Annotated in this window: 53 protein-coding genes (2 of these 53 running past the window's edge); 30 read left to right on the top strand and 23 right to left on the bottom strand. The window is 60.8% G+C overall.

The genetic code is table 11. The annotated features are described in order from the left end of the window. Window positions 1-729, bottom strand: the 5' portion of a protein-coding gene (locus HU725_RS16805; protein ID WP_186478902.1) for an AAA family ATPase. 117 nt of this gene lie to the left of the window's left edge; 729 of the gene's 846 nt are visible here — the first part of the coding sequence; its start codon is at window positions 727-729; its stop codon lies beyond the left edge, outside the window. A 128-nt stretch (window positions 730-857) separates the two neighbouring features. Next, complete coding sequence (locus tag HU725_RS16800; RefSeq protein WP_186478903.1) at window positions 858-1,931, bottom strand: DUF748 domain-containing protein; 1,074 nt, start codon at window positions 1,929-1,931, stop codon at window positions 858-860. Between the two features lie 133 nt (window positions 1,932-2,064). Here HU725_RS16800 and cysK point away from each other — a divergent pair, with 133 nt between their 5' ends. Both cysK and HU725_RS16790 read left to right on the top strand, forming a co-directional pair. Next, a complete protein-coding gene (gene cysK, locus HU725_RS16795; protein ID WP_060479866.1) occupies window positions 2,065-3,039 on the top strand; it encodes a cysteine synthase A in 975 nt (324 codons plus the stop codon). Between the two features lie 170 nt (window positions 3,040-3,209). Continuing rightward, a complete protein-coding gene (locus HU725_RS16790; RefSeq protein WP_060479843.1) occupies window positions 3,210-4,145 on the top strand; it encodes an aspartyl/asparaginyl beta-hydroxylase domain-containing protein in 936 nt (311 codons plus the stop codon). Window positions 4,146-4,393: 248 nt separating this feature from the next. Here the strand turns inward: HU725_RS16790 and HU725_RS16785 are convergent, their stop codons facing one another. Both HU725_RS16785 and HU725_RS16780 read right to left on the bottom strand, forming a co-directional pair. Further along, a complete protein-coding gene (locus HU725_RS16785) occupies window positions 4,394-4,852 on the bottom strand; it encodes a DUF4265 domain-containing protein (protein ID WP_186478904.1) in 459 nt (152 codons plus the stop codon). A gap of 13 nt (window positions 4,853-4,865) precedes the next feature. Continuing rightward, window positions 4,866-5,741 carry a DMT family transporter gene (locus HU725_RS16780; RefSeq protein WP_186478905.1) on the bottom strand — a complete coding sequence of 292 codons (876 nt, stop codon included), beginning with the start codon at window positions 5,739-5,741 and terminating at the stop codon, window positions 4,866-4,868. Between the two features lie 213 nt (window positions 5,742-5,954). Here HU725_RS16780 and aceK point away from each other — a divergent pair, with 213 nt between their 5' ends. After that, window positions 5,955-7,670: a bifunctional isocitrate dehydrogenase kinase/phosphatase gene (gene aceK / locus HU725_RS16775; RefSeq protein WP_186478906.1), complete on the top strand. Its 1,716-nt coding sequence runs from the start codon at window positions 5,955-5,957 to the stop codon at window positions 7,668-7,670. A 40-nt stretch (window positions 7,671-7,710) separates the two neighbouring features. On the opposite strand, the gene HU725_RS16770 is transcribed toward aceK, so the two are convergent. Further along, window positions 7,711-8,571: a DUF6279 family lipoprotein gene (locus tag HU725_RS16770; protein ID WP_186478907.1), complete on the bottom strand. Its 861-nt coding sequence runs from the start codon at window positions 8,569-8,571 to the stop codon at window positions 7,711-7,713. Between the two features lie 131 nt (window positions 8,572-8,702). On the opposite strand from HU725_RS16770, the gene HU725_RS16765 reads away from it, so the two are divergent. Continuing rightward, the gene (locus HU725_RS16765) at window positions 8,703-9,539 is read left to right on the top strand and encodes a CvfB family protein (protein WP_186478908.1); all 837 of its coding nucleotides are present in this window, start codon (window positions 8,703-8,705) and stop codon (window positions 9,537-9,539) included. Here HU725_RS16765 and HU725_RS16760 read toward each other — a convergent pair whose 3' ends face one another. After that, window positions 9,540-9,920: a hypothetical protein gene (locus tag HU725_RS16760; protein WP_186478909.1), complete on the bottom strand. Its 381-nt coding sequence runs from the start codon at window positions 9,918-9,920 to the stop codon at window positions 9,540-9,542. Window positions 9,921-10,064: 144 nt separating this feature from the next. Further along, on the bottom strand, window positions 10,065-11,534 hold the full coding sequence (locus tag HU725_RS16755) for a NosD domain-containing protein (RefSeq protein WP_186478910.1): 1,470 nt from the start codon (window positions 11,532-11,534) through the stop codon (window positions 10,065-10,067). A gap of 244 nt (window positions 11,535-11,778) precedes the next feature. On the opposite strand from HU725_RS16755, the gene HU725_RS16750 reads away from it, so the two are divergent. From HU725_RS16750 to def, 3 genes are all read left to right on the top strand, one after another. Beyond that, window positions 11,779-11,958 (top strand): CsbD family protein, encoded by a 180-nt coding sequence (locus HU725_RS16750; protein WP_060479851.1) that lies wholly within the window; start codon window positions 11,779-11,781, stop codon window positions 11,956-11,958. 144 nt (window positions 11,959-12,102) lie between these two features. After that, window positions 12,103-13,056: a YihY/virulence factor BrkB family protein gene (locus HU725_RS16745; protein ID WP_060479852.1), complete on the top strand. Its 954-nt coding sequence runs from the start codon at window positions 12,103-12,105 to the stop codon at window positions 13,054-13,056. Next, window positions 13,053-13,589, top strand: a complete 537-nt coding sequence (gene def / locus HU725_RS16740; RefSeq protein WP_186478911.1) for a peptide deformylase — start codon at window positions 13,053-13,055, stop codon at window positions 13,587-13,589. Before HU725_RS16745 ends, def begins: the two co-directional genes overlap by 4 nt. Here the strand turns inward: def and HU725_RS16735 are convergent. Beyond that, the gene (locus HU725_RS16735; protein ID WP_225915495.1) at window positions 13,544-13,993 is read right to left on the bottom strand and encodes a GNAT family N-acetyltransferase; all 450 of its coding nucleotides are present in this window, start codon (window positions 13,991-13,993) and stop codon (window positions 13,544-13,546) included. The genes def and HU725_RS16735 overlap by 46 nt on opposite strands. 273 nt (window positions 13,994-14,266) lie before the next feature. Here HU725_RS16735 and HU725_RS16730 point away from each other — a divergent pair, with 273 nt between their 5' ends. From HU725_RS16730 to HU725_RS16705, 6 genes are all read left to right on the top strand, one after another. After that, window positions 14,267-14,524 (top strand): DUF2790 domain-containing protein, encoded by a 258-nt coding sequence (locus HU725_RS16730; RefSeq protein WP_060479854.1) that lies wholly within the window; start codon window positions 14,267-14,269, stop codon window positions 14,522-14,524. A 356-nt stretch (window positions 14,525-14,880) separates the two neighbouring features. Beyond that, the gene (locus HU725_RS16725) at window positions 14,881-15,519 is read left to right on the top strand and encodes a LysE family translocator (protein ID WP_186478912.1); all 639 of its coding nucleotides are present in this window, start codon (window positions 14,881-14,883) and stop codon (window positions 15,517-15,519) included. Between the two features lie 125 nt (window positions 15,520-15,644). Continuing rightward, window positions 15,645-16,070 (top strand): YybH family protein, encoded by a 426-nt coding sequence (locus HU725_RS16720; RefSeq protein ID WP_186478913.1) that lies wholly within the window; start codon window positions 15,645-15,647, stop codon window positions 16,068-16,070. 43 nt (window positions 16,071-16,113) lie between these two features. Further along, complete coding sequence (locus tag HU725_RS16715; protein ID WP_060479857.1) at window positions 16,114-16,458, top strand: YciI family protein; 345 nt, start codon at window positions 16,114-16,116, stop codon at window positions 16,456-16,458. 18 nt (window positions 16,459-16,476) lie between these two features. After that, window positions 16,477-16,962: an SRPBCC family protein gene (locus tag HU725_RS16710; RefSeq protein WP_060479858.1), complete on the top strand. Its 486-nt coding sequence runs from the start codon at window positions 16,477-16,479 to the stop codon at window positions 16,960-16,962. Window positions 16,963-16,967: 5 nt separating this feature from the next. Then, window positions 16,968-18,206 carry an RNA polymerase sigma factor gene (locus HU725_RS16705; RefSeq protein ID WP_186478922.1) on the top strand — a complete coding sequence of 413 codons (1,239 nt, stop codon included), beginning with the start codon at window positions 16,968-16,970 and terminating at the stop codon, window positions 18,204-18,206. Between the two features lie 119 nt (window positions 18,207-18,325). Here HU725_RS16705 and HU725_RS16700 read toward each other — a convergent pair whose 3' ends face one another. Then, a complete protein-coding gene (locus tag HU725_RS16700) occupies window positions 18,326-18,796 on the bottom strand; it encodes a MaoC family dehydratase (protein ID WP_186478914.1) in 471 nt (156 codons plus the stop codon). A 33-nt stretch (window positions 18,797-18,829) separates the two neighbouring features. After that, complete coding sequence (locus tag HU725_RS16695; protein ID WP_186478915.1) at window positions 18,830-19,774, bottom strand: alpha/beta hydrolase; 945 nt, start codon at window positions 19,772-19,774, stop codon at window positions 18,830-18,832. A gap of 207 nt (window positions 19,775-19,981) precedes the next feature. Between HU725_RS16695 and fadD2 the strand changes: the two genes are divergently transcribed. Both fadD2 and fadD1 read left to right on the top strand, forming a co-directional pair. After that, a complete protein-coding gene (gene fadD2 / locus HU725_RS16690; protein ID WP_186478916.1) occupies window positions 19,982-21,670 on the top strand; it encodes a long-chain-fatty-acid--CoA ligase FadD2 in 1,689 nt (562 codons plus the stop codon). A 267-nt stretch (window positions 21,671-21,937) separates the two neighbouring features. Continuing rightward, window positions 21,938-23,635, top strand: coding sequence for a long-chain-fatty-acid--CoA ligase FadD1 (gene fadD1, locus HU725_RS16685; RefSeq protein ID WP_186478917.1), 1,698 nt, complete (start codon window positions 21,938-21,940; stop codon window positions 23,633-23,635). 65 nt (window positions 23,636-23,700) lie between these two features. Here fadD1 and HU725_RS16680 read toward each other — a convergent pair whose 3' ends face one another. Both HU725_RS16680 and HU725_RS16675 read right to left on the bottom strand, forming a co-directional pair. Then, window positions 23,701-25,008: an NAD(P)/FAD-dependent oxidoreductase gene (locus HU725_RS16680; protein ID WP_186478918.1), complete on the bottom strand. Its 1,308-nt coding sequence runs from the start codon at window positions 25,006-25,008 to the stop codon at window positions 23,701-23,703. 29 nt (window positions 25,009-25,037) lie between these two features. Further along, window positions 25,038-26,402: a glutamine synthetase family protein gene (locus tag HU725_RS16675; protein ID WP_186478919.1), complete on the bottom strand. Its 1,365-nt coding sequence runs from the start codon at window positions 26,400-26,402 to the stop codon at window positions 25,038-25,040. Window positions 26,403-27,239: 837 nt separating this feature from the next. On the opposite strand from HU725_RS16675, the gene hrpA reads away from it, so the two are divergent. Together hrpA and HU725_RS16665 are read left to right on the top strand one after the other, a co-directional pair. Then, on the top strand, window positions 27,240-31,145 hold the full coding sequence (gene hrpA / locus HU725_RS16670) for an ATP-dependent RNA helicase HrpA (RefSeq protein WP_186478944.1): 3,906 nt from the start codon (window positions 27,240-27,242) through the stop codon (window positions 31,143-31,145). 218 nt (window positions 31,146-31,363) lie between these two features. After that, a complete protein-coding gene (locus tag HU725_RS16665) occupies window positions 31,364-32,485 on the top strand; it encodes a beta-ketoacyl-ACP synthase III (protein WP_186478945.1) in 1,122 nt (373 codons plus the stop codon). A 113-nt stretch (window positions 32,486-32,598) separates the two neighbouring features. Here the strand turns inward: HU725_RS16665 and HU725_RS16660 are convergent, their stop codons facing one another. Next, window positions 32,599-33,843, bottom strand: a complete 1,245-nt coding sequence (locus HU725_RS16660; protein WP_060479808.1) for a putative porin — start codon at window positions 33,841-33,843, stop codon at window positions 32,599-32,601. Between the two features lie 260 nt (window positions 33,844-34,103). Between HU725_RS16660 and HU725_RS16655 the strand changes: the two genes are divergently transcribed. Next, window positions 34,104-35,231, top strand: a complete 1,128-nt coding sequence (locus HU725_RS16655) for a GNAT family N-acetyltransferase (protein ID WP_186478946.1) — start codon at window positions 34,104-34,106, stop codon at window positions 35,229-35,231. A gap of 99 nt (window positions 35,232-35,330) precedes the next feature. Here the strand turns inward: HU725_RS16655 and HU725_RS16650 are convergent, their stop codons facing one another. The 4 genes from HU725_RS16650 to HU725_RS16635 form a co-directional block, all read right to left on the bottom strand. Beyond that, on the bottom strand, window positions 35,331-37,163 hold the full coding sequence (locus HU725_RS16650) for an ABC transporter ATP-binding protein (protein ID WP_186478947.1): 1,833 nt from the start codon (window positions 37,161-37,163) through the stop codon (window positions 35,331-35,333). A 61-nt stretch (window positions 37,164-37,224) separates the two neighbouring features. Then, window positions 37,225-37,782, bottom strand: a complete 558-nt coding sequence (locus HU725_RS16645; protein WP_186478948.1) for a peptidylprolyl isomerase — start codon at window positions 37,780-37,782, stop codon at window positions 37,225-37,227. Continuing rightward, entirely contained in the window at window positions 37,776-38,588 is an 813-nt protein-coding gene (locus HU725_RS16640; protein ID WP_186478949.1) for an alpha/beta fold hydrolase, read from the bottom strand. Before HU725_RS16640 ends, HU725_RS16645 begins: the two co-directional genes overlap by 7 nt. A gap of 13 nt (window positions 38,589-38,601) precedes the next feature. Further along, window positions 38,602-39,525 carry a LysR family transcriptional regulator gene (locus HU725_RS16635; RefSeq protein WP_060479813.1) on the bottom strand — a complete coding sequence of 308 codons (924 nt, stop codon included), beginning with the start codon at window positions 39,523-39,525 and terminating at the stop codon, window positions 38,602-38,604. A 47-nt stretch (window positions 39,526-39,572) separates the two neighbouring features. On the opposite strand from HU725_RS16635, the gene HU725_RS16630 reads away from it, so the two are divergent. The 4 genes from HU725_RS16630 (at window position 39,573) to HU725_RS16615 (ending at window position 42,615) form a co-directional block, all read left to right on the top strand. Beyond that, window positions 39,573-39,887 (top strand): hypothetical protein, encoded by a 315-nt coding sequence (locus HU725_RS16630; protein ID WP_060479814.1) that lies wholly within the window; start codon window positions 39,573-39,575, stop codon window positions 39,885-39,887. Between the two features lie 111 nt (window positions 39,888-39,998). Further along, complete coding sequence (locus HU725_RS16625) at window positions 39,999-40,598, top strand: FMN-dependent NADH-azoreductase (protein WP_060479815.1); 600 nt, start codon at window positions 39,999-40,001, stop codon at window positions 40,596-40,598. Between the two features lie 204 nt (window positions 40,599-40,802). Then, window positions 40,803-41,678, top strand: coding sequence for a carboxylate/amino acid/amine transporter (locus HU725_RS16620; RefSeq protein ID WP_186478950.1), 876 nt, complete (start codon window positions 40,803-40,805; stop codon window positions 41,676-41,678). Window position 41,679: 1 nt separating this feature from the next. Beyond that, window positions 41,680-42,615, top strand: coding sequence for an AEC family transporter (locus HU725_RS16615; RefSeq protein WP_186478951.1), 936 nt, complete (start codon window positions 41,680-41,682; stop codon window positions 42,613-42,615). 90 nt (window positions 42,616-42,705) lie between these two features. On the opposite strand, the gene HU725_RS16610 is transcribed toward HU725_RS16615, so the two are convergent. Beyond that, window positions 42,706-44,007 carry a mechanosensitive ion channel family protein gene (locus tag HU725_RS16610; RefSeq protein WP_186478952.1) on the bottom strand — a complete coding sequence of 434 codons (1,302 nt, stop codon included), beginning with the start codon at window positions 44,005-44,007 and terminating at the stop codon, window positions 42,706-42,708. Between the two features lie 106 nt (window positions 44,008-44,113). On the opposite strand from HU725_RS16610, the gene HU725_RS16605 reads away from it, so the two are divergent. Then, window positions 44,114-45,475, top strand: a complete 1,362-nt coding sequence (locus HU725_RS16605) for a DEAD/DEAH box helicase (RefSeq protein WP_186478953.1) — start codon at window positions 44,114-44,116, stop codon at window positions 45,473-45,475. 60 nt (window positions 45,476-45,535) lie between these two features. Here HU725_RS16605 and HU725_RS16600 read toward each other — a convergent pair whose 3' ends face one another. Continuing rightward, entirely contained in the window at window positions 45,536-45,805 is a 270-nt protein-coding gene (locus HU725_RS16600) for a hypothetical protein (RefSeq protein WP_060479822.1), read from the bottom strand. 260 nt (window positions 45,806-46,065) lie between these two features. Here HU725_RS16600 and HU725_RS16595 point away from each other — a divergent pair, with 260 nt between their 5' ends. Both HU725_RS16595 and HU725_RS16590 read left to right on the top strand, forming a co-directional pair. Next, window positions 46,066-46,473: a hypothetical protein gene (locus tag HU725_RS16595; protein WP_060479823.1), complete on the top strand. Its 408-nt coding sequence runs from the start codon at window positions 46,066-46,068 to the stop codon at window positions 46,471-46,473. 97 nt (window positions 46,474-46,570) lie between these two features. Then, the gene (locus HU725_RS16590) at window positions 46,571-47,497 is read left to right on the top strand and encodes a DMT family transporter (protein ID WP_186478954.1); all 927 of its coding nucleotides are present in this window, start codon (window positions 46,571-46,573) and stop codon (window positions 47,495-47,497) included. Between the two features lie 172 nt (window positions 47,498-47,669). On the opposite strand, the gene HU725_RS16585 is transcribed toward HU725_RS16590, so the two are convergent. Then, complete coding sequence (locus HU725_RS16585) at window positions 47,670-48,836, bottom strand: MFS transporter (protein WP_186478955.1); 1,167 nt, start codon at window positions 48,834-48,836, stop codon at window positions 47,670-47,672. A gap of 107 nt (window positions 48,837-48,943) precedes the next feature. Between HU725_RS16585 and ptrR the strand changes: the two genes are divergently transcribed. Both ptrR and HU725_RS23020 read left to right on the top strand, forming a co-directional pair. After that, window positions 48,944-49,837: a putrescine utilization regulator PtrR gene (ptrR, locus tag HU725_RS16580; RefSeq protein ID WP_186478956.1), complete on the top strand. Its 894-nt coding sequence runs from the start codon at window positions 48,944-48,946 to the stop codon at window positions 49,835-49,837. 124 nt (window positions 49,838-49,961) lie between these two features. Further along, window positions 49,962-50,090, top strand: a complete 129-nt coding sequence (locus HU725_RS23020; protein WP_288442230.1) for a PA1414 family protein — start codon at window positions 49,962-49,964, stop codon at window positions 50,088-50,090. Between the two features lie 181 nt (window positions 50,091-50,271). Here HU725_RS23020 and HU725_RS16575 read toward each other — a convergent pair whose 3' ends face one another. Beyond that, on the bottom strand, window positions 50,272-51,651 hold the full coding sequence (locus HU725_RS16575) for a sodium:solute symporter family protein (protein ID WP_186478957.1): 1,380 nt from the start codon (window positions 51,649-51,651) through the stop codon (window positions 50,272-50,274). Between the two features lie 131 nt (window positions 51,652-51,782). Beyond that, complete coding sequence (gene speB / locus HU725_RS16570) at window positions 51,783-52,733, bottom strand: agmatinase (protein WP_060479828.1); 951 nt, start codon at window positions 52,731-52,733, stop codon at window positions 51,783-51,785. A gap of 224 nt (window positions 52,734-52,957) precedes the next feature. Between speB and HU725_RS16565 the strand changes: the two genes are divergently transcribed. The 3 genes from HU725_RS16565 (at window position 52,958) to HU725_RS16555 (ending at window position 56,214) form a co-directional block, all read left to right on the top strand. Next, window positions 52,958-53,851 (top strand): LysR family transcriptional regulator, encoded by an 894-nt coding sequence (locus HU725_RS16565; protein ID WP_060479829.1) that lies wholly within the window; start codon window positions 52,958-52,960, stop codon window positions 53,849-53,851. Window positions 53,852-53,982: 131 nt separating this feature from the next. After that, window positions 53,983-55,548, top strand: coding sequence for a methyl-accepting chemotaxis protein (locus HU725_RS16560; RefSeq protein WP_186478958.1), 1,566 nt, complete (start codon window positions 53,983-53,985; stop codon window positions 55,546-55,548). A 69-nt stretch (window positions 55,549-55,617) separates the two neighbouring features. Then, window positions 55,618-56,214, top strand: coding sequence for a tRNA-uridine aminocarboxypropyltransferase (locus HU725_RS16555; RefSeq protein WP_186478959.1), 597 nt, complete (start codon window positions 55,618-55,620; stop codon window positions 56,212-56,214). Between the two features lie 95 nt (window positions 56,215-56,309). Here HU725_RS16555 and HU725_RS16550 read toward each other — a convergent pair whose 3' ends face one another. Further along, window positions 56,310-56,822: the final stretch of an HlyD family type I secretion periplasmic adaptor subunit gene (locus HU725_RS16550; protein ID WP_186478960.1), read on the bottom strand. The gene runs 840 nt beyond the window's last position; only the last 513 of its 1,353 coding nucleotides appear in the window; its start codon lies beyond the right edge, outside the window — the gene reads right to left on this strand; the stop codon is at window positions 56,310-56,312.

Below are 56,822 nucleotides of genomic sequence, written 5' to 3'. Positions count from 1 at the left end.
CAGCACGGCCTCACCGATGTTGTCGGCCATCAGCAGCTTGAGCCAGTCGACCAATTCGGAGGTGGACGGTTTTTTCTTCAGGCCCGGGACCTTGCGCACATCGAAGAATACGTCCAGCGCCTCGCTGACCAGCGATTGGCTGATGTTGGGGTAGTGCACATCGACGATCTGCTGCAGGGTGCAACGGTCGGGGAAGGCAATGTAGTGGAAGAAGCAGCGGCGCAGGAATGCGTCGGGCAACTCCTTTTCGTTATTGGAGGTGATGATGATGATTGGGCGTTGCTTGGCCTTGATGGTCTCGTCGATCTCGTAGACGTAGAACTCCATCTTGTCGAGTTCTTGCAGCAGGTCGTTGGGGAACTCGATGTCGGCCTTGTCGATTTCATCGATCAGCAGAATCACCCGCTCATCGGCCTCGAAGGCCTCCCAGAGCTTGCCCTTTTTCAAGTAGTTGCGCACATCGTGGACCTTGTCCACGCCCAGCTGCGAGTCGCGCAGGCGGCTCACCGCGTCATACTCGTACAGACCCTGGTGAGCCTTGGTCGTCGATTTGATGTGCCAGGTGATCAGGCGTGCGCCGAACGAGGCGGCCAGTTGCTCGGCGAGCATCGTCTTACCAGTGCCCGGTTCGCCTTTGACCAGCAGCGGGCGTTCGAGGGTGATAGCCGCGTTGACCGCCAGTTTCAGGTCGTCTGTGGCGACGTAGTCGCGGGTGCCTTCGAACTTCATCAATCTGTCCTCTGCAGGGTGCCTTACGAACAACACAGGTTAACAATGGGTGAATGACTATAACGCGGGCCTTGGCAGGTGCAAATGCAGACCGGGTATTCAGTCTCTGAATGCCCCGTCACACGGCCTCAGTCAGCCTGGGGAGGCGGGCGCTCGTAGCGGGCATTGAAGGCCTGAATGAAGCCGTTGCGTAGGATCTGCAGAAACGCTTCGAAACCGCTGATGTTCTGTTGGTGCACGCTGCCGCTGAGTTCGACGCGGGTGGCGAATTGGTTCTTCGGCTGGTTCTTCAGCACGGTTTCGCTGGCGCCGACCACCGCCTCCCAGATCGAGCGAAAGATGTTCTTGTTCTTGTTTTCCACATCCTGCTGCCAATCGAACACGTCGACGTCCCGCAGCAAGGGCTTGATATAGCCGTGCAGCCTGCCGTTCTCGGCCTGGGCTTCGATGACCAGGTCACCGTGCCCTGCATTGAAATCGAATTTGCCATAGGCGCTGGAGAAATCGTTGAGCCGCCGCAACTCGATACCAGTGGCACGCAGGCGGAATTCGAAATCGTCGAAATCACTGAACGGGTCGAAGGTGGCCCGGCTCTGCACTTTGGCATCGCCAAGCAGCAGGGCGGTGGCCTGGAAACTGGCATCGCGCCGGCCTTTTTGATCGCGCACGTTGGTCAGGTTGCGGATAGTGGCAGCCAACTGCGTGGCTTTGAGCTGCACGGGGGGCTTGGAGTTGAAGTTGCGAAAGGTCAGTGTACCGTCGTCGATCTGCACGTCGTTGAGGGTGATTGGCAACAGTTTTTCCAGTTGCTGACGCCAGTTGGTGCCCTGACCGGTCTGAGATGCCTGCTTGTTGCCACCGTCGACGAAGTTCAGCTCAGGCCGGGTGAAGATCACCTGTGCCACAACTGCCCGGTCGTGAATGAGCGCGTGCCAGCTCACCGAGAGGTCGATCAACGGCGCATCCAGCAAGGGCACGGGCACTTTGCCAGTGGTCTTGACGATTTTCAGGCCGCGGATCTGATAAGCGCCTCGCCACCAGGCGAGGTCCACGTCGGTCACCTGCCCGCGATAATCGCCCATATCGGCGAGCTTATCGTTCAGGTAATCGCGCACCAGGTAAGGTAGGGCCAGCTGCAAGGCCACCAGCAGCACGATCAGGCTGGCCAGGCCAAGCAGCGGCCAGCGATAGCGAGCTTTCATCGCAAGGCTCTCCGAGGCTGGGTGTTTGGTTGACCTCAGGCACTGCAAGGGAGTTCGAACAGGCTTTACGGGCCACCAGGGCAAGCTTACCCTTGAGGTCTTCCTGTTGTTTCTCATGTTCAAGGACCCTGCCATGAGCCGTATCTTCGCAGACAACGCCCATTCCATCGGCAACACGCCGCTGGTACAGATCAACCGCATCGCACCCCGTGGGGTGACGATCCTGGCCAAGATCGAAGGGCGCAACCCAGGCTACTCGGTCAAGTGCCGGATCGGCGCGAACATGGTCTGGGACGCCGAGAGCAACGACAAACTCAAGCCGGGCATGACCATCGTAGAGCCCACCTCGGGTAATACCGGCATTGGCCTGGCATTCGTCGCCGCTGCTCGTGGTTACAAGTTGGTGCTGACCATGCCGGCCTCCATGAGCCTGGAACGGCGCAAGGTGCTCAAGGCACTGGGGGCAGACCTGGTGCTCACCGAGCCTGCGCTTGGCATGAAGGGCGCCATCGAAAAGGCCAACGAAATCGTGGCCAGTGACCCGGCCCAATACTTCATGCCTGCGCAGTTCGAGAACCCGGCCAACCCAGCGATCCACGAAAAGACCACTGGGCCTGAGATCTGGAACGATACCGACGGCGCGGTCGATGTACTGGTTGCCGGCGTCGGCACCGGCGGCACGATAACTGGGGTTTCGCGCTACATCAAACACACCCAGGGCAAGTCGATCCTGTCGGTGGCGGTGGAGCCGGTGGCCTCGCCACTGATCAGCCAGACCCTGGCCGGCGAGCCGTTACAACCCAGCCCACACAAGATCCAAGGCATTGGCGCAGGCTTCGTACCGAAAAACCTCGACCTGTCGATCGTCGATCAGGTCGAGACGGTCACTGACGATGAGGCCAAGGCCATGGCCATCCGCCTGATGCAAGAAGAAGGCATTCTGTGCGGCATTTCCTGCGGTGCCGCCATGGCGGCTGCAGTGCGCCTGGCGGAAAAGCCGGAGATGCAGGGCAAGACCATCGTCGTGATCCTGCCGGACTCGGGCGAACGCTACCTGTCGAGCATGCTGTTCAGTGATCTGTTCAGCGAGCAGGAAAACCAGCAGTAATCAGCGCTGAGGCTGATTCGGCGCAATTATTGGCGGCTGGGTTCATTGCACAATCTTCATGAGTGAGATCCTGCCTTGGTGGTTTTTACCAGGGCGGGATGGGTTTATGATGGCCGGATGATTTTCAGGGGCAGGCAGCGCTGGCCTGCGTCCCGTCCAAGGAGTGTTGCATGACCTTTTCCTTCCTCGCCAAGGCGGGTGTTCTGCTGGTGTTCGTCGGCAGTGTGCTGTATGTGCACCTGCGCGGTAAGGCGCGCCTGCCGGTGTTGCGCCAGTTCGTCAACCATTCGGCGTTGTTCGCACCTTACAACAGCCTGATGTATCTGTTCTCCGGTGTGCCGTCCAAGCCCTATCTGGACCGCCAACGTTTCCCTGAGCTGGATGTGCTCAAAGATAACTGGCAGGTGATCCGTGAAGAGGCCATGCGTTTGTTCGACGAAGGCTATATCCGCGCAGCGGAGAAGGACAATGACGCAGGCTTTGGCTCGTTCTTTAAAAAGGGCTGGAAGCGCTTTTACCTGAAGTGGTACGACAAACCGCTGCCGTCGGCTGAAGCCTTGTGCCCGAAAACCGTAGAACTGGTCAGCAGCATTCCCAATGTGAAAGGGGCGATGTTCGCCCTGCTGCCCGGTGGCAGCCACTTGAACCCGCACCGCGACCCGTTTGCTGGCTCGTTGCGTTACCACCTGGGGCTTTCGACACCTAACTCCGATGCCTGCCGCATCTACGTCGATGGCCAGGAATACGCCTGGCGTGACGGTGAAGACGTGATGTTCGACGAAACCTACGTGCACTGGGTCAAGAACGAAACCGACGTAACCCGGGTGATTCTGTTCTGCGACATCGAGCGCCCGCTGAGCAGCCCATTGATGACCCGCATCAACCGCAAGGTCAGCGCTTTCCTCGGCCGTGCTACCGCGCCGCAGAACACCGATGACGAGCGAGTTGGCGGAATCAACCAGGCCTATGCCTGGAGCAAGCGCTTCAGCAACAAGATCAGCACCCGCATGAAGCAGTTCAAGCGCGCCAACCCCAAGGCCTATCGCATTCTGCGCCCGGTGCTGGCGGTGGTGGTGGCTTACTTGCTGTACCGCTGGTTGTTCTGATTGCAGGGCCGACCTGTTCTTGGGTAGACCCGCTCTCACCGCGCCTGGGCAAGCTTCGAGAAAGCTTTAACCTGTGGGAGGTGCTTCAGGCGTGAAGGGAGCTGCACAGGTCAACAAGACAGTGTAAGCACAGGGTTGGACTGGCTTTAGCCTTAAAGAGCCAGTGCCGGCCTCTCGAACCATCACCCCATCGCAAAACTCACTCATCACTGAAGACCCGACCGTTACAGCTTGGACAAGCGTAATGGCTAGCGCAGGTCTTCGGGGATGGCGTGGCGCAATACGCCTTCTTCGAAGTCCAGTACCCCGGCCTCGCGCTGGGTCAGCAGGTAGTAAAGCAGGGTGTCGGCCGAATGGCTTGCTGGCAGCTCCACCGCCAGCATTCTGACCGCCTTCTCCATCTCGCAGTTGCAGCCGAACTCGCGCATGGCCGCAACCACCTGTTCCAGCGGTTCTGGTGGCTTGACCACCACACGAAATACCGACGCCCCGGCACTGTGTTGCAAGGCGTCGAACCAGGCCTGTTCGTCCTCCGAGCGGATGCGAATGATGTCGCCGGGTGCGATGCCGTAGACATGAAAGGGGATGCTGTCGACCCGGTAGCCGTCAGGGGTCGCCTGCGTCCACAAGCCCTCCACCGAAGCGGGTGGGTAGCCATTGGCGTCCTGCTCCAGGCGGAACAGCACCTTCCTGTAAATATCGCTCATGCTCTGCATCGTCTCAGGACCGCGCTGGGCGCAGCACCAGCCACAGCGCCAAGGCGATCAGCACGCCGCCATAAGCATGCGCCATCGAGACGGGCTCATCCAGCAGCCATGCCCCCCACACCACGCCGAACACCGGGATCAAAAAGGTCACGGTGCTGGCCTTGACCGGGCCGATTTCAGCCAGCAGGCGGAAGTACAGGATGTAGGCGAAGGCGGTACATACCAGGCCCAAGCCCAGCAGGGAAAGCCATACCTGCCAGCCGCCCCAGCTGGCAGGTGGTTGGGTTAGGGCACTCCACGCGAACAGCGGGCTCATCAGCAAGGTGGCCCCTAGCATGCTGCCCAAGGCTGACAGACGGCTGTCCAGGCCGCTGATCCAGCGCCGTGCAAGAAAGCCGGCAAAGCCGTAGCAGGTAGTGGCCGCCAGGCACGCCAATGCACCTTGCAAGAGCGCCATGTCCAGTGCCACCGGGCCGGCACCGCTGAGGATGCCGACACCGAACAGGCCGAGGAAAATGCCTGCCAGCTTGGGCAAAGTCATGGCCTCGTGGAAGAACAGCGCGCCTATCAGTACCCCCATCAGCGGGGTGGTGGCATTGAAAATCGCCGAATAACCGGCCGGTAGCACCTGCGCGGCCACTGAATAGAAGGTGGCCGGGATGCCCGAGTTGATCATGCCCAGCACCAGGCAAGCGCCAAGTTTACCGTTGAAATGCCAGGGTATGCGGCCCACGCTGAGAATACCGATCAGACCTAGGCAGGCGATGGAAACCCGAAAGAATGCGGTAGGGATGGTGCCCAACTCCGGGGCGATGATACGCATGAACAGAAAGCTCGCCCCCCATACAGCGGCAAGGGTCAATAGGCGGGCTAGGGCGATGGGGCTCACAACGGTCTCCGGGGACAGGGCAGGGCGCGAGTGTACGCCAGGCGTCGCATGTGATCTTGTGCTTTCTTGCGTTATGAATCTCTGGTGCAGGTTCGCGGGCCAGCTCGCTCCCACGACGAGCTTTTTGCGGTGGGCATCGTGCACGCAGGCTGGCCCGCCAGGCGGCCAGTTCAGGCTAAGCTCTTTATCTCATCAAGCCCCGAGGTTGATTCCATGACCCAGCATTGGCCGGCCGGCGAGATCGCGCGGATGATCCTTGACGGTTTTGACGACTATCGCGAGCATTTTCGCCGTATCACCCTGGGTGCTCGGGAGCGCTTCGAGCAGGCACGCTGGCAGGACATTCAGCGTGCAGCGGCGCTGCGCATCAACCTTTATGAACAAAAAGTCGGCGAGGTCAACGCCTGGCTGCGTGACGGCTTCGACGAACAGGCGCTGTTGGATGTAGAGCAGTGGCCACTGGTCAAAAGCGCCTATATCCGCCTGATCGACCCGCGTCTGGACGATGAGCTGGCGGAAACCTGGTACAACTCGCTGTTCTGCAGCCTGTTCAGCCATGACCAGATCAGTGACGGCTGCATGTTCATCCACACCACTCGGCCATCGCTACGCGCTCACCAGCGGGCTGCCCAGACCCGTACCTACACGCTCGGGGCGGGCCTCAAAAACCTGCTGCGCCGGATTTTCGCCGACTATCCGTTCGACACGCCCTACGGCGACTTGGAAAGCGACATCGCGCGTCTGGAAGGGCAATTGCGCGAAACCCTTCCGGACTGGGTGTGCAAGGACCCAACGCTGAGCCTTGAGCTTTTCGTGCCGGTGCTTTACCGCAACAAGGGTGCCTACCTGGTCGGGCGCCTGTACAACGCTGACGAGCAATGGCCGCTGGTCATCGCGCTGCTACACCGAGAGGGCCATGGTATAGAGGCCGATAGCTTGATTACCGACGAGGCGCAGGTGTCGATCATCTTTTCGTTCACCCGTTCATATTTCATGGCCGACGTGCCGGTGCCAGCGGAGTTCGTCAACTTTCTCAAGCGCATTCTGCCGGGTAAGCATATTGCCGAGCTTTACACCTCAATTGGTTTTTACAAGCAGGGCAAGTCAGAGTTCTACCGGGCCTTGATCAACCACCTGGCAAGCAGTGACGACCGTTTCACCATGGCACCGGGCGTACGCGGTATGGTCATGAGCGTGTTCACCCTCCCGGGCTTCAATACGGTGTTCAAGATCATCAAAGACCGCTTTTCGCCCTCCAAGACCGTCGACCGCGCCACGGTCATCGACAAATACCGCCTGGTCAAACAAGTGGACCGGGTGGGGCGTATGGCCGATACCCAGGAGTTTGCCGATTTCCGATTCCCCCGCAGCAAGTTTGAACCCGAGTGCCTGGCCGAGCTGTTGGAAGTGGCGCCATCGACCGTAGCCATCGAGGGCGATACGGTACTGGTCCGCCATTGTTGGACCGAGCGGCGGATGACCCCGCTCAACCTGTATCTGGAACAGGCCAGCGAAGCCCAGGTGCTCGAGGCTTTGGAGGACTATGGGCTGGCTATCAAGCAACTGGCGGCGGCGAATATATTCCCTGGGGACATGTTGCTGAAGAACTTCGGCGTGACCCGCCACGGGCGGGTCGTGTTCTACGACTATGACGAGATCAGTTTTCTAACCGAGGTGAACTTCAGGCATATTCCGCCGCCGCGCTACCCCGAAGATGAGATGTCGGGCGAGCCGTGGTATTCGATTGGACCCCACGATGTATTCCCCGAGGAATTTCCGCCGTTCCTGTTTGCCGATATGGGCCAGCGCCGACTGTTCAGCCGCCTGCATGGGGAATTGTATGACGCCGATTACTGGAAGAGCCTGCAGGCGGCGATTCGTGAAGGCAAGGTGATCGACGTGTTCCCGTATCGGCGCAAGGGGCGCTGACAACCCGCCAGGGGCCAGGGGCCAGGGCTTGTTGATGGGTTCAGCCTTTGAGGCACTTCAGTTCGCTGAAGTTGGTGCGTACTTTGGCCAGCCGCTCTTGCAGGTACTGGCGCTGTGTTGGCGTGCTCAGTTGCAGCAAGTCGACTAGCAGGCTGCGGGCCTGATGCTCGGTATTGTGGAAGGCCGCGCGGTACTCTGGCGTCCACAGGCTCTCTTTGTGTTGTAGCAATGTGGCAAGACGGGGCTCGAAGCTTTCGTCATTGCGCTGATTCATCGCCAGCAACAGTTGCTGCTGCCAGTGCTGGCGGTTGGCGATCCACTGGCGGTTCTGGTCACCCAACGCTTGTGACCATGCATACACCCGCTGGCGCTGGGCATCGTTGAGTTTGCCGAACCAGCCGCTCAGGCGTTTTTCCATGCGCTCGCTGCGGCTGGCGATCTGCTCGGTCAAGGGCGTGTCTACATATTCTTTTTGCCGCTCGCGGATGTCATCGGCAAAGGCGCTACGCATCTCGGCCACTTGCGCATTGGTCATTCCACGTAGCAGTTCGGTGGCCGATGGCGTGATCTCTTCTGCGACCCGGCCAATGGCCTGGCGCGCTTCAGCGGTGCGTTGCTGCAAGGCCAGGTCTGTCACCTGGTTTTTAGCGACCATGTCGCGCACCCGATCAAGCCAGTCGAGGTAGCCAGGCAACTGGGTCTGGCAGTGCCAGGCCAGGTGCGTTTGTAACCGTTCGTCGAGCAGCGTCTTCTGCTCGCGGTTCATGTCCAGGTAGTCGTTGAGTGACCAAGGTACCAGACGATCAAGGTTGCGGTAGGCGAGGTCCATGCGGCTGCAGGCGGCCAGGGCCAATGCACAGGCCGCGGCGACGAGCAGGGCTATGGGTAGGCGTACAGGCATGTGCAGGTCCTTGCAGTGGCTGAGCTATGGGTAGACGCAGGGTGCCAGCGTGCGGTTCCGCTCAATCAGTGGTCGGGCAGTGCGCTGGCTTGCGGTGTAGAATAGCCGCCTAGTCTTGAGGAACATCGGAAATGGCTCTGCTTGGGCGTTACAACAGTTTGCAAATCGTGAAGCACGTGGAATTCGGCCTGTACCTGGACGGCGGCGCCGATGGCGAGATCCTTCTGCCTGGGCGGTACATCCCGAAGGACGCCGAAACCGAGGTCGATGACTGGTTGAACGTGTTCATCTACCTGGACAGCGAAGACCAGCTGATCGCCACCACCGAAAAGCCCAAGGTGCAGGTGGGGGAGTTCGCCAGCCTCAAGGTCAAGGACATCAATGGGGCCGGTATCTTCCTCGATTGGGGCCTGTCCAAGGACCTACTGATGCCGTATTCGGAAGAATCCCGTCAGTTGAAGATCGGCGACTACTGCGTGGTGCATGCCTACCTCGACAAACGGACCCGGCGCATCACCGCCACCTCGCGGCTCGATCGCTACCTGGACCTTAGCCCCGCTGATTACCAGGTCGGCCAGCCCGTGCAGTTGCTGGTAGCTGGCGAGACGCCGATGGGCTTCAAGGCCATCATCAACAACCGTCATTGGGGCCTGATTCACAAGAACGAGGTCTTCAAGTTCTTGCGCTCAGGCATGCACGTGGACGGTTACATCAAAGAAGTGCGCCACGACGGCAAGATTGCACTGAGCCTGCAGCCGGTCGGCAAGGCGCTGGCTGACGACCTGCAGGAACGCATCATGGCGCAAGTCGAGGCACAGGGCGGTGTGCTGGCAGTGAGCGACAAAAGCGCCCCTGAGGTGATCAGTCAGATGTTCAACGTCAGCAAAGGCAACTTCAAGAAGGCCATTGGTGGCTTGTTCAAGCAAGGCCGTATCGTCATCCATGACGATCGCATCGAAAAGGCCTGATCAGCCCTGCACGAAGGTACGGAAGTCCAGCTGCTCACCACCGGGGCGGGTGTCGCGCAGCAGCGAGTCGCGGTCGGCGCTCAAGGCCAGGCTAATGGTCGAACGGCGCTTGCCGGGGTTGCGCACCTCCATTTGCTCTTGGTGAGCACGCAGGAAGTTGGTCGGCACCTTGAGGTGTTGCAGCTCGTCGCTTTCCGGGGTGTGCAGCAACAGGTTCACCCAGTCGGGTTGGCCTTTGCGCAGTAGGGCCACCGGCACTTCGAACCACCACAGGTTGCGCTTGCGGTCGAGTATGGCGAACAGGGTGTTGGCGCTGGTCAGCACCGGGTTGGCCAAAGCCTGATTGCGGCGGGCGATGGCGGCGGGTTTGTCGAGTTTCATGCAGGTTCCTGCGGTGTGACGCTTGATTAGGGCTGCATTGTGAGGGGTGGCACCGGGCGCGGCAAGGTTTGACACCTCAAAGCCGCTGCCACAGTCATCACCCCAGGGTCACGAGCCAAGTCGGCCGGGCAGCGGCCGCCAAGGTCATCGACTGATAGGCCTGCTCAACTCGGAAGTGGCGCCCTCGGCCGTCGTCACGGTCGCGGTGAAACTCTTCAAACCGGCGGCATTCTCCAGCACCTGGGTGAATTGCGCCTGGCCGTTGGCATCGCTATTGACCAGCACCTCGCCCAGGTACTGCTCTGCTTCCGTCGCAGCCGCATCAGCGTTGCCGAACAGCTCGATGCGCAGCAGGCTCGATGCGGGCCCTTGCACCTCACCCTGCAGCGCGTTGCCGTTGAGCGCGAGCAACCGAGGCGCCTGCTGATTGTGGTTGGGCAACGGTTGGCAAGGCTCAGGCGCGCCCTTGGCGTCGCAGATGACCGCCTGTTCCTGCTTGGGCAGGTCGGCACCCACCCCGCGTGAACCCACATACAGCGCATGGGCCTGGGCCGGTACACCGAAGACGATGGCGCCGGTTCGTTGGTTCGGCACGCAGGAGCCTCCGGCCTCGCAGCGGCGAATGTCCTGGCTGTTGCCCCAGATACGGTTGCCGGTAAGGCGGTTGGCAGTGGTTTGCGGCTCCGGGCGCAGCGCCACACCTATGCGGTTGCCGTAAATCAGGTTGCCGTCGAGGATGTTGCCCTGGCCGGTTACGCTGACGCCGATCGAGTTGCCGCTGAAGGTGTTGGCGCCCAGGTAGTTGCGATTGCCCCAGTTGATCTGCAAACCGTCTGAGTAGTTCTCGAAGCGGTTACGCACCACACTGTTGTCGTTGCCCAACAGGATTTCGATGCCTTGGGAAGGTTCGGGGTTGGCCGGTGTAGAGCGGAACAGGTTATCGGCCACCAGGTTGAACGCCGCGCCGCGGGTCAGCTCCAGGCCATCGCCATTGTCTATCAACTGGTTGCGTAGCACTTTGTTGTTGACTGTGGTGGTGGCGGTCGGGTTACCGGCGCCATCGTCGCCGGTCAGCATGATGCCGGCGCCACCTTTGTTGGCGACGATGCGGTTGTCTTCGATGACATTGCCGCTGGCGCGATTGACCAGAATGCCAATACAGAAATTGCGCACCTCCAGCCCACTGATATGCACCCCCTGCGTATCGCGCAGCACCAGGCCAGGGTTGGTAGTGGTGCGCACGTTCGTGCCGAATTGGCCGGGCAGGGCGCCGGGGCAGCTACGCACGCCCTGGTCCTTGATGTAACCCGAACCGTCGATAGCGATGAACTGGCCGTTTCGGGCCCAAGGCAACCCGGTGATCTGCACCGGACCTTTGATGTCCGGCAAGGCTCGGCTGGGACGTATCACATACGGCGGCTTGCCCACGGCGGCAATGGCGATACGGTACTGGCCGGGGCTCTGGTTGCTGGTTTCGATGGCCCAGCGCAGAGTGCCGGGTTGACCATCGTCGGCATAGCGGGTGACTTCGAGGGTTTCGCGGGCCGGTGCGTCGGCCAAGGCAGGTATGGGTAGCAACGGCAACATGGCCGCGAACAGGGGTAGCAAACGCATAGGGCGAGGGTCCGAAAACTGTTGTTCTTGTGCGCAGGCAGCCGGCGTGGGTTGCCCTGACCTGTGATTCTAGGGCACTGCCCAGCTCTAGCGCAGTGCGCAGAGGCTGATTCGGTGCGGTATTCGCCCGCACTGTTTACCGTTTGGCTCGTTCGGGGAAAATTCTTTGAAACTCCTGACAACCCCGCCAGGTCCATCAAATGTCGACACGGTTTTTCGTGTCTCCATCTGCAGGAGATTTGCCATGAGCGGCACTAAAGACAAAGCAAAAGGCCTGGCCAACGAAGCGGTTGGTAACATCAAGCAGGGCGTTGGCAAGGTGACGGGCAACGACAAGATGCGCGCCGAGGGCAAAGCTCAGGAGCTCAAAGGCGAAGCGCAGCAGGTCAAGGGCGACGTGAAAGACGCAGTGAAGAAGCCTTGATCTGAGCCCGCCCGTTTTTGCCTCCTTGGGAGGCGAAAACGGGTGAGGGCGTTATTTCTTGCATGGCCGGGAGCAGTACATCCTGCGCGTGGTCTATTAGACTTACCTGCTGTACTCAAGAATCGAGCGGCGAAAGGAGACGCTATGATTTTCCCCGACCTGCGCGGGCTACCCATGCACCGAGTGCTGGTACGTACCGTCAAGGAATTCCTCGACGACGAAATGTCGACCTATGCGTCTGCGTTGGCCTACCAGATGCTGTTTTCTTTATTCCCATTCTTGCTGTTTCTGATCGCACTGATCGGTTTTTTACATCTGCCTGATTTCTTTTCCTGGCTGCGCTTGCAAACAGAACTGGTGCTGCCGCCCCAGGCACTGGAGCAGGTCAACCCTGTGATCGACCAGTTGCAGCAGTCCAAGGGCGGGCTGCTTTCGGTGGGTATCGTCATTGCGCTCTGGACCGCCTCGGCAGGCGTGCGGCTGATGATGAGCGCCATGAATGCCGCTTATGATGTGCCTGAGGGGCGCCCGGTGTGGAAGCGTATTCCACTGTCGATCATCTACACCATCGGCATCGCTGGGATGCTGTTGGTAGCCGCCGCGCTGATGGTGCTCGGGCCGCAGGTGATGGAGTGGATTGCCGCACAGGTCGGCCTGCAGGAAGTCATCGTCACGGTGTGGACAGTATTGCGCTTGCCAGCGATTGTCATTTTGATGATGGTTGCGGTCGCATTGATCTATTACGTGATGCCAGACGTGAAACAGAAGTTTCGCTTTATTACCCCAGGGTCTGTTCTGGCGGTGGTGGTCTGGATCATCGCCTCGTTGGGTTTCGCCTATTACGTCAAGACTTTTGCCGATTACAACGCCATGTACGGCAGCATTGGGGCGATCATCGTATTGCTGCTGTATTTCTACATTTCCGCCGCGGTGTTGCTGCTAGGGGCAGAGATGAACGCGGTGATCGAGCATATGTCGCAAGAGGGCAAGAACCCTGGTGAGAAAGAGTTCGAAGAGGATACCCCTCAGGACACTATCACCGTGCTTGGTCATGAACGCCCCGTCGAGCCGCAAACGTCCGAGACGAACACTCGATGATTCGTGACATTCTGAAAATGGGTGACGAGCGCCTGCTGCGCATCGCGCCCCCGGTGCCTGAACATCTGATTGGCAGTGTCGAACTGCAGCAACTGATCGATGACATGTTCGACACTATGCACCACGTTGGTGGTGTTGGCCTGGCGGCGCCGCAGATCGGCATCGACCTTCAGCTGGTGATCTTCGGCTTTGAGCGTAGCGAGCGCTATCCGGACGCTAAGCCAGTGCCACAAACCATTTTGCTGAACCCTGTCATTACTCCGATGGGCGCAGAACAGGAAGACGGTTGGGAGGGGTGCCTTTCGGTGCCGGGCTTGCGTGGCGTGGTGCCACGTTTCAAGCACATCAGCTATACGGGTATTGACCCCCAGGGTAACCCGATCAACCGCTTTGCCGATGGCTTCCATGCCCGTGTCGTGCAACATGAATGCGATCACCTCGTAGGGCGACTGTACCCATCACGTATCCAGGACTTTGCCAAGTTCGGCTACACCGATGTGCTATTTCCTGGGCTAGATGAGCGCGGCGACTGAGGCCGCACCATCGCCAGCAGGCGCTTGCTGCGCTGGTAGCGTTGCAAGCGCGAGGCCAGGGCCTGTGGCAGTTGCTCGGTAATGCTGAAGCCCAGACGCTGATAAAAAAGCGTGAGTTCTGGCTGGCAGAACAGCCAAGTTGAGCCGCAGGTGCCGGCCAGTGCTGCTTGTACCAAATGTGCAGCCACCCCCTGGCAGCGTGCCTGAGGTGCGACGAACAGCCCTGTTAGCCACCGGCCACCGGCCACGTCACTCAGGCACAGGCCTGCTACGATGCCATCGCTTCGGGCGACCCATGATTCGCCGTCATTGGCTGGGCGCATGCGCGAACCATGTTGTTTATAGAAATGCTCGAGCAATCTGCGCTCGGCGCCGCGCAATAGCGTGCAATGCAGGGTAGTCATGCAGACACCTTGAACGGTTGGCTTTGGCTGGGGATCTTAAGGTGAAGAGCCGTTGCGCTTTTTCTCAGATTATTGCAAATCCTGCAAGGGTGAATGTCCGAGTTCAGCGTTCAACTATTTCAGCACAAGCGTAGAATTCTAGGCATCCCCCCCGTATTAGATGAAGCGGGATCGGTACTTCGTGTCATCTTCGCCGAGGATGACAACTTCTCCGCGCCATTGACGGCATTAGAAGTCACGCGATCAGCTGGACTGTTATAAAGGTCAATTCCCATGAAAGCATTACTGATTCTTGCACTGGTCGGTATGTCGTCGCTCGCCCTCGCTGATGAGGCCCAACCGGTCTCCAGTGAGCCTGTAGCCCAACAGTACGACTACTCCATGAACCTCGACATCAAGCGAGTGATCAATCTCTCAACCATCCCTAATGTCTGTGAAGTGGTGCCAGCAACCATGACGTACGAAGACCATCAGGGCCAGGTACACACCATCCAGTATCGGGCGATGGGTGAAGGTTGCCAGCAAGGGTGATGGGCGCAATGCCCTGCCGCCTCGCCAAGGGGCGACAGGGCATCATTGACCTTACCAAACGCGCTCAGGGCGTTTAGGATCGGTGCCTTACGTACCGATAGGGATGATCGACATGTTCGACCTCCACGCCTTCGCAAAGCCGCCGATTTTCGTTCACCAGCACACCCCGCCGAGGCCTCAGCGCGTCTGGCCACTCTGGGCCGAACGTTGGGCTGCTGGGCCAATCACGCCCAGCGGTGCCGATGTAGATCGTAAACGCTACACCCAAGTGCTTGCCGGCCAGTCAAACACCGCGCGCTAGCAGGCTCGCCCCCGCCCGCATTACCTCCCAGATCGCCCCAGACTCCGAGTATTCAATGCCATTTTCCAACGGTTTTCTTCTTAGCCTTTCCTTGTGCCTAGACATTGGCGTCGCCAATATCGCCATGATCACCCTGGCGATGCAACGCGGCTTCATGCAGGGCTTCTGGCTCGGCTTGGGAACGTGCGTGGGCGACTTGATCTACGCCGTTGCGGCACTGGCGGGCATGACCGTGCTGTTGCAGTTCGAAAGCGTTCGTTGGACGCTGTGGATTGGCGGCTCGGCCTTGCTGGTGTGGTTCGCCGTCAGGATGTTGTGGGCGGCTTGGCGTGGCGGGCACATGGATGCCAGTGCACAAGTGGTGGTTGAGCCTGGCTGGCGCGAGTTTCTGCGGGGCATCTTTCTGGCCATGTCGTCGCCCAGCGCGATCCTCTGGTTCGCGGCCGTCGGGGGCGTGCTGATCTCCCGCTCCGGTGGCGGTAGTGCGCTGGATGCTGGGCTTTTTCTAGGGGGCTTCTTCGCCGCAGGGCTGGTCTGGTGCATGGGCCTGTGCGCTATGGCCAGCCATGGTGGGCGCTTGCTGGGTGACCGGCTGCTGACGTGGTCTTACCTGTTGTCAGCTGCAATTTTCTGCTACTTCGCGGTGTATGTGATCATTTCTGGCTATCGTGAATTCATCCTCGCCAGCCATTAGAGGGCGGCTATGGCGGTTTGAAAAAATGTTCTCAGCGCCTGTCGATTTGGCCTGCTGCCGTTCGACCAAGATCTGAAGGTACAGGGCAGCCCTGTACCGCTGATGATCGATCGGAGCGCCCTGTGATGAATACCTCAGCCGAAACAGAAATCCGTCAACTGATCGACCTTTGGATGCAGGCCGTGCGGGATCGCGACATACCCAGGATCACCGCGCCATATGCCGATGACATCGTGGCCTTCGACGCCATCGCTTCGTTGCAATTCAAGGGCAAAGCCGCCTACCAGGCGCATTGGGAAATGTGCATGGGTATGTGCACAGGCCCGATGGTCTTCGAACGCTCACAACTGACCGTGCATGCCGAGGCCGAGCTGGCGTTGGCCCATTGGCTCAACCGCTGCGGCCCTGAGGATGACCAGAGCCAGTGCGGGTATATCCGCGTGACCGTCGCCTACCGCAAGGCCGGCGGTCAGTGGCAGGTGATCCACGAACACTGGTCGGCGCCGTTCGATATGCAAACTCACAAAGCACTGTTCGATCTCAAGCCTTGATCGGCTATCGCCAAATGCAAGTTGCCAACGCCTGGAGACGCCCATGAAATACCTGTGCCTGGTCTATTGTGATGAGGGGCTGCTGCACAGCCTGCCTGACAGCCCTGAAGACGCCGAATGCCTGGCCTATGCGCAATCGCTGCATGCCGGCGGGCGCATCGTTGCGGCCGAGGCGCTCAAACCCGTGCAGACCGCTACCACCGTGCGCATGCGTGGCGGGCGGATGAGTATCACCGATGGGCCGTTCGCCGAAACCAAAGAGCAGCTCGCCGGTTTCTACCTGGTCGATGCCCAGGACCTGGACGAGGCGCTGAACATCGCCAAGGGCATTCCGGCTGCGCGGGTTGGCAGCGTGGAAGTCAGACCGATACGCGAACTGCAACCCTAACAGCAACGGAGAACAACAATGTCCCTTGCTCAACACGCACCCGCGCAGCATGAGCTGGTCATCACCCGCTTGATCGATGCGCCGCCTGCCAAAGTGTTCCGCGCCTGGACCGAGCCTCAATGGCTGATGCAGTGGTGGGGGCCACATGGCATGACCACTGCTGAATGTGAGATGCAGCTGTGGGTCGGCGGCCTGTTCCGTACCCTGATGCGTGCCCCGGATGGCAGCGAATACCCAAGCCAAGGGGTGTTTCTGGAGATTGCCGCGCCGCGCCGTTTGGTTTTCACCGATGCCTTCGGGCCAGGCTGGGTACCTTCGCCCAAGGCGTTCATGACAGCGGTGATCAGCTTTGACGAAGAGCACGGCAAAACCCGCTATACCGCCCGTGCTTGGCACTGGAATGCGGCCGACAGCCGCGCCCATGAAGAAATGGGTTTCCATCAGGGTTGGGGTGAAAGCCTGGATCGCCTTGTCGAGGTCGTGACCCAGCGGATGCCGGACTGATGCCGGTGTTGGCGCAGGAGCAGGTGCGTGCCGAAGTCGAAAGCGTGTACCGGCGTGACTCGCGGCGTATCCTGGCGACGCTGATCCGGTTGCTGGGGGATTTCGATCTCGCCGAGGAGGCCTTGCATGAAGCGTTCTTTATCGCGGTGCAGCGCTGGCAGCATGATGGTATTCCTGACAATCCGCGGGCCTGGTTGGTTTCGGCTGGGCGTTTCAAAGCCATCGACGCGCTGCGCAGGCGGGCCCGTCTTGACCGCGCTCAAGCTGATCTGATCATGCTGATCGAAGGCCAGGCACAAGACCCTAGTGAGGAAGAACTGCTGGTCGATGACCGCCTGCGATTGATCTTCACCTGCTGCCACCCGGCCCTTGCGGCCGATGCCCAGGTGCCACTCACCCTGCGCGAAGTCTGCGACTTGAGCACCGAGCAAATCGCCCGGGCTTTTTTGCAAAGCCCTGCGACCATCGCTCAGCGCATCGTCCGTGCCAAGGCGAAGATTCGCGATGCCGGTATTGCATATCAGGTCCCGGACCTGCACGCGCTGCCCGAGCGTCTGGAGAGCGTGCTGCGGGTGATCTATCTGGTTTTCAACGAAGGTTATTCGGCCTCCTCAGGCCAGGCATTGGTTCAGCAGGCGCTATGCGACGAGGCTATACGCCTGGGCCGGCTGCTGGTGCAACTACTGCCGGACACCGAGGCCATAGGGTTGCTTGCGCTCATGCTGTTGCAGGCTTCGCGCCAGCGTGCCCGCAGCGATGCCGACGGTAATCTGGTGGTCCTCGATCAGCAGGACCGCGGCCTGTGGAACCGCCAACAGATCACCGAGGGGTGCGAGCTGGTGCACCTGGCTCTTGGCCGCCGGGACTTTGGAGCCTACAGCGTGCAGGCGGCGATCGCAGCGGTGCACGCTGAGGCGGCAACTGCGCAAGAGACGGACTGGGGGCAAATCTTGGCGCTGTACGATGTTCTGCTACAGCATTGGCCTTCAGCCGTCGTGGCGCTCAACCGTGCAGTGGCATTGGCCAAGCGTGACGGGCCGCAAGCCGGCCTGGACGCGGTGCAGGCGCTTCTGGCGGCCGGCGAGTTGCGCGACTATCACCTGGCGCATGCGGCCCAAGCCCAGTTGCATCAGGACTTGGGGCAGGTCGAGCAGGCGCGAGCGGCGTGGCAGAAGGCACTCGCGTTGGCCCGCCAGGCACCTGAGCGGCGGCACATCGAAAAGCGCTTGAGCCAGCTAGTGTAGGTGCACGGTCGGTGAGGGAGCGGCTTTAGCCGCGAAGAGGCAGACACAGGCCACCAAGACAGTTGCCTGAATGGGGCGCAAGGGAGCGCGTTCTCAGGCGAACACGCTCACAGCGGCGCTCAGCTGGCAATGAAATTCGGTGGCGATACAAGCTCCACTGTCTGTTGCTTGCGCGGTGCCAAGATTTCGGCCACCCCCTCGACAACCAGCTCATCGTTCTGGTTGTAGACGTTCGTGGCGATACGGACCTTGAACTTGGGCAGCTTCTCCAGAATTTCCAAACGCACGGTCAGCGTGTCGCCGATTTTCACCGGCTTCTGGAAGCTCATTTGCTGGCCCAGGTAAATGGTGCCAGGGCCCGGCAGCGTGCAGGCCACGGCGGCGCTGATCAGCGCACCACTGAACATACCGTGGGCAATGCGCTCTTTGAACATGCTTTTGGCAGCGAACTCGGCATCCAGGTGCACCGGGTTGTGGTCACCGGACATGGCGGCGAACAGCTGGATATCGCGTTCTTCGACAGACTTTTCGTAGGTGGCTTTCTGGCCGACTTCCAAAGCTTCGTAAGGCGTGTTGGTGACCTGGGTCATTGGCGTTTCCTTGATGAGCGGACAAGGCCGATATCATTCGCTGCGAGCAGGGCGGCCGAGTGCCAGGGCCTGCTTAAGCCATGCGAGGATGTCGGCGGTGACCTCGTCCCGATTGGTTTCGTTGAGCATCTCATGCCGCGCGTCAGCATAGACGCGCAACTGTACATGTCGATTGCCGGTCGCGCGCAAGGCATCGGCCAGGTGGGTGAGACGCTTGCCGGCACTCACCGGATCACATTCGCCGCCAATTATCAGCACCGGCAGGTTCGGGTCGATCTGCGCCAGGTTGGACGTCATGCTGATGTTCGCCAGCCCTTGCAGCAGGTCGAGCCATAGCTGGTTGGTGCAGCGAAAGCCACAGAGCGGGTCGTTGACGTACTTGTCCACTTCGACCGGGTCGCGGCTGAGCCAGTCGAAAGCCGTGCGGTTGGGCTTGAAGGCATTGTTGAATGAACCGAACGACAGCCACTCGATCAGGGCACTCTTGCCCGTTGGCCCCTGGCGCCAGGCCTCAATGCGCGCAATCAGGCGTGCTGCCCGGTAAAGCGCGACGGGTTGCAGGTTCGAGCCACTGAGTATGGCTCCGTACAAGCTGGCGCTGTGATGGATGAGGTAGGCCTGCGCGATGTAACTGCCCATGCTGTGGCCGAATAAAAAAACAGGGGTGCAGGGAAATTGCTGAGCGATGTGCTGGGCCAGCAAGCCGAGGTCGTTGACCACGGCATCCCAGCCATGTTCGCGGGCAAAAAGGCCTAGACTGCCATGCTCGGCGGTGAGCCCGTGGCCGCGCTGGTCTGGCGCCACCAATGCGTAGCCGGCGTCGGAGAGGGCTTGGCCCAGGCGCTGGTAGCGCCCGCCATGCTCAGCCATGCCGTGGGCCAGCAGCACCACGGCCTTGGCCGGCGTGGCTGGCCGCCATTGGTGCACGTACAGCCGGCAATGGTCGCTGGCTGGCAGCCAGTAGGCGTCATAGGGCATGGCCATTCCTTCGCTAAGATTACCGCACAGTGTATGCACAACCGGCCCAATTGCAGGTAGGGCACAAATAAGATTCACAATGTTAATGGCGGCACTTGGCGTATATGCCACCTCGGGCTTACCTGCTAACGTCGGCTCAACGCCCTTATGTCACCTGACACACAGGGCAAGGAATCGATGCGGTCTCAGGCAGAGGAACAATAATAAATGCAAGCCGACTTCTGGAACGACAAACGCCCCGAGGGCGTGCCTTCCTCCATCGACCTTGACGCCTATGGGTCGGTCGTCGAGGTGTTCGAGCGCTCTTGCGAGCGCTTCGCCGAGCGCCCGGCCTTCAGCAACCTCGGCGTGACCCTGAACTATGCAGAGCTCGAGCGCCATTCGGCCGCTTTCGCGGCCTGGTTGCAGCAGCACACTGACCTCAAGCCAGGGGACCGCATCGCGGTGCAGATGCCCAATGTGCTGCAGTATCCGATTGCCGTGTTCGGCGCCCTGCGCGCCGGGTTGATCGTGGTCAACACCAACCCGCTGTACACAGAGCGCGAAATGCGCCACCAGTTCAAGGACTCCGGCGCCCGCGCCCTGGTGTACCTGAACATGTTCGGCAAGCGCGTCCAGGAGGTGTTGCCCGACACCGCGATCGATTACCTGATCGAGGCGAAGATGGGGGATTTACTGCCCACGGCCAAAGGCTGGCTGGTCAACACTGTGGTCGACAAGCTGAAGAAAATGGTCCCGGCCTACCACCTGCCCCAAGCCATTGCGTTCAAGCAGGTACTGCGTGAGGGCCGCAGCCTTGCGCACAAACCGGTGCCGCAGTCGCTGGACGACATCGCCGTGCTGCAGTACACCGGCGGCACCACGGGCCTGGCCAAAGGCGCGATGCTCACCCATGGCAACCTGGTAGCCAACATGCTGCAGGTACTGGCCTGCTTTTCCCAGCATGGCCCGGACGGCCAGCGGCTGATCAAAGACGGGCAGGAAGTGATGATTGCGCCATTGCCGCTGTATCACATCTATGCCTTCACCGCGAACTGCATGTGCATGATGGTGACCGGCAATCACAACGTGCTCATCACCAACCCACGGGACATCCCGGGGTTCATCAAGGAGCTGGGCAAGTGGCGTTTTTCTGCGCTGCTGGGGCTCAACACCTTGTTCGTCGCATTGATGGACCATCCGGGCTTCCGCCAGCTGGACTTTTCGGCACTGAAAGTCACCAACTCAGGGGGTACGGCGTTGGTCAAAGCCACTGCCGAGCGCTGGGAGGCACTCACGGGCTGCCGCATCGTCGAGGGTTATGGCCTGACCGAAACCTCTCCTGTAGCCAGCACCAACCCCTACGGCAAGCTGGCGCGCCTCGGCACCGTGGGTATACCGGTAGCGGGCACAGCCTTCAAGGTCATCGATGATGATGGCAACGAACAACCTCTGGGTGAGCGCGGCGAGTTGTGCATCAAGGGCCCACAAGTGATGAAGGGTTACTGGCAGCAGCCAGAGGCCACGGCGCAGGCACTGGATGCCGAGGGTTGGTTCAAAACCGGCGACATCGCCGTGATCGACCCGGACGGTTTCACCCGCATCGTCGACCGCAAGAAGGACATGATCATCGTCTCGGGCTTCAACGTTTACCCCAATGAAATCGAAGAGGTGGTCATGGGCCATCCGCAGGTCGCCAACTGCGCGGCCATCGGCGTACCTGACGAGCGCTCCGGGGAGGCGGTGAAGCTGTTCGTAGTGGCCCGTGAAGGGGGGGTGAACGTCGATGACTTGAAGGCCTACTGCAAAGCCAACTTCACCGGCTACAAAGTCCCTAAGCACATTGTGGTACGTGAATCGCTACCGATGACCCCGGTGGGCAAGATTCTACGCCGAGAGTTGCGTGATATCGCCTGACGCCCAATGACCCAAGCAGCTCTAGCGGGCTGCTTTCAGGCTGATTTGCGACATTTTGGTCAATTACTCTAAAAATGACCCATATCGTTCATTGAGTCATTTTTGTGACTGCAAGGCCGGTTATGGCCTCTAGGCGACCCTATTTAAAGCTGTTACTCTCGGGCCGCTTTCAGATGATCCGGTTTGCAACGAACCCTCATCACATATCAATAATAAACGCATCGACGCGTGAATCGAACTTCGCTGTTGCTGAAGGAGTGGGCTTCCATGATCGAAAATTTTTGGAAGGATAAATACCCAGCCGGGATTACGGCGGAAATCAATCCTGACGAATTCCCTAATATCCAGGCGGTACTCAAGCAATCCTGCCAACGCTTTGCCAATAAACCGGCCTTTAGCAACCTGGGCAAGACCATCACCTACGGCGAACTGTATACGCTCTCAGGCGCTTTCGCGGCCTGGCTGCAGCAGCACACAGACCTCAAGCCAGGTGATCGCATTGCCGTTCAGCTGCCCAATGTCCTGCAATACCCGGTAGCCGTATTCGGCGCGATGCGCGCTGGCTTGATCGTGGTCAACACCAACCCGCTCTACACCGCACGCGAGATGGAGCATCAGTTCAACGACTCCGGCGCCAAGGCCCTGGTTTGCCTGGCCAATATGGCACATCTGGCCGAAAAGGTAGTACCCAAGACCCAGGTCAAGCACGTCATCGTCACCGAAGTGGCTGACTTGCTCCCCCCCCTCAAGCGCCTGCTGATCAACAGCGTGATCAAGTACGTGAAGAAAATGGTGCCGGCCTATAACCTGCCGCGCGCCGTGCGCTTCAACGATGCTTTGGCGCTGGGCAATGGCCAGCCGGTCACCGAAGCTAACCCGCAAGCCAATGACGTGGCCGTGCTGCAGTACACCGGCGGTACCACTGGCGTGGCAAAAGGGGCGATGCTGACCCACCGCAACCTGGTGGCAAACATGCTGCAGTGTCGTGCGCTGATGGGCGCTAACCTGCATGAAGGTTGCGAGATCCTCATCACACCGTTGCCGCTGTACCACATCTACGCTTTCACCTTCCACTGCATGGCGATGATGCTGATCGGCAACCACAACGTGCTGATCAGTAACCCACGTGACCTACCTGCCATGGTCAAGGAGCTGAGCAAATGGAAGTTCAGCGGTTTCGTTGGCCTGAACACGCTGTTCGTTGCGTTGTGCAATAACGATGCATTTCGTGCCTTGGACTTCTCGGCACTGAAAATCACCTTGTCCGGTGGCATGGCATTGCAGTTGAGCGTCGCCGAACGCTGGAAGAGCGTGACCGGCTGTGCCATCTGCGAAGGCTACGGCATGACCGAAACCAGCCCGGTGGCGGCGGTGAATCCGTCCGAAGCTAACCAGGTGGGTACCATCGGCATCCCAGTGCCCTCGACCCTGTGCAAGATCATCGACGATGCCGGCAACGAATTGCCACTGGGCGAAACCGGCGAGCTGTGCGTCAAGGGCCCGCAGGTCATGAAGGGCTACTGGCAGCGCGAGGATGCCACCCGTGAGATCCTCGACAGTGACGGTTGGCTCAAGACTGGCGATATCGCCTTGATCCAGCCCGATGGCTATATGCGTATCGTCGATCGCAAGAAAGACATGATCCTGGTCTCAGGCTTCAACGTGTACCCCAACGAGCTCGAAGATGTGCTCGCTGGCTTGCCGGGCGTGCTGCAGTGCGCTGCCATCGGTGTGCCGGACGAGAAGTCGGGTGAGGTAATCAAGGTATTCATCGTGGTCAAGCCTGGCATGACGGTCACCAAGGAGCAGGTGATGGAACACATGCGCGCCAACGTCACCGGATACAAGGTGCCGCGCTACATCGAGTTCCGCGATGTATTGCCGACCACCAACGTCGGCAAGATCCTGCGCCGTGAACTACGCGATGAAGAACTGAAAAAGCAGGGCTTGAAGAAGATCGCCTGATCCTCTGAATTTCGGGCGGCGTTACTGGCCTCCTCGCGGGTGAACCGGCGAAGAGGCCAGAGCGATCAGCGCAGTTTCTCCAGCATCTGGTAGTACCACATTCCCGCCGCCAGCAGTGGGTTGCCCAGCAAGTCTCCCATCGGCACGCGCACGTGCTTGCACTGGGCGAATGTGTCGAATTTCTCCAGCGTTCCGGTCAATGCTTCGGCCATGATCTCGCCCATGATGTGGCTGGTGGCGATGCCGTGCCCAGAGTAGCCCTGGCAGTACCACACATTGTCCGATAGCTTGCCCAGTTGCGGGATGCGATTGACCACGATGCCCATCGCGCAGCTCCACTGAAACTCGATCGGTATCCCCTTGAGCGCTGGGAAAGTGCGCTCGATGCAAGGGCGCAGTTCACCTTCGATATCCCGCGAGTCCTTGCCCGAGTAGTTGGCCCCGCCGCCGAACAACAGGCGCTTGTCGGCGGTCAGGCGATAATAGTCGAGCACGAAGCGGCAATCGTACACCGCCAGGTCCTGTGGGTTGATCTGTTGGGCCAGTTCACCCAGCGGCGCGGTGGTGACGATACCGCCCATGGCGGGGAAGATCTTGCCTTTGAGCTGGCGTTTCTCCAGCTTGTGGTAAACGTCACCCGCGAGCATCACCTGGCGTGCTTCGACCCGGCCGTGGGCGGTAACCACCGCCGGGCGTGGGCCGTGAACGATGTCCAGAACTTCGGAATTCTCGAAAATCAGCGCGCCCAAGCTGTGGGCCGCTCGGGCTTCGCCCAGGCACAGGTTGAGCGGGTGCAGATGCAGGTTGCGCATGTTCTTGAGTGCGCCGAGGTACAGCGGGCTCTGCAGATGCGCGGCCACCCCTTCGCGGTCGAGCAGTTGAATCTTGTCGCCCATGCCACGGCGTTCGGCCTCGGCCTGGAACTCGCGCAGTTCCTGCATGTGTGATGGTTTCATGGCAGCGTGCAGGTGCCCGCGCTTGAGGTCGCAATCGATGCCATAGCGCTCGACCCGCTGTTCGATGATCTGGTGCCCACGCCACCGCAGGTGCCAGATGAAATCATCGACCTCAGCGCCCAGGTGGTTGCGCATCTGCGTACGCATGGCCTCGTCACCTGACAAGCTGCCAGTAACCTGGCCGCCGTTGCGGCCACTGGCGCCCCAGCCTATACGGTTGGTTTCGATGATCGCCACCTTCAGGCCGCGCTCGGCCAATTCCACCGCAGTGGCGACGCCTGTGAAGCCACCGCCGATGATGGCCACATCGGCTTGCACCGTGCCCTTGAGCTGTGGGTATGCGCTGTGATCGTTCAGGGTGGCGCTGTAATAGGACGGCGCGCGCTGCGCCGGGCCTTTGTTCAATGCTGCGTTCATCGGTGTTCCTTGTTCTGAATGGGTAAGGCTCAGGCCTGGTGCAGGTACCAGCGCCAGTCCTGTTCGCTGACTTCGGCCATGAACTGTCGGTACTCGGCGCGCTTGACCTTCAGGTAGACGTCGAGAAAGCGCTCGCCCAGCGCTTCGCGTGCCCAGTGCGAGCGCTCCAGGGCGTCCAGCGCGGTCAGCCAGTCGGTAGGCAGGTGCTCGGTTGCCTGGGCATAACCGTTACCCTCGACCGGTGCACCTGGGTCCAGACGCTCGCGGATGCCGCGATGGCTGGCCGCCAGAATGGCGGCCGCGGCCAGGTATGGGTTGGCATCGGCGCCACAGATCCGGTGTTCGATGTGCCGGCTGCTGGCCGGGCCACCGGGCACGCGCAGGCTCACGGTGCGGTTATCGACACCCCAGGTAGGTGCCAAAGGTGCGTAGCTATTGGCCTGGAAACGGCGAAACGAGTTGGCGTTGGGGCAGAACAGCAGCAGCGAGTCACGCAGGTGGCGGAGCATCCCGGCCACCGCTTGGCGCAGTAGGGGAGTGCCAGCTTTGTCTTGGCTGGCGAACAAGTTGTTGCCAGCAGCGTCAGCCAGGCTCAGGTGCATGTGCATGCCAGTGCCTGCCAGGTGGGCGAACGGCTTGGCCATGAAGCAGGCCTGCATGCCGTGGGCATGGGCCACGCCCTTGACCAGGCGCTTGTAGCGCACGGCCTGGTCCATCGCTTGCAGCGCATCGCCATGCTCCAGGGTGATCTCCACCTGGCCGGGTGCATATTCGGAAATTGCCGTGCGCGCAGGGATACCTTGGGCCTTGCATGCGGCATAGAGGTCGGCAAGAAACGGCTCGATCTGTTCCAGCTCGCGCAGGCCGTAAACCTGAGTATTGCGCGGGCGGCCGCCGTCGTTGTCCAGCGCCGGCTGCGGGTAGCCCTGGGCATCACGCTTCTGGTCGAGCAGGTAGAACTCCAGCTCGCAGGCCATCACTGGGTGATAACCGTCGGCCTTTAGCGCATCGATGGTGCGTAGCAGCACATGGCGAGGGTCGGCAACGCTGGCTGGCAGCCCTTCGCTGGGGTGCATGCTGACCTGTACCGCGGCGGTCGGCACCCGACGCCAGGGCAAGCGTACCAAGCTGCCAACCAGCGGGTAGGCGCGGCAGTCGATATCGCCCACATCCCAGACCAGCCCGGAATTTTCCACGTCGTCGCCATTTAGGGTCAGCCCCAGGATGGTGCTTGGCAGCGGCCTACCGCTCTGGTACACGGCGAGCAATTCGTCACGGTGCAACAGCTTGCCGCGGGGCACGCCGTTGGCGTCGAGGATGAACAGCTCGAACAGTTCGATATCGGGGTTTTCTGCCAGGAAACGGCTGGCGTGCTCTACAGGTGCAAAGTGCATGATGGTGTCGCTCACAGGCGCATGGGACCTGCGCAAGGGCGCGGTCCATTTGAGTCAAACGGCCAGGCTACGGCCGCATTGGGTCACAAAGGCGTGAGCGAGACATCTGGTGGGCGGGCGTGGCGGCAGTGCCACAAGGCCCAGAAGGCGAGAATCACATGGACCAGCGGATTTTCACCGGCGTGGGACCGGGCCTTCGTAAGCGAAGGGCGGGACGACGGTGGGGCGATGGTCTGGACGGGAATCATGCCCTTGATACTCACATGCGGCTTAAGGTTGATTAAAGCAGTGAATGGCAACCTTCACATCGGGCTTGGCTAAACATTCGCGCTGCCTGGGGAGAATGCTGTTCACTCAAGCCTAGAGGCTTGGCTTGAGCTCTCGGGTGGGGCGTAGATCGAGCGCCGCCCGCGCGGCGCATCGCGAGCTTTGCTCGCTCCTACGTTTGTTTCGGGCCAATTGATCCTGTGGGATTTGCGCGCGGACGCCTTGGTGCATGGCGCGATGTCGCGTCGTACAAACAAGGCGGTCGCGCGCGCCTGTAACAGGCATTACTGGCCCGAAACAAACGTAGGAGCGAGCGCAGCTCGCGATGCGCCGCGCGGGCGGCGCTCGATCTCACAGGCGCCAAAAGGCTCAGATTGAACCCCAAAAAAATCCGACACCAGATCACTCGTATCGAATTGTTGATCAGAAAGCGTGCAACCTCGTGCAAGCGGGATTAGCGGCCATAAGGCAGCTCCAGGCAGCAGAGCGCCGGTAAATCTGCCACAATCGCCGGACTTTCCGCATGCCGATCATGAAACAGCAGGCTCACCTGCATCACTAAAAAGCCCCATGACTGACCAAGCCATCGATAAACTGCTGCAAAACCTCGACCACGCCATGATCGCCGAGCGCCATCGCCTGCGCCGGCAATTGCATGAACTGCGCAAACGCCCCGACGAGGTCAAGCTGGCGCAATGGGTGGAAAAGGTTCAGGCCTCCTGCGCTCAAGTCACCGCCCGCCAGCAAAGTGTGCCGACCATTCGCTACGACGACAGCCTGCCGATTGCCGCCAAGCGTGACGAGATCAAGAAGGCACTTTCGGAACATCAGGTCCTGGTGATCGCTGGCGAAACGGGTTCGGGCAAGACCACGCAGTTGCCCAAGATTTGCCTGGAACTGGGCCGCGGCAGCCATGGCCTGATCGCCCACACCCAACCCAGGCGCATCGCCGCGCGCAGTGTCGCTGCCCGGGTTGCCGAGGAGCTTGGTACGCCGCTGGGCGGGCTGGTCGGTTATCAGGTGCGATTCGAAGACCAGAGCGATGCCAACACCCTGGTCAAGCTGATGACCGACGGTATTCTGCTGGCCGAAACCCAGCACGACCGTTTTCTCGAGCGCTACGACACGATCATCGTCGACGAGGCCCACGAGCGCAGCCTGAACATCGATTTCCTGCTTGGCTACCTCAAGACCCTGCTGCACCGGCGCCCGGAGCTGAAGTTGATCATCACCTCGGCGACCATCGACCTGGAGCGCTTCTCCAAGCACTTCGACAATGCTCCGATCATCGAGGTGTCTGGGCGTACGTTCCCGGTGGACACCTGGTATCGGCCGTTGACCAGCGAGCAGGACGAGGAGGGCAACCAGGTCGAAGACGACCTCACAGTGGATCAGGCCATTCTTGCTTCGCTCGACGAGATCGCCCAGCACGAGCGCAGCGTCGGCAAGGGGCCTGGCGATGTGTTGGTATTCCTGCCGGGCGAGCGGGAAATCCGCGACGCGGCAGAAATTCTGCGTAAGGCGCAACTACGCCACACCGAGATTCTGCCGCTGTACGCGCGCCTGTCGCCAGCTGAACAGCAGCGGATCTTCCAGTCGCACAGCGGGCGCAGGGTGGTGCTGGCCACCAACGTGGCGGAAACTTCCTTGACCGTCCCCGGTATCCGTTACGTGATCGACAGCGGCACCGCCCGCATCAGCCGCTACAGTTACCGCGCCAAGGTCCAGCGCCTGCCCATCGAGGCGGTCTCGCAGGCCAGTGCCAACCAGCGCAAAGGCCGGTGCGGCCGAGTCGAGCCGGGGATCTGCATTCGCTTGTACAGCGAAGACGACTTCAACGGCCGGCCGGCCTTCACCGACCCCGAGATCCTGCGTACCAACCTGGCGGCGGTGATTTTGCAGATGCTGCACCTGCGCCTGGGCGCCATCGATGCCTTCCCATTCATCGAGCCGCCGGATGGCAAGGCGATCAGTGACGGTTTCAACCTGCTGCAGGAACTGTCGGCGGTCAATCGCGAGAACCAGCTGACGCCCATCGGCCGCCAGTTGGCGCGCCTGCCGATCGACCCACGGCTGGGCCGCATGCTGCTTGAAGGTGCGCGCCAGGGCAGCCTGCAGGAAGTGCTGATCGTGACCAGCGCACTGTCGGTGCAGGACCCTCGTGAGCGCCCGCCGGAGCGCCAGCAGGCGGCCGACCAGGCACATGCCCAGTGGAAGGACGCTGATACCGACTTCGCCGCGTTGGTCAACCTATGGCGCGGGTTCGAAGAGCAACGCCAGGCGCTGACCTCCAGCCCGCTGCGCAACTGGTGCCGCAAGCATTTCCTCAACTACCTGCGCCTGCGCGAGTGGCGCGATGCCCATCGGCAATTGTCGCTGATTTGCCGCGAGCTGCAGTTGCCGGTCAACAAGGAGCCTTCTGATTACCAGAAGGTACACAAGGCAATTCTTAGCGGGCTGCTCAGCCAGATCGGCCACAAGACCGAAGAGGGTGATTACCAGGGAGCTCGCCAGCGGCGCTTCTGGGTGCACCCCTCTTCTGGCATTGGCCGCAAGCGCCCGCAGTGGGTAATGGCCGCCGAGCTGGTGGAAACCACCAAGCTCTATGCGCGCATGGTGGCCAAGATCGAGCCTGACTGGATCGAGCCGTTGGCAACTCACTTGATCAAGAAGAACCACTTCGAGCCCCACTGGGAGAAAAAGCGCGGGCAGGTTGTGGCTTATGAGCAAATCACCCTGTATGGCCTGATCCTGGTGGGCCGCCGTCCGGTGCATTTTGGCCCGATCGACCCGGTCGCATCGCGTGAGATATTCATCCGCGAAGCCCTGGTTGGTGGTGAGATCCAATCGCGGGCCAAGTGCCTGGCTGCCAACAAGCGCTTGCTCGAAGAGCTCGACGAGCTGGAAGCCAAAGCCCGCCGGCGTGACATTCTGGCCGACGAAGAAACCCTGTACGCCTTCTACGAAGCCCGTCTGCCGGCTGAAATCCACCAGACCGCGACCTTCGATGCCTGGTACCGCATGAACAGCCAGAAGGACCCGAACCTGCTGATCATGCGCGAGGAAGACGTGCTGGCCCGCGAGGCCAGTGAAGTGACCGCCGCGCAGTACCCCGACAGCATGCAGGTCGGTGAGCTGCGCCTGCCACTGAGCTATCACTTCGAGCCGGGTCACTCGCGTGATGGTGTGACCGTGCGGGTGCCGGCGCCACTGCTGCCAAGCCTGCCGGGCGAGCGCCTGGAATGGCTGGTGCCAGGGTTGCTGGAAGCCAAGTGCGTAGCGCTGGTGCGCAACCTGCCCAAGGCCCTGCGCAAGAACTTCGTGCCGGTGCCGGACTTCGTCAAAGCTTCGCTGGCGCGCATGAGCTTCGGCCAGGGGGCACTGCCACAAGCCTTGGGCCAGGAGCTGCTGCGCATGACCGGCGCACGTGTGCCCGATGAGGCCTGGGCCGAGTCGGTCAACCTGGTCGAAGGCCACCTGCGCATGAACATCGAGGTGGTCGATGGCCAGGGCAAATTCCTCGGCGAAGGCCGCGACCTTGCCGAGCTGACTGCGCGCTTTGCCGCAGCCAGCCAAGCTGCCTTGGCCGTGCCGCGCACCGAGAAGAGCGAGCAACCGGTGCAGGCCAAAGCCTTCAGTGAGGTCAAGCAGACCGCGCAGCAGAAGATCGCTGGCCTGTCGATGACGGTTTACCCAGCGTTGGTGGAAGAGAATGGCAGCGTACGTGAGGGGCGCTTCTCGACTCAGGCCGAAGCCGAGTTCCAGCACCGTCGTGCCCTGCAGCGCCTGTTGCTGCAACAGTTGGCCGAGCCTGCCAAGTTCCTGCGTGGCAAGCTGCCGGGGCTGACCGAGCTGGGGCTGCTGTACCGTGAGCTGGGCCGGGTCGAGGCGCTGGTCGAGGATATTCTGCTGGCGAGCCTGGACAGCTGCATCCTAGACGGTGAAGCGACGTTGCCGCGTGACGGCGCCGCCCTCGCCGGGCTGGCCGAGCGCAAGCGTGGCAGCTGGGCCGAGCACGCCGAGCGCCTGGCCCGGCAGACGCTGGAAGTGCTCAAACTGTGGCACGGCCTGCAGAAGCGCTTCAAGGGCAAGATCGACCTGAGCCAGGCGGTGGCGCTGAACGACATCAAACAACAGCTGGCCAATCTGGTCTACCCAGGCTTCGTGCGGGAAACCCCGGCTGCCTGGTTCAAGGAACTGCCGCGCTACCTCAAAGCTGTGGAGTTGCGCCTCGAGAAACTTGGCAGCCAAGTGCAGAAGGACCGGGTCTGGAGTGGTGAGTTGGCCAACCTGTGGGCGCAGTACCAGGCGCGGGCCGACAAGCATGCTCAGGAAGGCAAGCGCGATGAACAGTTGGCGTTGTACCGTTGGTTGCTCGAGGAGTACCGGGTATCGCTGTTTGCCCAGCAGTTGGGTACCAAGGTGCCGATTTCCGACAAAAGATTGAGCAAACAGTGGAGCCAGGTGGAAGGCTAACTTCCTTGATTTGTGGCACACTCCAGTGAATTTGGGGGCCGCTTTGCGGCCCATCGCGGACGAATCCGCTCCTGCAGTGAATAACAGCGTTCTGTAGGGGTGGCTCGATCGCGATCGAGGGCACAACTCTCGCCTCGAACCTGGTACTAAAGTGCCATTATTCTGTCATATTCCGAGCCAACGCCCCGTGGCGATGGCCTTTGAGCAGAGGATCGATCGTGCATAACGTCGTCATCAGCGGCACCGGCCTGTATACCCCGGCCCAGAGCATTTCCAACGAAGAACTGGTGGCCTCTTTCAATGCCTGGTCAGCGCAATACAACCAGGCCAACGCCGCCGCCATCGAGCGTGGCGAGGTGGAAGCAGCGCCGGTTTCCGACGCTGCCTTCATCGAGAAGGCCTCGGGCATCAAAAGCCGTTTCGTGATGGACAAGGCCGGTATCCTCGACCCGCAGCGCATGAAACCGCGCCTGCCTGAGCGCGCCAACGACGAGCAGTCGATCCTTTGTGAAATGGCTGTGGCCGCTGCGGGCCAGGCCCTGGAGCGCGCTGGCCGTACTGCGGCGGATGTCGATGGGGTAATCGTCGCCTGCTCCAACCTGCAGCGCCCTTACCCGGCCATCGCCATCGAAGTGCAGCAAGCGCTGGGCATCGAGGGTTTTGCCTTCGACATGAACGTGGCCTGCTCGTCGGCCACGTTCGGTATCCAGACCGCTGCCAACAGTGTGCAGTTGGGCCAGGCACGGGCGCTGCTGGTGGTCAGCCCGGAGATCTGCACCGGGCACCTGAACTTCCGCGACCGCGACAGCCACTTCATCTTCGGTGATGCCGCCACGGCGGTGCTGGTCGAGCGCGCCGACAAGGCCACATCCGCGCATCAATTCGACATTCTGGGCACCAAGCTGCAGACCGCCTTCTCGAACAACATCCGCAACAATTTCGGCTTCCTCAACCGTGCGGCTGAAGAGGGGGTGGGTGCGCCGGACAAATTGTTCGTGCAGGAGGGGCGTAAGGTATTCCGGGAAGTCTGCCCGATGGTCGCTGAGCTGATCGGCAAGCACCTGAGTGAAAACGACCTGCAGCCTTCCGATGTCAAGCGCTTCTGGCTGCACCAGGCCAACCTGAGCATGAACCACCTGATCGTCAAGAAACTGCTGGGGCGCGAGGTGAGCGAAGACGAGGCACCGGTCATTCTCGATCGATATGCCAACACCAGCTCGGCAGGTTCGGTGATCGCCTTCCATCTGTACCAGGATGACTTGGCCGAAGGGTCGTTGGGGGTACTGAGTTCGTTCGGCGCGGGTTATTCGATCGGTAGCGTGATTCTGCGCAAGCGCTGAGCTACCCAAGCAGGGGCCGCCAAAGCGGCCCCTTTTTTGTGGGCGAAAAAAAGCGGAAAACACCGGATGGGGTCGGTGTTTTCCGCTTGAGCGTGGAGCAAAGCGTATGCAGCTTAGAACTTGGCTTCCAGATCTACCTGCAGGGTGTCTACGTCAGCATTGCTGTTGGGCAGGTTGGAGTAGTCGGTCTTGGCCATCAGGTAGGCTGCGCCCAGGCTGAAGTTCTTGTCGATTTCGTAACCGACTTTGAACTTGTGACCGCGTGAACCGGTGAAGCCGTTGCCGAAGTCAGAGTCGGTGAACAGGCTGACCACGCCGTTGCGCTGCACGTCGCGGTAGTTGTAGTCCAGGCTCCAGGCGCCAATTTTCGATTTCAAACCGGCCAGCCAGGCGGTATCCATGCCGTCGGTGCTTTCGGTGTTCTTGACGTACTGGCCATAAGCCGACAGCGGAATGGCGAAGCCGGTGAAATCGATTTGGCCGAAGCCCTCGACCAGGTTGAATTCGTCGGTGGTGTTGCCCAGCGAGCGCAGCGCAGCCGAGGCCTTGTCATTGTCGTAGCCGTAGAGGCTGGCGCCGACGGTGACCTTGACGGTATCGGCGGCGTTGAATTTGGTGCCAAGTTGGGCAGCGTAAAGCTGGGCATCGTGCTTGAACTGCACGCCGTCGCCGTCGACATTGTCCTTGAGGTTGTAGTGGCCGATGCTGCCGAACACTTCAGCAGGGCCGGCATTGGTTTTGTAGGTGAGCGCAACGCCTTCAGGGTTGATGTCGCTGTCCCAGATAATGTCGCCCATGCTCACCCAGGGCTGGTTCATCTTGCCGCCGATCACGTGCAGGTTCGGCACAGCGGTCGGGTGCCAGTCGAGGTAGGCCAAATCGACCCACAGCGACTTCTTCTCGAAGTAGTTATCCAGGCTTTGGTTGGTCGATCGGGCATCGGCGCTGCTGCCGGTGGCCACACGCACGCCAGCGTCGACTTGCGGGTTGATCTCACTGTAGAAGCCAACGCGGGCACGAACACGCTCTCGGTCCTGGTTGCCACTGCGCGAAATAGGGTTGTCGACGTTGACGTCCTCGTAACGCAGGCGCACATCACCCTTGATCTGGGTCTTGGCGGCCCAGGCCACTTTTTGTTCGAAAGCGCTCATACGGTCGGATTGGGCTTTCTGGTCGGCCTTTTCCTTGGTCTCCTTTGCCAGGTCGCCTTGCAGCTCGTTGTACTGCGCCTGGTTGATCGAGCCATTGGCGCGGAGCATTTCGAGCAGCTTGGCGTCGACAGCTGCACTGGCCGAAGTACTCATAGCCAGCATCATGCCGGTGAGGCTCACTCCGGTAAGTGTGGAAACAAGACGCATAAGGTTCTCCCTACTGAAAATATTCGGGGAGGCTCAGCGCCCACCCCCGTGTTGGCATGTCTTCGGAAAGGGCCTGGCTAGACAGGTTCTAGGGTTCCGGAAAACAGGCGCAAGTATTGCGGGGGGGCATTACAGATTGATGTCTTATTAATGGCACTGCGGTTAAGTAAGCGAAAGCGTAGGGACAAAGGGCCGATCATCGTTTGAGCGATGGGCCCTTGTTCGTCGATACTGATGGCCTTCAATAGCGAGTCGAACACGTGACCAGTCTCTACAGCCTTGCCCATCTGCGTGACCTGCCAGCGGCGACCTGGGATGCCTTGGTTCCGCCGGGCCATCCATTTTTGCGTCATGGCTTTCTCAGTGCCCTGGAAGACAGCGCCAGTGTGGCGCCCAGCACTGGCTGGGCAGCCGAACACCTGGTGCTCGAGCGCGATGGGCAGGTGCGGGCGTTGCTACCGGCCTATCGCAAGTGGCACTCCTACGGCGAGTACGTGTTCGATCACGGCTGGGCCGACGCTTGCGAGCGCGCCGGCATCGCCTATTACCCCAAGCTGCTGGGGGCGGTACCGTTCAGCCCGGTCAGCGGCCCGCGCTTACTGGCGCCCGACCCTGCCGATGCACTACTGGTATTGCAGGCATTACCGCAGTACCTGGACAAGGCCGGGTTGTCGGGTGCGCACATCAATTTCACTGAGCCGCAGCTCGATGCACAGATGGCGGGCCAGCCGGGCTGGATGGAGCGCCTGGGCTGCCAGTTCCATTGGCGTAATCAGGGTTATCGCGACTTTCAGGATTTTCTCGACAACTTAAGCTCTCGCAAGCGCAAGCAGATGCGCAAAGAGCGTGAGCAGGTGGCGGGGCAGGGTATCGATTTTCGCTGGTACCGCGGCGATGAGCTGGCCGAGGCGCAATGGGATTTTGTCTTTCTCTGCTATGCCAATACGTACGCAGTGCGCGGGCGCGCACCGTACCTGACCCGGGCGTTTTTCAGCCTGTTGGCCGAACGCATGCCCGAAGCGTTGAGGGTGGTGATTGCGCGCCAAGGCGGACGCGATGTGGCGATGGCCTTGAGTCTGGTCGGCGGCGACAGCCTGTTCGGCCGTTATTGGGGTTGCCTGGATGAATTCGACCGCCTGCATTTTGAAACCTGCCTCTACCAGGGCATAGACTTCGCCATTGCCGAAGGCTTGCAACGTTTCGATGCCGGGGCGCAGGGTGAGCACAAGCTGATCCGTGGCTTCGAGCCGGTTTTGACGCGGTCTTGGCATTACCTGCTACATCCGGGGTTGAAGCGGGCGGTAGAGGATTTTCTGCGGCAGGAGCGAGCAGGGGTGAGGGGGTATGCCGAAGAAGCCAAGCAGATGTTGCCCTACCGCAAGGGTTGAGTTCCTTGGCGCTTGGGCTGGCGCCTTCGCGGGTGAACCCGCTCCTGCACAGGGTGAACATGCAGGCGCGAGTTCCCCCGCAAAAGGGCCAGCACCGGTTCAGTCGACCCCGACAAAGCCACCGGTCTGGTGATGCCACAAGCGGGCATACAACCCCCGCTGTTGCAGCAGCTCGCTGTGGCTGCCAATCTCGACGATCCGCCCTTTGTCCAGCACCACCAGGCGGTCCATGCGAGCGATGGTCGAAAGCCGGTGAGCGATGGCGATCACCGTCTTACCTTGCATCAGGGTTTCCAGGCTTTCCTGGATGGCCGCTTCGACCTCCGAGTCCAGCGCCGAGGTCGCTTCGTCCATGATCAGAAGCGGTGCATTTTTCAACAGTACCCGGGCAATCGCGATGCGTTGGCGTTGACCGCCTGAAAGTTTCACGCCCCGCTCGCCGACATGGGCATCGAACCCTGTACGGCCTTGGGCGTCCGACAGCTGTGGGATGAATTCGTCGGCACGCGCCCGGCGCACGGCCTCCTGCAGCGCAGCTTCACTGGCGCCGGGCCGGCCATACAGCAGGTTGTCGCGGATCGAGCGGTGCAGCAGCGAAGTGTCCTGGGTAATCATGCCGATCTGTGCGCGCAGGCTGGCCTGGCTGACCTGGGCAATGTCCTGGCCGTCGATCAGGATGCGACCACCCTGCACGTCATACAGCCGAAGCAGCAGGTTGACCAAAGTCGATTTGCCGGCCCCGGACGGGCCGATCAGGCCAATTTTCTCCCCCGGTCGGATGTCCAGGTTGAGCCCGTCGATCACATTGGCGGCCTTGCCGTAATGAAAGTCCACATCGTCGAAACGCACGGCGCCACGCGTGACTTTCAGGGGCGGTGCATTGGGCTTGTCGGTGACGGTGACAGGCTGGGCGATGGTCTGCAGACCGTCCTGGACCATACCGATGTTCTCGAAGATGCCGTTGACCACCCACATGATCCAGCCCGACATGTTGACGATGCGAATCACCAGCCCCGTCGCCAGGGCGATGGCACCGACGGTGATCAGCGACTGGCTCCACAGCCACAGCGCCAGGCCCGTTGTGCTCACCACCAGCAGGCCGTTGAGGCTGGTGATGACCACGTCCATGCGGGTCACCACGCGCGACGCCAGTTGAGTTTTTTCGGTCTGTTCTCGGATCGCTTCGCGGGCGTACTGCTGTTCGTAATCAGTGTGGGCAAACAGCTTGAGGGTAGCGATGTTGGTATAGCCATCGACGATGCGCCCCATCAGCTTGGAACGGGCATCGGAGGAAATCACCGAGCGCTCCTTGACCCGTGGCACGAAGTAATAAAGCGCGGCGATGTAGCCGAAGATCCACACCAGCAGCGGTAGCATCAAACGCCAGTCGGCCTCTGCGAACAGCACCAGCGAGGTGATCGCGTAGATCAGCACATGCCAAAGTGCATCCACCGCCTGCACGGCAGAATCGCGCAGCGAGTTACCGGTCTGCATGATGCGCTGGGCGATGCGCCCGGCGAAGTCGCTCTGGAAGAAGTTAAGGCTCTGTTTGAGCACATAGGTATGGTTTTGCCAGCGAATCAGGCTGGTCATGCCGGGGTTGATGGTCTGGTGTACCAGAAGGTCATGCAGCCCGAAAAACACCGGTCGCAACACAAGGATCACCACCAGCATCCAGATCAGCTCGCCGCTGTGCTCGCTGAAGAAGTTTGCATTGGGTGTGCCCTGGGCCAGGTCGATGATGCGGCTCAGGTAGCTGAACATCGCCACCTCGATCAGCGAGGCGAAAAGGCCTACCACCAGCAGCGCGAGAAAGCTCGGCCACACTTGGCGCAGGTAGTACAGGTAGAACGGCCAGACCTGGCCAGGTGGCGACTCGCTGGGCGCGTCGCGGAAAATATCGATCAGTTGCTCGAAGCGGCGGTACAGCATGGGTGACTAGACTCCTGTGCTACCCGACCCGGAAGGTTTCACGTCCCTGTGAAACCGGCAGTCAGTCGATGCGTTTGGCGGACTTGATGAACACCGGGTCGTTCGGCACATCACGCATGCCTTTCTTGACGGTGGTTGGCGAATTGACGATCTGGTCGACCACTTCCATGCCTTTGGTCACTTTGCCGAACACCGCGTAACCGGCGTCGCGGCCTGGGTTGAGGAAATCATTGTCGGCCACGTTGATGAAGAACTGGCTGGTGGCCGAATTCGGGTTGGAGGTGCGGGCCATGGCCAAGGTGCCGCGCGTGTTCTGCAGGCCGTTGCTAGCCTCGTTCTTGATGGGATCTTGGGTGTTCTTCTGCACCAATTGCTCGGTGAAACCGCCGCCCTGGACCATGAAGCCTGGGATCACGCGGTGGAAGATGGTGTTGTTGTAAAAGCCGCTATCGACATAGCTGAGGAAGTTCTTGGTGCTGACTGGCGCCTTTTCGGCGTTCAGCTCGATTTCGACCTGGCCGAAGCTGGTGTCCAGCAGTACGTGCGGTGTCTTGTCGGAGGCCATCACGCCGGTGGCGAAAGCGACGGAGCAGGCGGTGAGCAGAAGTTTTTTCAGCATGGGCTCAATGATCCTTGAGAGGTGGAAGCGGCTGCGAGAAATTGCAGCAGGGTCTGGTTGAAGACCTCGGGTTGGTCAAGGGGCGTAGCGTGCCGGGAATCGTCGATGACCACCAGCCTGGCGTGAGGCATCAAAGCGACGTAACGCTCCTTCAGTTGTATCGGGGTGTAATCGTGGTCGGCCGCAATCACCAGTGTCGGACAGCGAATTTCATCGATACGTTCCTGCACCCCCCAATCGACGATGGCGTCGAAACTCTTGAGGTAGGCGTATTTGTCGTTGCGCGCCCAGCGTTGCGCCATCTTGTGCCGAAGGTCCGCCTGGCCGGGTTTTGGAAATAGCCGGGCGGCCAGGCCTTGGCCGACGGTTTCGACACTGAGGATGCGCGCCAGGCTCCAGCGCTTGAGCCACCACAGCCAGTCGCTACGGGTGCGGCGTTTGACTTCGGGGGCGCTGTTGACGATACACAGGCTGCGCAGCCACTGTGGGTGATCGACCGCGAACTGGAACCCGACCATGCCGCCCATCGATAAACCCACAAAATGGACCGGGCCGGTGCGCAGGTGTTCGAGCAGCGCCAGCAGATCTGCGCTGAAAGTGGCTATTCGGTAACCGTCACGGGGCTTGTCAGACCGCCCGTGGCCGCGGATGTCCATCACTATCACCCGGTAGTGCGGGCTCAATGCCGGTATCTGCAGCTCCCAGTCCTGGCTGCTGGAGCCCAGGCCGTGCAGCAGCACCAGAGGTTCGCCCTGGCCATATTCCTGATAATGCAGCGAGCAGCCTTGATGTTCGAAATAGGCCATGGGCGCGGTCCTCTCAAGCTTGTGGGGGCGCTGCGAAGGGCACGTCCAGTGGCGCGGTATCGAAATTGCGCAGCAGGTCGATAAGAATCTGCGTGGCCGGGCCCAGGGTCTTTTCTTTGCTCGAATAAAGGTAGAACAGTGGGTGACGGCTGCCACCCTGATCCAGCGGCAGAGGCTTGAGCACGCCGTCGCGCAGTTCGCGTTCGATCATGTGCCGTGGCAGCCAGGCAAAACCCAGGCCGCTGCTGACGAACGTGGTGGCGGTGCCCAGGCTGCCGACCGTCCAACGCTGCTCGGCACCGAGCCAGCCGACGTCGCGCGGTTGGGCGCGGCCGGAGTCGCGGATCACCACCTGCAACTGGCTTTCCAGGTCCTGGAAGGTGATTTCCCTGCCTAGGCGGTGCAGGCTGTGTTCGGGATGCGCGACGGCAACGAACTCCACCGAGCTCAGTTCGGTGCCCAGGTAGCCGCCGATGCTGTAGCTGCTGATGGCAAGGTCGGCGATGCCTTCATGCATCACTTCCTCCACACCCGACAGTACTTCTTCACGCAGGCGCACCCGGCAACCGCGGCTTTGCGGCATGAACGCGGCCAAGGCGCGCACCAGGCGAGCACTGGGGTAGGCCGCATCGACCACCAGGCGTACTTCGGCTTCCCAGCCTTGTTCCATATGGTGCGCAAGGTCTTCCAGCTGGCTGGCTTGCTTGACCAGGTGCCGTGACCGGCGCAGGAGCACGTTGCCGGCTTCGGTCAAGACCGCTTTGCGGCCATCGATGCGTAGCAGCGGCACGCCCAGTTGCTCCTGCATGCGCGCCACGGTGTAGCTGACCGAAGACTGCGAGCGGTGCAAGGCTTCGGCGGCCTGGGCAAACCCGCCATGGTCGACCACTGCCTGCAGGGTTCGCCATTGATCCAGGGTCACGCGTGGCGCTTTCATGTTTCGCTCCTGTTGGCCTAAGCTGCGCTCAAACAAGGAGAGCGCCCATGAACAAATGTTGTGTGGCAATACTGATGTGCCTGCCCTTAACTGCCGTGGCTTACCCCATTGACGTGGAAAAGTCCGTGGACGGTGTCAAGCTGGATTACACCACTTACGACACCGCCTACGATATTGGCTCAATCACGCTGAACAACTATGGGCAAGTGCCGGCCGCCTGCAAGGTCACCTTCCGCAATGGGCCAGAAGCGCCCAGGGTGCGCAGGGTCAACGTGGCGGCGGGTAAAAGCGTCGATGTGACGGCCAATTTCAATCGGCAGATCATCAAGCTGCGCATCGCGCTGGACTGCAAAGCGCAATAAAACTGATTAATCGATAGATTAAACCCACTTTTTACGCTTTTTTATCGATAGGTCAAGCCTTAATCTCACCTCCATCGAATCGCACCCCTTTCTGCCGATGGAGGCAACCCCATGTCCCGCGTACTGATCATCGAAAGCAGCGCCCGCCAGCAGGATTCCGTTTCCCGCCAGCTGACCCGTGATTTCATCCAGCAGTGGCAAGCGGCGCATCCGGCCGACACGATCAGCGTACGTGACCTTGCCGTGAACCCGGTGCCTCACCTGGATGCCGATCTGCTCGGTGGCTGGATGAAACCTGAAGACCAGCGCAGCGCTGGCGAACTTCAGGCCCTGGCCCGCTCCAACGAGCTGACCGATGAAGTGCTGGCGGCCGACGTACTGGTGTTGGCTGCACCGATGTACAACTTCACCATCCCCAGCACCCTGAAAGCCTGGCTAGACCATGTGCTGCGCGCAGGCATCACGTTCAAGTACACCCCCACAGGCCCGCAAGGCTTGCTCACCGGCAAGCGCGCCATCGTACTGACCGCCCGCGGCGGCATCCACGCCGGCGCCGCCAGTGACCATCAGGAACCTTACCTGCGCCAGGTCATGGGGTTCATTGGTATCCATGATGTCGATTTCGTACACGCCGAGGGGCTGAACATGAGCGGCGAGTTCCACGAAAAAGGTCTGAATCAGGCCAAGGCCAAGCTGGCCGCTGTGGCCTGAGGTTCACCGAATTCCCAACCCTGACACCTGTTTTTGCTCCTTTGGGTGTACCTGCCCGGCCTGATGGCCGGGCTTTTTTTGTCCGGGACTTTACGGTTACCTGTACCGGCGGTTTCGCGGGTGAACGCGCCCCCACATTCCCCATGGTTGAACTCACTTGCCGCAACCCGTTAAGGTCGCCGCCTTGATTCACGAGAGACAATCATGGGCTACCTGATAATCGTCGCGCTGATCCAGGCGTTTTCCTTCAGCCTGATCGGCGAGTACCTGGCCGGGCACGTCGATAGCTATTTCGCCGTGCTCGCGCGGGTTGTACTGGCAGGCTTGGTGTTCCTGCCTTTGACCCGCTGGCGCAAAGTCGAACCGCGTTTCCTGCGTTCAATGCTGCTTATCGGCGCGCTGCAATACGGCATCACTTATGTGTGCCTGTACTTGAGCTTCCGGGTGCTGAGCGTGCCTGAGGTACTGCTGTTCACCATTCTCACACCCTTGCACGTGACGCTGATCGAAGACGCACTTAACCGGCGCTTCAATCCGTGGGCGCTGCTGGCGGCCATGGTGGCCGTGGCAGGGGCCGGGATAATCCGCTTCGACAGCATCAGCGGTGATTTCTTCATTGGCTTCTTGTTGCTGCAACTGGCCAACTTCACCTATGCCGCAGGCCAGGTGCTGTACCGTCACTTGGTCGCTCGCAACCCTAGCGACCTGCCGCATTACAAGCGTTTCGGCTACTTCTACCTAGGCGCGCTGCTGGTGGCTTTGCCGGCGTTCGTGCTGTTCGGTAATGCCCAGCACCTGCCGAGCACCGATGTGCAATGGCTGGTACTGCTGTTCCTCGGCCTGTGCCCGACGGCCTTGGGCCTTTACTGGTGGAACAAGGGCGCGTGCCTGGTTTCCGGCGCTACGCTGGCGGTGATGAACAACCTGCATGTGCCGGTGGGGCTGCTCTTGAACCTGCTGATCTGGAACCGTGACGAGCCGCTAGGGCGCTTGTTCCTGGGGGGCGCGATCATTCTTGCCTCGGTATGGCTCAGCCGCCTGGGTAATCGCGCGCAGGCGCCGGTGACCGAAAAGGCCTGATATGCATACCATTTTGGTCATCGTCGCACCGATCTTTGCCCTGATCCTGGTCGGCTTCATTTGCCGCAAGGGCAACAAACTGGGCGAGAAGGCTGCGGCCGAGATCAACAAGATGGTGGTGTGGCTGTGCCTGCCTGCGTTGCTGTTCAAGGTTACAGCCACGGCGATCTGGAGCGAGATCTGGCAACCGGGGTTCATCGTCGCATTCGGCGGCGGTGCCGTGGCCATGTTCATCGTGACCCTGGCCTGGCGGCTTTACCGCGGCCATGGGCTCGTGGCCGCGAGTATCGACGGGCTCAGCGCCGGATACGCCAACACCGGCTACATCGGTATTCCTTTATGCCTGTTGCTGTTCGGCCAGCCAGGGCTGCAGCCCGCGCTGATTTCCTCGCTGATTGTGGTCTGTCTGGTGTTCGCGCTTTCCCTGATGTTGATCGAGATCGGTCTGCAACAAGAACGGCGGATTGGCCGTGCGATGCTGCTGGTGAGCAAGGCGCTGGCGAAGAACCCGTTAGTGATCGCACCGCTGGGGGGTGCGGTTTGGGCCATGAGCGGGCTGGGCTTGGCCGAGCCGGTACTGCATTTTCTCGACATGCTGGCATTGGCCACCACGCCTTGCGCGTTGATCTCGTTGGGGGCGTTTCTGGCAGAGAAACGCCCTGAGACCACAGCCAGCCCGTGGCCACTGGTGGGCCTGAAACTGATCGGCCAGCCGGCGCTGACCTGGGTGCTGGCGTTCAAAGTGTTCAGCCTGCCCACCATGTGGGCGGCATCGGCGGTATTGCTCGCCGCGCTACCGACGGGCACAGGCCCGTTCATGCTGGCCGAGTACTACAACCGCGAGGCGGGGCTGATTTCGCGCACTATTCTGTGGTCGACCGTGGTGTCGTTGGCGAGCTTGACCGGCTTGTTGTACCTGTTGGGGTATGCGGGGTAGCTGAGGGCCTCTGGGCGGGTCGAACCCGCTCCTGCGGTCATCCATAGGTGCAGGTAAGCTTCGACTGACTGCCAAACAGCCTCGATGACCTCAAACCTCGCTCAGGTCTTCCAAGCGCTGGGAAATCGGCTCTTGCCCAACTCGCCCAGCCAAGCCTGTGCGCATGTCATTACCACTGGGCTGCTGATACAGACTCAACCCAAACTCCGGCAGCACCGCCAGCAGGTAATCGAAGATATCCCCCTGAATCCGCTCGTAATCGGCCCACACCGTGGTGGTGGTGAAGCAGTAGATCTCCAGCGGCACGCCTTCGGCGGTCGTCTGCATCTGGCGCACCATGCAGGTCATGTTCGGGTGCACGTCGGGGTGGTTACGCAAGTACGCCAGGGCAAATGCGCGGAAGGTGCCGATATTGGTCAGCTTGCGTCGGTTGGCCGAAAGCTCCGCCACGGGCCCCAGCGCCTCGTTCCAGGCCAGCAGTTCCTGGCGCTTGCCGGCCAGGTAGTCGCCGAGCAGGCTCACCTGGCTCAGGCGTTGTTCTTCATCGCGGGTCAGAAAGCGTACCCCTGCGGCGTCGATGAACAGGCTGCGCTTGATGCGTCGCCCACCGGACTGTTGCATGCCGCGGTAGTTGCGAAACGACTCGCTCATCAGGCGCCAGGTAGGGATCGAGACGATGGTCTTGTCGAAGTTCTGCACCTTCACCGTATGCAAAGTGATGTCCACCACATCGCCATCGGCGCCGACCTGGGGCATTTCGATCCAGTCGCCCACGTGCAGCATGTCGTTGCTGGTCAGCTGCACGCTGGCGACGAACGATAGCAGCGTGTCCTTGTAGACCAACAGCAGCACGGCCGACATTGCACCCAGGCCAGACAGCAGCAACAACGGTGAGCGGTCGATCAGGGTGGCGACGATGACGATGGAGGCGAAGATCCACAGCATCATCTTGGCCAGTTGCACATAACCCTTGATCGAGCGGGTGCGGGCATGTTCGGTGCGGGCGTAGATGTCCAGCAGGGCATCGAGCAAGCACGACAAAGCCATGGTCATGAACAGCAGGGTGAATGCCAGTGCCAGGTTGCCGAGAAAATGCTGGGCGGTATCGGAAAGCTCCGGTACCAGCTTGAGGCCGAACTGGATCACCAGCGAAGGCGTGGTCTGGGCCAGGCGGTGAAATACCTTGTTATGGCGCAGATCGTCGAGCCATCGCAGCGCTACCTGGCGGGCCAGCAGGCGTGCGCCGTGCAGTACCAGAAAGCGTGCCAGGCGGCCAAGTACCAGAGAAATCACCAGCAGCACGGCCAGGCCAATGGCGGCGTGCAGCAAAGGATGTTGATCGAGCGTGCCCCACAGATCGAGGCTGTCACGCCAGATGCGTTGGATGTCCATAAACTTCTAAACCTGTCTATTGCAGTGAAACGAGGGGCCATTAGAGCGCGGAAGCCGACAAAGTTGCCAAAAGAAATTCGGCTAAGGCGGCAGAAAACGTTACCCTATGCAACTGAATTTCCCGCACTTGCCTGAGGTTACCTCCGTGTTCTCCCAATTCGCCCTGCACGAACGCCTGCTTAAAGCCGTGGCCGAGCTTAAATTTGTCGAGCCGACCCCGGTGCAGGCGGCGGCCATTCCTCTGGCCCTGCAAGGGCGCGACCTGCGCGTCACTGCGCAGACTGGCAGCGGCAAGACCGCAGCATTCGTGCTGCCGCTGCTCAACCGCCTGGTGGACCTCAAAGGCGGGCGCGTCGAGATCCGCTCGCTGATTCTGCTGCCGACCCGCGAGCTGGCCCAGCAGACCCTCAAGCAGGTTCAGCTGTTCTCCCAGTTCACCTACATCAAGTCGGGCCTGGTTACCGGCGGTGAAGACTTCAAGGAACAGGCCGCCATGCTGCGCAAGGTGCCCGACGTGCTGATCGGCACCCCGGGCCGGCTGCTCGAGCACCTCAATGCCGGTAACCTTGACCTGTCCCATGTGCAGGTAATGATCCTCGACGAAGCCGACCGTATGCTCGACATGGGCTTCGCCGAAGACATGGAGCGCCTGTGCAAAGAGTGCGAGAACCGCGAGCAGACCCTGCTGTTCTCCGCGACCACCGGTGGTGCTGCGTTGCGCGACATCATCGGCAAGGTGCTCAAAGACCCTGAGCACCTGATGCTCAACAGTGTCTCGCAACTGGCCGAAGGCACTCGTCAGCAGATCATCACCGCCGACCATGACCAGCACAAAGAGCAGATCGTGCAGTGGCTGCTGGCCAACGAAACCTTCGACAAGGCGATCATCTTCACCAACACCCGGGCCTTGGCCGACCGCATCTATGGCCACTTGGTGGCCAAAGACGTCAAAGCCTTCGTGCTGCATGGCGAGAAGGACCAGAAGGATCGCAAGCTGGCCATCGAGCGCTTCAAGCAGGGTAGCTCCAAGGTGCTGGTGGCCACCGACGTGGCGGCCCGTGGCCTGGATATCGACGGCCTGGACCTGGTGATCAACTTCGACATGCCGCGCAGCGGCGACGAGTACGTGCACCGTGTGGGCCGTACCGGCCGTGCCGGTGGCGAAGGCCTGGCCATCTCGCTGATCACCCACAATGATTGGAACTTGATGTCCAGCATCGAGCGCTACCTCAAGCAGCAGTTCGAGCGCCGGGTCATCAAGGAAGTGAAGGGCACCTATAACGGGCCTAAGAAGGTCAAGGCTTCGGGTAAGGCAGCCGGCACCAAGAAGAAAAAGGTCGAGAAGAAGTCTGGCGAGAAAAAAGCCGCTGCCAAGCGCAAGCCGACTGCCAAGCCTCGTGCTAACGCACCCTTGGCCAGCGCTGACGGCCTCGCGCCGCTGAAAAAGCGCAAGCCTGCGGCTGAATAAGGGTTCAGCATTGTCCGGCATCCTCGTAGCGCGGCACTGCGAGGATGCCAAAAGAGACAGTTACGCTTTTTTCTCTGCTTTTTTTAGCTCTTCGATCCGCTTGTCGATCAATTGGCATTTGTCGGGCAAGTCTTTGCTCGCCGTTCCAAGCTCCATCCCCTGGAGTTCGTCATTGATCTGCTTGGCTTTCTGCGGGTTCTGTTCGGTCAAGTGGCTGACCAACCCAGCGAGCTCTTCGCGTTTTTGTGTCGCCTGCTCGGGCGTGCAGGCCCAGGCGGGCAGTGCGCAGCACAAAGCGCTTGCACAGGCGATGTTCAGCAGCGGTTTCATCCCTATACCTCCGGCGAGTGTGATGCCCGGTGGAGGTGCCTGGGTGAAATTAGGTTCAGTAGCAACGACCGACGGTTTCTTGGGAGGTGCTTTTCGACAGGCAGTCGTCCCTTCACCATCGCCAGTGCCGAGTAGGCGCACAGTGCTCAAGAGCACTGCCATATCCGGCACCTGCGCAACCCCAAGCTTTTCTGAACACTCATGCCTGGCTACAGGTCCCAAGCTGTGCACCCTTTCGTCCACAGCAGGAGGCCATTTCCATGAGCAGCACCTATGACTGGGACCTGATCGAGCGGTTGTTGCACGAAGTGCAGAACGGCGCCGGTCAAAGCTTCACCCCGCGCCCTTATGCCGAGCAGCACGCCGCAGCGCTGGCTGCCAAGGGGCAGGCGGTGAGTGATCTGGATCACCTCAAAACGCGCGCTTGCCAATATGAGAAGTTGTTGTTCGAGCGTGGTTATATCGAGAGCCGGCCGCAGGAGGAGGGCGGCAATGGCGAGAATTTCGTGCTGACCGCACGGGGCTCGCGACTCTTGAGCCTGATCGACAGCAGTATCCCTGGCTTCGAGCACCCACGGCAGGTGTTGGACGATCAGGCCGATGCGCTCGAGGTCGCGACTTTCGACCATGTGGCGTCGAAGGCACAAATAGCCGGGGGCGCCATCTAGGGCTGGCCAGAAGGGCGGCGGTACCAGGATAATCGGTAGTTCTTACCAACACTGCCGAGCCGCCGCCCATGCCAGCATCTGACCTGAAGGCCCGCCCATGAGCGCGGCCCGTAAGAACCCTGACGCCTTTGCCTTCCAGGTAATGCTGGGCCTATGCCTGATTTGGGGTTGCCAACAAGTGCTGATCAAAACGGCGGCCGTCGATATCGCCCCGGTGATGCAGGCTGCCCTGCGCAACGGCATTGCGGGGGTTCTGGTTGGCCTGATGATGTGCTGGCGCGGCGGCTGGGAGCAGGTAGGCCGTACTTGGCGCGGTGGCCTGTTGGCCGGTGGCCTGTTCGGCTTGGAGTTTCTGTTCATCGCCGAGGGTCTGAAGCTGACATCGGCAGCACATATGTCGGTCTTCCTGTATACCGCACCCGTTTTCACGGCGTTGGGCTTGCACTTCATGTTGCCGAGCGAACGATTGCGCCTGTTGCAGTGGCTGGGCATCCTGCTGGCGTTTGCCGGCATCGCGATGGCCTTTGCCGGCGGCATGTCATTCACCCAGATGGATGGGCGCACGCTGCTTGGCGATGCTTTGGGAGTCCTTGCCGGGCTGGCCTGGGGCGCCACTACCGTGGTGGTACGGGGCTCACGGCTTTCAGAGGCCCCGGCAACCCTGACGTTGTTCTACCAATTGGCGGTGGGTTTTGCCGGGTTATTGCTGATCGCTTTGGTCAGTGGGCAGATTGAGGATGTGACACTGACCCCGCTGGCAGTGGGTAGCGTATTGTTCCAAGGTGTTGTGGTTTCGTTCGTCAGCTACCTGACCTGGTTCTGGCTATTGCGCAAATACTTGGCCTCCAACCTGGCGGTATTTTCGTTCATTACCCCGCTGTTCGGAGTGACATTCGGGGTAGTGCTGCTGGGTGAGCCTTTGAGTGTGAATTTTGTATTGGGGGCGGTGATGGTATTGCTGGGCGTAGTGCTGGTGAGTGCGGAGCCTTGGGTGAAGCAGCAACTGCGCAAGCTTTTAGGTTGAGGTTCAAGTCGCGCTCAAGTAGCTCGCGGGTGCATTGAGCACAGCACCAATCGGTGGGAGCGGCTTCAGCCGCGAAGAGGCTGGCCAAGCCAGTTGCTCCCGCCGATTGGGGATCACCTCAATACCTGTCCAGCCCTTGTACTTTCACCCACGAAAGGGCCGACGCTGATCCTCAGGCTCGGGTTGCCACCTCGCAATGTATGGCGCTCGAGCCCTTGCTCAACACCAACACCCCGGCTAGCCCCAGCCCAGATGCAGCCAGTGCCAGTGCTGGCTGGAGGCTCCCGCTGTAGTGATTGCTCAGCGCGGCCAACAGCGGGCCACTCAATTGTCCGAGGGCGAAACATGCGGTCAACAGCCCCGCGTTGCGTTGGGTGGCATGGGGAGCCAATTCCCGCGAGCGCTGCATCACCAGCTGCATGCACGCAAGGAAGGGGCCGCCGCAGAGCACCACACCCAGTGCCAGGCCCGTAGCACCGCCCACAAGGCACGCCAAGACCCCCAACGCTTGCAGCCATAGCATGGCTGTCAGCCAAGATGATGTGCGGCCCCTCTTGCGCAGGCTTACCAACACCACGCCTAGGGCTGCAGCTATCCCGAACGCAGGCCAGAACAGGTCAGCCATCCAGTTGCCAGCAAACTGCTGATCAGCCATCTGTGAAAGGAAGGTAGCGGGCAAGATGTAACCGACGCCGTACAAGGCGTAGACCAACCCTAGCCGGCCTATGCCGACATGGCGGTTTGCGCTTGAGTACGAGGCGGTGGGTACTGCAGTAGCCTGCAGGGCGCGGGGCAGCCAAGGGCGCAAGAGCAGCAGCATGACCAGCGCCGCCACCGCATAGATCAGCCAAAGGGCTGCCGAACCCAATGCCAGCGAGTGCGCAACCAGTGCCAGTAAGCCGGTCAAGGCAATACCCAATCCGGGGCCTGCGAATACCAGTGCCCCGAGGCGCTGACGCTGATGAGCATTGGCCACTTGCTGGCTGAGACTGGTGATCATGACCAGCACCCATGCACTGGCCACGCCTGTGCCAAAGCGCAACAGGACATGGCCCCAGAAACCCTCTGCCGCCCACGAGGCGAAGGTCAGCAGCACGCACATCCACAGCCCACCATGAAGCCGCAATTGCACGTGGCGTGGGCCCCGCGCGCGCATGCCGTCCAAGGCTCCTAGCAGGTAGCCCAGGTAGTTGGCGGCAGCGATCAGCCCGGCGGCGGTGAGGTCGAACTGCCCTTCAGCGATCAATTGCGGCAATTGCGGTGTGAGGGCGAAGCGACCGATCCCCATTGCCATCATCAGGGCCACGGCACTGGCCAGCAGTTGTACGAGCGGCGACATGAGCTCTCTCCGTGTGTGATGAATGCGATGAATGGGAGCTTAAAGTCGATTGCAGTTTCAATAAAATTGAATAATGATGATGAAGTTGTTCATTTTTGGAGAATGCTTTGGAGTTCAGTCAACTACGCATCTTCCAGGCCGTGGCCGAGGAGGGTTCGGTCACGCGTGCTGCCGAGCGTCTGCACCGCGTGCCGTCAAACCTGTCGACGCGCCTGCGGCAGTTGGAGGAGCAGCTGGGTGTGGAGCTGTTCGTGCGCGAGCGCCAGCGCTTGCAGCTATCCCCAGCGGGTAAGGTACTGCTGGATTTCACCCACCGCCTTTGGGCATTACGCGAGGAGGCCGTGGCAGCAGTGCAGGGCGGTCAACCGGCTGGCGATTTCGTCCTCGGCACTATGTACAGCACAGCTGCCATTCACTTGCCCCCCTTGTTGGCGCGTTACCACCAGCAATACCCTGCCGTGAATCTGCAGGTGCGGGCAGCGCCCAGTGGCGAATTGCTCGAAGGCCTACTCAGTAATCGCTTGGATGCGGCACTGGTGGACGGCCCGCCTCGCTTGGCAGGGCTGGACGGCGTGCGTTTGTGCGATGAGGTGTTGGTGTTGATTACCTGTCCTCAGCATGCAGAGGTGCGCAGTGCCAAGGACGTGGCTGGCAAAGCGGTGTTCACGTTCCGCCAAGGCTGTTCCTACCGTATGCGTTTGGAAGCCTGGTATGCCCATGAGCACACGCCCATGGGGCGGGTAATGGAAATCGAGTCTTATCAAAGCATGCTGGCCTGCGTGATTGCCGGCGCTGGGGTGGCCCTGATGGCGCAGTCGATGTTAGATAGCCTGCCTGGGCGCGATCAGGTCACGGCGCACCGCTTGCAGGCGCCGTTCGATCATGCGCAAACCTGGTTGATGTGGCGCCAAGGCATGTGCGGGGCGAATTTGCAGGCTTGGATTGATTTGCAACAAAGGGAAACGATTAGCCAGTCGTCGGAATGCGCCGTTTCCGCTTGATCCGCGTCAAACTAGGCCATATCTGTAAGAATAAGGGCATGCGTAGTACAGAGCATCGGACTATGATCTGTATGAAACATCGCAGGATTGAATTGCCGTGAGGCTGACCCGTCAAGGGGGCATTATGAGAAACCAAATGTTCAACTGGCTCCACGACCTCGGCGTCGCCTTGGGGCTGATTCCACCACCCTTGCAGCCGGTGCCGATCCCGACTGATGAAGAGCAGCGCAAGCGCCAGCCGCGCCGTCGCTGAGATGCAAAAAAGGCCGCAGCACCTGGACAGGTGCTGCGGCCTTTTTGTTTCTGCTGCATCTGCTTGGGCATCATTGGTCCGTTCGCGGCTAACCCTGCACAGCAGGCCCACAGGGTTGCAAAGCCGTGATAACCGCGAGGGTGCGAGCTAGCCTGCGAAGAGGCCGCTGCAGGCTAGCCCATCAGGCCAGCTTTACTTCACCCACCGGTTTGCGCGACAGCACGCTCACCAGCACGAAGCTCACCAAGCCAACCACCAAGCTGTAGTAGATCGGCGTATTGGCATCCAGCCCGTCCTTGAACATGAACAACAGCGCGGTGGCAAAGCCCAGCGACATGCTGGCAATGGCGCCTGCGGTGGTCGCACGCTTCCAGAAAATCGCACCGATCAACGGGATCAGCATGCCGCCGACCAGCAGGTTGTAGGCCAAGGTCAGGGCGCTGATCACATCGTTCACCGCCATTGCGATGCCCAGCACCACCAGGCCTGTGAGCAGGGTGAACAGGCGGCTGACGCCCAGGCTGGACTGCTTGCCGCCTCGCAGCTTGGGCAACAGGTCTTCGGTCAGGGTGGTCGAGGCTGCCAACAGGCCGGCACTGGCGGTGGACATCATCGCTGCCAGGGCTGCCGCCATCAGCAGGCCACGGATGCCTTCGGGCAGTTGCCCTTTGATCATCTCAGCGAAGGCGTTGTTCGGGTTGGCAAGGTCAGGCATCAGTACGTGGGCGCACATGCCGATCAGGGCGCATGCCAGCCCGTACAGCACGCAGTACACACCGGCAGTGGTGCCGGCGCGCTGGCAGACCTTCGCGTCACGGGCAGTGAAAACCCGCTGCCAGATGTCCTGGCCGATCAGGATGCCGAAGAAGTAGATCAGGAAGTAGGTGATGATGGTGTCCCAGCCGATGGTGGTCCAGCTGAAGCTGGCCGCTGGGAGTTTGGCCACCAAGGTATCCCAGCCGCCGGCCTTGTACAGGCAGATGGGCAGCAGGATGAACATCAGGCCAACGGTCTTGATCACGAACTGGACGATGTCGGTGAGGGTGAGCGACCACATGCCGCCGATGGTCGAGTACACCACTACAACGCCGCCGCCGAGCAGTAGCGACACCCAGAACGGCACATCAAGCAGCACTTGCAGGACGGTGGCCATGGCCAGGGTCGAGGTCACCCCGATCATCAGCGCATAGGCCAACATGATTGCCGCACTGGCCTGGCGGGCCATAGGGTTGTAACGGCGTTCCAGCACCTGGGTGACGGTGAAGATCTTCAGGCGCAGCAGTGGTTTGGCCAGGAACAGGTTCAGGGCGATGATGCCCAGGCCCAGAGCCGCACACAGCCAGAACCCAGAGATGCCATGCACGTAGCCCAGCCTAACGGTACCGACGGTGGATGCACCACCCAATACGGTTGTGGCCATGGTCCCCATGTACAAGGTAGGGCCGAGGTTGCGCCCGGCCACAAGGTAGTCTTCGTGGGTTTTCGCGCGCCGCATGCCGTACCAGCCCAGCCCGAGCATGCCGACGGTATAGATCATTACAACAATGATGTCCAAGGCCATTGGGGGTCTCCCGATTATCTTTATTATGGCGAGATCGACCACTCGGGCGCGTCGTGGCGCCCGGCGGTTTTGTCTTGTGTTGGCGGGCCTCTATGGCCCTCCCTCATGGCTCCTGCCGGGGTTCAGCGGTATCAGCGGCGCACTACGCCTGGCAGCACGCAGAGCATTTCGAACAGCAGGTTGGCGCCGAGCAGCGAGGTGTTGCCGGTGGTGTCGTAAGGCGGGGAGACTTCAACCAGGTCACAGCCGATCAGGTCCAGGCCGTGGCAGCCGCGAATGATCTCCATCGCCTGAATGGTGGTCAAGCCGCCGATTTCCGGGGTACCGGTGCCAGGCGCCCATGCCGGGTCGATGCCGTCGATGTCGAACGACAGGTACACCGGGCCACCACCGACTTTCTCGCGCACTTCGGCCATCAGCGGCTCAAGCGACTTGTGCCAGCACTCTTCGGCCTGCACGACACGAAAGCCCTGGCGGCGGCTCCAGTTGAAATCGTCGGCGGTGTAACCCTGGGCACGCAGGCCGATCTGCACGACGCGGTCGCAATCGAGCAGGCCTTCTTCCACGGCGCGGCGGAAGGTGGTGCCGTGGGCGATCTTCTCGCCGAACATATGGTCGTTGACGTCGGCATGGGCATCGATGTGTACCAGGCCAATCTTGCCGTGCTTCTTGTGCAGGGCACGCAGGATCGGCAGGGTGATGGTGTGGTCGCCACCCAAGGTCATCGGGATGATGTTGTGTTCGAGGATCTCGTCGTAGGCCTCTTCGATGATGCGCACGGCGTCGAGCAGATTGAACGTGTTGATAGCCACATCGCCGATGTCGGCCACCGACAGCGAGTCGAACGGGGCAGCGCCTGTAGCCATGTTGTAGGGGCGGATCATCACCGATTCGGCGCGGATCTGCCGCGGGCCGAAACGGGTGCCGGAGCGCAGCGAGGTGCCGATGTCCAATGGCACGCCGATGAACGCGGCGTCCAGGCCTTCGGCACTTTGCAGGTGGGGCAGACGCAGCATGGTGGCGATGCCGCCGAAACGCGGCATTTCGTTGCCGCCCAGTGGTTGATGCAAAACTTTGTCCACGGTGGGCCTCATCAGTCGGTCGATTGTTGTGTTTGTTCGAACCTGTTCCGCCGCGCGCCTTCAAGGGCTCAATGCTTGGCGGGCAGGGACGTTTCGGCCAAGTCTGCGCAAGGTAGTGCGTAGGAAAAATCGCTACCGGCAAATACTTACTTCAGGAATTTCTGAACTAACGCCGGTCGCAGCGGTTAGACTTCCCGCAAATACTGCTGCGGAACTGTTGCACCATGGCCTCGACCTTGCCCGACCTGAAACTGCTACGCATCTTCGTCAGCGTGGTGCGCCATCAGGGCTTCGCCAATGCCCAGCGCGAGCTGAATCTGTCCACCTCGGCCATCAGCACCTACATGAGCCAGCTCGAAGGGGCCTTGGGGCTTGTACTGTGTCACCGTGGCCGGGGCGGTTTCAGCCTGACCAGCAAAGGTGAACTGTTTCACCAGGAAACCTTGCGCCTGCTGGCTGAACTGGACGGCTTCGAGCAGTACGCCGCTGCGCTCAAGGGCGAGTTGCGCGGCACTCTGAACCTGGGGGTGATCGACTCGACCGTCGGTGATCGCGCGCTACCCTTGGCCGAGGTCATCGGTGCCTATAGCCAGGAACACCCCGCTGTGCATTTGCACCTGTCGGTTTCCAGCCCTTACGAGTTGCAGCTCGGGGTGCAGGACAACCGCTTGGATCTGGCCATTGGCGCATTCTCGTCGCGTATGAGCGGCCTGCTTTATCAACCGCTCTACCGCGAGCAGCACTGGCTGTATTGCAGCAGCCGCCACCCGTTGTTTGCCGAACGGCGCATCCCGGAGCAAGTGGTGACCCAGCAACGCATGGTCGGGCGCGGTTATTGGAGCCAGGCGGAGCTGGCTCGGCACGGTTTCAAACACAGTGCCGCGACCGTGGAAAGTATGGAGGCGCAGCTGATTCTGATCCTGTCTGGGGCTTACATTGGTTATCTGCCCGAACATTATGCGCAAGCATGGGCGGACAAGGGTGACCTTCGAGTGCTATCGCCTGCGACTTTCGGCTATCAGGCGCCATTCTCGTTGATCATCCGCCGAGGCCGTAGTCGCGAACCGCTGATTCAAACGTTCCGTGACCTGCTTAAAAGCCAGCTCTACGCAGGATGACGGGAACGTTCTGGATAAATTTTTTCGAGTGCTACTCATGTCCTTCAAAAGTTGACCGCTAACTTGCTAGCGCTCTGCTAAATAAATAAAGGCGCGTTGATTATCCACTCATCTTGAAAGGACCGTTTGAGATGCGGATGAATATGCCCGTCACCGAGCACGAAAGAACCTTCCCCAGCGAACAGCGCCTGATCTCGACCACGGACCTGGACAGCCGCATCACCTATTGCAACGACGCCTTTGTGGCGATCAGCGGCTTCACCTACGAAGAATTGGTTGGGCAGCCGCATAATCTGGTGCGTCATCCGGACATGCCCGCTGCCGTGTTCGCCCATATGTGGGAAACCATCAGGCAAGGCAAGCCGTGGATGGGGGTGGTCAAGAACCGGGCTAAAAATGGCGATTTCTACTGGGTAAGCGCCTACGTCACGGCGATTTATGAAAATGGCCGCATCAGCGGTTACGAGTCAGTCCGCTCCGTGCCAAGCCGCGAGCAGATCCGCCGCGCCCAAGCGCTCTATGCGCGCCTGCGCGGCGGCAAGTCGGCGGTTCCGGCGGCGGCTCGCCTGGGCTACGTACTGGGGCATGGTTGGCCTCTGCTCGGGGCTGGCCTGGTGTCGGCGGCGGCCTATCTGTGGCTGCCGCCCTACGGGGCTTTGGCGGTGCTGATGGCAAGCATGCTAGTGGCCTGGTGCGTACTCGAACAGCAACAGAACCGAGCGATCCGCCGCACCCTTGCCGAGCATCCCAAAGCCTTCACCAGCCCATTGGTGGCCCTGACCTACAGCGACAACAGCGGCCTGCGTGGCCAGCTGGACCTGGCGATCATCAGCGAGGAGGCGCGTTTGCAAACCGCGCTTACTCGCCTGGTGGATGCTGGCATTGGGGTCAAATCGCGGGCCGCTCAGTCGGCCGACTTGTCCGATGCCCAGGCTCAGATGCTCGACCGCCAACGCAGTGAAACCGACCAGTCGGCCACTGCCATTGCGCAAATGGCAGCGACCATTGCGCAAGTGACCGTGAATGTGCAGAGCACTGCCCATGCTGCCGGTGATGCCGATCAGCTGGCCCAGCATGGCAGCGAACTGGCCCAGCAGAGTCTCAAAGCCATGGGGAGCATGAGTGAAGCTGTCAGCGACATCGGCCAGGCGGTCAATGCCCTGGCTCAGCAGACCCAGTCGATCGGCAGCGTGGTCGATGTGATCACCTCGATTGCCGAACAGACCAACCTGCTGGCGCTCAATGCCGCCATCGAGGCGGCCCGAGCCGGGGAGCAGGGTAGGGGCTTCGCAGTAGTGGCAGACGAAGTGCGCTCATTGGCGCAGCGTACGCGCTCGTCCACCGACGAGATTCATCAGATCATCGCCTCGTTGCGCGCCGGGGCCGAGCGGGCGGTCAGCACGGCCAGCCGGGGCGAGCAGATTTCCCGAGACAGCGTGCACAGCGTTGAGGCCGTGCAGGCGGCGCTGGCCGGCATCGCCCAGGCGGTGAGCCGCATCACTGGCATGAGCCAGCAGATGGCTACCGCATCGGAGCAGCAGAGCCATGTAGCTGAGGACATCAACCAGCAAATCGTGCGTATAGCTCATCTGTGCGACCAGACGGCGGGGCAAGCCAAACAGGGAGCCGAAATCAGCCAGGAACTGGAGCGGATGGCCGAGTACCTGCATAGCCTGGCGGAGCGTTTCAACCGCTGAGGCCCTTGGCCCGCAAAGCGGGCCCAAAATCACGGCATATGGCAAAATACTCCGCCAACGGAGAACCTCATGCCCAGACCCCGCTGCGATCGCTGCCAGCGCCCGCTCGACCATTGTCTTTGCCCACTGATCCCCAACCTTGGCAGCCGCACCCGTGTGCTCCTGCTGCAGCACCCCAGTGAAACCGCCCACGCATTGAATACCGCGCGCCTGGCCGCCTTGGGCCTGGTCAATGCCGAACTGCGGGTTGGGGAGGTGTTCGATGATCTGGCCGAGCTGCTGGCGACGCCGGGTTATCGCCCTGTGCTGCTGTTCCCTGGCGAGCAGGCCCAAGCGCTGGCTGCCTATTGCGAAACCGACGATAGGCCATACCTGTTGATCGTCCCCGACGGCACCTGGCGCAAGGCGCGCAAATTGCTGTATTTGAATCCGCTGCTTGATGCTCTGCCCCGAGTGACCCTGGCTGAGGTGACACCCTCGCGCTATCGCCTGCGCAAGGCCCCGGAGCCGGGGGCGGTGTCGACCATCGAGGCCGTGGTGCAGGCGTTGAACGTGCTGGAGCAGCCAGCCAGTTTCGATGAGCTGCTGCGGCCGTTCGAGGCGTTGATCGAAGGGCAGATCAAGGCGATGGGGGCTGAGGTGTTCGAGCGCAATCATGGTTGTTAAGGCTTCTGCGCGCGAACCCCACAGAAATAACTGGCCCGAAACAAACGCAGGACTGAGGGGGGGGCACCTGGCCGCCCTCACGAAATCCCCCTCAGTCACCGCTCGCGCAGCGCCTCGGTTCGTGCCTTGAGCACCGGCTTGAGCAGATAATCCAGCACACTTTTCTGCCCAGTGATGATATCCACCGTGGCCACCATCCCGGGGATGATCAGCAGCGGCTTGTTGTCCCCGCCCAGGTGGTTCTTATCGGTTCGCACTTGGATCAGATAAAACGCGTTGCCCTTTTCATCGGTTACGGTATCCGCGCTTATCAGCTCCAGCTTGCCCTTGAGCCCGCCATAAATGGTGTAGTCGTAGGCGCTGAACTTGACCATGGCCGGTTGCCCCGGGTGCAGGAAGGCTACGTCCTGCGGGCGCACCTTGGCCTCGATCAGCAGGTTGTCTTCGATCGGCACGATCTCCACCAGATCGCTGCCTGGCTGCACCACACCACCGATGGTGTTGACCTTGAGCAGCTTCACGATCCCGCGCACGGGTGACACCACGGTGGTGCGGTTGACCCGGTCGTCGATGGCGATACTGGTGGCGGTTATCTTGGACAACTCGGT

The organism is Pseudomonas promysalinigenes, assembly GCF_014269025.2.
Classification (GTDB): domain Bacteria; phylum Pseudomonadota; class Gammaproteobacteria; order Pseudomonadales; family Pseudomonadaceae; genus Aquipseudomonas; species Aquipseudomonas promysalinigenes.
Note: the sequence above shows the minus strand (reverse complement) of the source record. Positions and strands in the feature narration are given on the sequence as shown.

Bases quoted from the DNA above. Each gene is read 5' to 3' on its own strand.
- HU725_RS16555 (WP_186478959.1), top strand. From the start codon at position 55,618: ATGCCCAGACCCCGCTGCGATCGCTGCCAGCGCCCGCTCGACCATTGT.
- HU725_RS16585 (WP_186478955.1), bottom strand. From the start codon at position 48,836: ATGTCGCCGCTCGTACAACTGCTGGCCAGTGCCGTGGCCCTGATGATG.
- HU725_RS16700 (WP_186478914.1), bottom strand. From the start codon at position 18,796: ATGACCCAGGTCACCAACACGCCTTACGAAGCTTTGGAAGTCGGCCAG.
- def (WP_186478911.1), top strand. From the start codon at position 13,053: ATGATTCGTGACATTCTGAAAATGGGTGACGAGCGCCTGCTGCGCATC.
- HU725_RS16605 (WP_186478953.1), top strand. From the start codon at position 44,114: ATGCAACTGAATTTCCCGCACTTGCCTGAGGTTACCTCCGTGTTCTCC.
- HU725_RS16725 (WP_186478912.1), top strand. From the start codon at position 14,881: ATGCCATTTTCCAACGGTTTTCTTCTTAGCCTTTCCTTGTGCCTAGAC.
- HU725_RS16735 (WP_225915495.1), bottom strand. From the start codon at position 13,993: ATGACTACCCTGCATTGCACGCTATTGCGCGGCGCCGAGCGCAGATTG.
- HU725_RS16695 (WP_186478915.1), bottom strand. From the start codon at position 19,774: ATGCCCTATGACGCCTACTGGCTGCCAGCCAGCGACCATTGCCGGCTG.
- HU725_RS16710 (WP_060479858.1), top strand. From the start codon at position 16,477: ATGTCCCTTGCTCAACACGCACCCGCGCAGCATGAGCTGGTCATCACC.
- HU725_RS16650 (WP_186478947.1), bottom strand. From the start codon at position 37,163: ATGCTGTACCGCCGCTTCGAGCAACTGATCGATATTTTCCGCGACGCG.
- HU725_RS16560 (WP_186478958.1), top strand. From the start codon at position 53,983: ATGCGGATGAATATGCCCGTCACCGAGCACGAAAGAACCTTCCCCAGC.
- HU725_RS16645 (WP_186478948.1), bottom strand. From the start codon at position 37,782: ATGCTGAAAAAACTTCTGCTCACCGCCTGCTCCGTCGCTTTCGCCACC.
- hrpA (WP_186478944.1), top strand. From the start codon at position 27,240: ATGACTGACCAAGCCATCGATAAACTGCTGCAAAACCTCGACCACGCC.
- HU725_RS16615 (WP_186478951.1), top strand. From the start codon at position 41,680: ATGCATACCATTTTGGTCATCGTCGCACCGATCTTTGCCCTGATCCTG.
- HU725_RS23020 (WP_288442230.1), top strand. From the start codon at position 49,962: ATGAGAAACCAAATGTTCAACTGGCTCCACGACCTCGGCGTCGCCTTG.
- HU725_RS16760 (WP_186478909.1), bottom strand. From the start codon at position 9,920: ATGAAACTCGACAAACCCGCCGCCATCGCCCGCCGCAATCAGGCTTTG.
- HU725_RS16765 (WP_186478908.1), top strand. From the start codon at position 8,703: ATGGCTCTGCTTGGGCGTTACAACAGTTTGCAAATCGTGAAGCACGTG.
- HU725_RS16770 (WP_186478907.1), bottom strand. From the start codon at position 8,571: ATGCCTGTACGCCTACCCATAGCCCTGCTCGTCGCCGCGGCCTGTGCA.
- fadD1 (WP_186478917.1), top strand. From the start codon at position 21,938: ATGATCGAAAATTTTTGGAAGGATAAATACCCAGCCGGGATTACGGCG.
- HU725_RS16785 (WP_186478904.1), bottom strand. From the start codon at position 4,852: ATGAGCGATATTTACAGGAAGGTGCTGTTCCGCCTGGAGCAGGACGCC.
- HU725_RS16595 (WP_060479823.1), top strand. From the start codon at position 46,066: ATGAGCAGCACCTATGACTGGGACCTGATCGAGCGGTTGTTGCACGAA.
- HU725_RS16590 (WP_186478954.1), top strand. From the start codon at position 46,571: ATGAGCGCGGCCCGTAAGAACCCTGACGCCTTTGCCTTCCAGGTAATG.
- HU725_RS16720 (WP_186478913.1), top strand. From the start codon at position 15,645: ATGAATACCTCAGCCGAAACAGAAATCCGTCAACTGATCGACCTTTGG.
- HU725_RS16680 (WP_186478918.1), bottom strand. From the start codon at position 25,008: ATGAACGCAGCATTGAACAAAGGCCCGGCGCAGCGCGCGCCGTCCTAT.
- HU725_RS16575 (WP_186478957.1), bottom strand. From the start codon at position 51,651: ATGGCCTTGGACATCATTGTTGTAATGATCTATACCGTCGGCATGCTC.
- HU725_RS16565 (WP_060479829.1), top strand. From the start codon at position 52,958: ATGGCCTCGACCTTGCCCGACCTGAAACTGCTACGCATCTTCGTCAGC.
- HU725_RS16750 (WP_060479851.1), top strand. From the start codon at position 11,779: ATGAGCGGCACTAAAGACAAAGCAAAAGGCCTGGCCAACGAAGCGGTT.
- HU725_RS16660 (WP_060479808.1), bottom strand. From the start codon at position 33,843: ATGCGTCTTGTTTCCACACTTACCGGAGTGAGCCTCACCGGCATGATG.
- HU725_RS16635 (WP_060479813.1), bottom strand. From the start codon at position 39,525: ATGAAAGCGCCACGCGTGACCCTGGATCAATGGCGAACCCTGCAGGCA.
- HU725_RS16675 (WP_186478919.1), bottom strand. From the start codon at position 26,402: ATGCACTTTGCACCTGTAGAGCACGCCAGCCGTTTCCTGGCAGAAAAC.
- HU725_RS16715 (WP_060479857.1), top strand. From the start codon at position 16,114: ATGAAATACCTGTGCCTGGTCTATTGTGATGAGGGGCTGCTGCACAGC.
- HU725_RS16600 (WP_060479822.1), bottom strand. From the start codon at position 45,805: ATGAAACCGCTGCTGAACATCGCCTGTGCAAGCGCTTTGTGCTGCGCA.
- HU725_RS16630 (WP_060479814.1), top strand. From the start codon at position 39,573: ATGAACAAATGTTGTGTGGCAATACTGATGTGCCTGCCCTTAACTGCC.
- HU725_RS16790 (WP_060479843.1), top strand. From the start codon at position 3,210: ATGACCTTTTCCTTCCTCGCCAAGGCGGGTGTTCTGCTGGTGTTCGTC.
- HU725_RS16745 (WP_060479852.1), top strand. From the start codon at position 12,103: ATGATTTTCCCCGACCTGCGCGGGCTACCCATGCACCGAGTGCTGGTA.
- HU725_RS16620 (WP_186478950.1), top strand. From the start codon at position 40,803: ATGGGCTACCTGATAATCGTCGCGCTGATCCAGGCGTTTTCCTTCAGC.
- fadD2 (WP_186478916.1), top strand. From the start codon at position 19,982: ATGCAAGCCGACTTCTGGAACGACAAACGCCCCGAGGGCGTGCCTTCC.
- HU725_RS16730 (WP_060479854.1), top strand. From the start codon at position 14,267: ATGAAAGCATTACTGATTCTTGCACTGGTCGGTATGTCGTCGCTCGCC.
- HU725_RS16800 (WP_186478903.1), bottom strand. From the start codon at position 1,931: ATGAAAGCTCGCTATCGCTGGCCGCTGCTTGGCCTGGCCAGCCTGATC.
- HU725_RS16625 (WP_060479815.1), top strand. From the start codon at position 39,999: ATGTCCCGCGTACTGATCATCGAAAGCAGCGCCCGCCAGCAGGATTCC.
- aceK (WP_186478906.1), top strand. From the start codon at position 5,955: ATGACCCAGCATTGGCCGGCCGGCGAGATCGCGCGGATGATCCTTGAC.
- HU725_RS16755 (WP_186478910.1), bottom strand. From the start codon at position 11,534: ATGCGTTTGCTACCCCTGTTCGCGGCCATGTTGCCGTTGCTACCCATA.
- cysK (WP_060479866.1), top strand. From the start codon at position 2,065: ATGAGCCGTATCTTCGCAGACAACGCCCATTCCATCGGCAACACGCCG.
- HU725_RS16610 (WP_186478952.1), bottom strand. From the start codon at position 44,007: ATGGACATCCAACGCATCTGGCGTGACAGCCTCGATCTGTGGGGCACG.
- HU725_RS16640 (WP_186478949.1), bottom strand. From the start codon at position 38,588: ATGGCCTATTTCGAACATCAAGGCTGCTCGCTGCATTATCAGGAATAT.